The sequence below is a fragment of the Rhodococcus sp. PD04 genome, assembly GCF_035918275.1.
In the GTDB taxonomy this organism is placed as follows: Bacteria; Actinomycetota; Actinomycetes; order Mycobacteriales; family Mycobacteriaceae; genus Rhodococcus; species Rhodococcus rhodochrous.
Genome location: NZ_CP142143.1, coordinates 2,866,249 through 2,923,919 on the forward strand (window position 1 = coordinate 2,866,249; position 57,671 = coordinate 2,923,919).

Sequence of the window (57,671 nt, forward strand, 5' to 3'; positions counted from 1 at the left end):
ACCGCCCTGTTCGTCGCCGCCGAGTTCTCCCTGACCGCCCTCGAACGCAGCGCCGTCGACGCGCACGCCCACGACGGCGACCGTCGCGCCCGGCAGGTCCAGCACGCACACCGCACCCTGTCGTTCCAGCTGTCCGGCGCCCAGCTCGGCATCACCATCACCACACTGATCACCGGCTATCTCGCCGAACCGATCCTCGCGCAGTTCTTCACCCCGCTGTTCGACGCGATCGGATTGAGCACCTCCGTCGCCTCGACCACCTCGCTGGTCCTCGCGCTGCTCATCGCCACGTCCTTCTCCATGGTCTTCGGCGAACTGGTCCCCAAGAACATCGCCATCGCCCGGCCCATGGGCACCGCCCGCGCCACCGCCGGTCTCCAACTGGCCTTCTCCCTGCTGTTCCGCTGGGCGATCCTCGGACTCAACGGCGCCGCCAATCACATCGTGCGGCGCTTCGGCATCGAACCGGCCGAGGAACTGCGCTCGGCGCGCTCCCCGCAGGAACTCGGTTCGCTGGTGCGCGCCTCGGCCCGCAGCGGCACCCTCGACGAGCACACCGCCCGCCTCGTCTACCGCTCCCTGCAGTTCGGGGACCGCACCGCCGAGGACCTCATGACCCCGCGCAGCACCGTCGAGAGCCTCGACCGCAACGCCACCGTCCTCGACCTCATCGAACTGTCCGCCCGCACCGGCTACTCCCGCTTCCCGATCGTCGACGGCGACCTCGACGCCCCGCTCGGCGTCGTGCACGTCAAGCACGCGTTCACCGTGCCCGGCCCGGCGCGCGGCACCACCGCCGTCGGCGCCCTCGCCCGCCGCGTACCCACCGTGCCGTCCAGCCTCGACGGCGACACCGTCATGGAACGGGTGCGTTCGGACGGCATGCAGGTCGCGCTCGTCGTCGACGAATACGGCGGCACCGCCGGACTGATCACCATGGAGGACCTCGTCGAGGAGATCGTCGGCGACGTCCGCGACGAACACGACGAGACCGAACTCGACGCCCACCGCGAAGGAGAGGGCTGGTCGTGCACGGGTCTGCTGCGCACCGACGAGCTCGCCCAGCTCACCGGCTACCGCGCCCCCGACGGCGACTACGAGACCCTCGCCGGGCTGATCCTCACCGAACTCGGCCGCATCCCCGAGGTCGACGACGAGATCCAGCTGCCGCTGCGCCGCGGCGAACGCGACCTCACCTGGTACGCGCGCATCCTCGAGATGGACGGGCACCGCATCGACCGGGTGCTGCTCGTACCCGGCGCCGCCCCCGACCCCGAGAACCCCGACGGCGACGGCAGGGACGACAGTCACGGCATGGACGACAGTGACGACACCGCGGCCACCGACGAGGGTGGTGAGCAGCGATGAGCGACTGGTTCGGGATCGTCCTCGCCGTGCTGCTGCTCGCCGGCAACGCCTTCTTCGTCGGCGCCGAGTTCTCCCTCATCACCGTCCGCCGCGACCGGCTCGAGACGCTGCTCGCCCAGGGCAAGACCCGCGCCCGCACCGTCATCCACGCCGGCGAACACCTCTCGCTCATGCTCGCCGGCTCCCAGCTCGGCATCACGATCTGCTCGATCCTGCTCGGCCGCGTCGCCGAACCGGCCATCGCACACCTGATCGAGGTGCCGTTGCACGCGGCCCGGGTGCCCGACGCGTTGCTGCACCCCATCGCGTTCACCATCGGCCTGACCATCGTGGTGGTGCTGCACATCCTGCTCGGCGAGATGGTGCCGAAGAACATCGCCATCGCCGGCCCGGAACGCGCCGCGATGCTGCTCGTGCCGATCCACCTGTGGTTCATGCGACCCGCCCGGCCGGTCATCGCCTTCTACAACCTGTGTGCCAACGCCACCCTCCGCGCGGCGCACATCGACCCGAAGGACGAACTCGACACCTCCGTCTCCGCTGTGGAGCTGACCGAGATGATCGGCGAATCCCGCTCCGAAGGACTGCTCGACGAGGAGGAGCACAAGCGCCTCACCCGCGCCCTGGCCACCGGCAACCGCACCGTCGCCGACGTGATGATCCCGCTCGCTCGGGTGCGCACCGTCCCGCACACCGATGCGGGCCCGACGCTCGGCGACGTCGAGCACGCGGTCACCACCACCGGTTTCTCCCGGTATCCCACCCGTCGACCCGACGGCACGATCACCGGCTACATCCACATCAAGGACGTGCTCGACCTCGTGCGGGAGCAGTCCACCGGTCCCGAGACCCTCATCCCCGCCGCGGCGATCCGGGCGCTGCCGACTATCGGGATCGCCGACGGTCTCGACGAGGCGCTGGCCGCGCTGCGCCGCAGCAACGCGCATCTGGCCGGAGTGATCGACACCACCGGAACACTGCGGGGAATCGTCGCGCTCGAGGACCTCGTGGAAGAGTTCGTCGGGACGGTCCGCGACGCCACCCACCGGGTCGCGGATCCGCTGGGCAACCGCCCCCGCACGACCGCACCCCGATCGACCGAACGAGAACCATGACCCGCTCCCCGTCCGTGACCGACCGCGCGGTGGTCCTCCCCGAGACCGAGTGGACCGCGCGGCGCGACGCGCACCACGCCGTCGTGGACGAGCTGCTCGCCGGGCATCTCGAGCGACGCGCCGCCGGCCGCGCCCATCCGGTGCACGACTTCCTGTTCACCTACTACAGCCTGCGGCCGAGTCAGCTGCGGCGCTGGCATCCCGGCTACGGCACCGTGCTGCTCGGCGCGGCCGCGGCGCGTGACTACCGCGACCATCCCGGCTACGAGCGGGTCACCGTCGACGGGCAGCCGGGGATGCGGGTGGCCCGGGAGGTGCTCGACCGGCGCGCCGACACCGTCGACTTCGTGGCCGGGCTGCTCACCGCGACCGCCTCCCGGCCGCCGCAGCTCGGCTGCTTCGGGTTGCACGAGTGGGCGATGGTGTACCGGGCGGGAGCCGGCGGGGTGCGGCATTCGTCGGTGCCGTTGCGGCTCGGTCACGCCGGGACCGACGCGGTGGTGGAATCAATGCAGCTCCGATGCACCCATTATGATGCGTTCCGGTTCTTCACCCCCGACGCCGTTCCACGCAACGCCACCGAACTGACCCGCGACCAGCAGGTACACAGCGAGCAACCCGGCTGCCTGCACGCCGGCATGGATCTGTACAAGTGGGCGTACAAGCTGCTGCCGTTGACCGATTCGGAGCTGACGGTGCGGTGCCTGCGACACGCGTCCGCAGCCCGTGAATTGGACATGCGGGCGAGCCCGTATGATCTCGAGGACTACGGCTACTCGCCCATCAGGATCGAGACTGCCGCCGGACGCGCACAGTACGTCCGCGAGCAGTCGGCGCTCACCCGTCGCGCCGCAGCTCTGAGAGAAGAGCTGGTGAATCGATGTACCGCCCTGCAGACGCACAGAACCACTGCGTCCGTTACTACTGGCGGGTAACATAATCGACGATTCCGTGCGGCCGGGACGTTTCCGGCCGCACAGCAACCGGAAAGAGTGAGGGTGATGACAGAACGCGTGCAGGTCGGCGGACTCCAGATCGCGCAGGTTCTCTACGACTTCGTCAACAACGAGGCCATCCCCGGCAGTGGGGTCGACGCGGACACCTTCTGGGCGGGTGCCGACAAGATCGTCCACGACCTCGCCCCCAAGAACCGGGCACTGCTCGCCAAGCGTGACGATCTCCAGGCCAAGATCGACGGCTGGCACCGCGACCGCGCCGGACAGCCCCACGACCCGGTCGCCTACAAGGCCTTCCTCGAAGAGATCGGCTACCTCGTCCCCGCCCCCGAACCGTTCACCATCGGCACCGAGAACGTCGACACCGAGATCGCCGAGACCGCCGGTCCGCAGCTCGTCGTGCCCGTCCTCAACGCCCGCTTCGCGCTCAACGCCTCCAACGCGCGCTGGGGATCGCTCTACGACGCGCTCTACGGCACCGACGTCATCCCCGAAGAGGGCGGCGCCGAGAAGGGCACCGGCTACAACAAGGTCCGCGGCGACAAGGTCATCGCCTGGGCCCGCGACTTCCTCGACAAGGCCGCACCCCTCGCGCAGGGCTCGCACGCCGACTCCACCGGCTACAGCATCGACGGCACCGAACTGAAGGTCACCCTCGAGGGCGGCACCGTCACCGGACTCGCCCAGCCCGACAAGCTCGTCGGCTACCTCGGCGACAAGGCCACCCCCTCCTCGGTGCTGCTGCGCAACCACGGTCTGCACATCGAGATCCAGATCGACCCCGAGTCCCCCATCGGCAGCACCGACGCCGCCGGCGTCAAGGACGTCGTCCTCGAATCCGCCGTCACCACCATCATGGACTTCGAGGACTCCGTCGCCGCCGTCGACGCCGACGACAAGGTCGTCGGCTACCGCAACTGGCTCGGCCTCAACCGCGGCGACCTGTCCGAATCCTTCGACAAGGGCGGCAAGACCCTCACCCGCAAGCTGAACCCGAACCGCGTCTACACCGCCCTCGACGGCAGCGACCTCGAACTGCACGGCCGCTCCCTGCTGTTCGTCCGCAACGTCGGGCACCTCATGACCAACCCCGCCATCCTCGACCGCGACGGCAACGAGGTCCCCGAAGGCATCCTCGACGCGCTCATCACCAGCCTGTGCGCCATCCACGGCCTGCACATCGACGAGGACCACGGCCCGCTCGCCAACAGCCGCACCGGCTCGATCTACATCGTCAAGCCCAAGCAGCACGGCCCCGAGGAATCCGCCTTCACCACCGAACTGTTCGGCCGCGTCGAAGAGGTCCTCTCCCTGCCCACCAACACCCTCAAGGTCGGCATCATGGACGAGGAGCGACGCACCACCGTCAACCTCGCCGCCTGCATCCAGGCCGCCTCCGACCGCGTGGTGTTCATCAATACCGGCTTCCTCGACCGCACCGGCGACGAGATCCACACCTCCATGGAGGCCGGACCCGTCGTCCGCAAGGCCGCCATGAAGCAGCAGCGCTGGATCGCCGCCTACGAGGACTGGAACGTCGACACCGGCCTCGCCTGCGGCCTGCAGGGCAAGGCCCAGATCGGCAAGGGCATGTGGGCCATGACCGACCTCATGCGCGACATGGTCGAGCAGAAGATCGGCCAGCCCAAGGCCGGCGCCAACACCGCCTGGGTGCCCTCACCCACCGGCGCCACCCTGCACGCCACCCACTACCACGAGGTCGACGTCTTCGCGGTCCAGAACGAGCTCAAGGGCAAGAGCCGCGCCACCGTCGACGACATTCTCACCATCCCCCTCGCCGAGAACCCCAACTGGTCCGACGAGGAGAAGCGCGAGGAACTCGACAACAACTGCCAGTCCATCCTCGGCTACGTCGTGCGCTGGATCGACCAGGGCGTCGGTTGCTCCAAGGTCCCCGACATCCACGACGTCGCGCTCATGGAGGACCGCGCCACCCTGCGCATCTCCAGCCAGCTCCTCGCCAACTGGATCCGCCACGACGTCGTCACCGCCGACGACGTCGTCGCCTCCCTCGAGCGCATGGCCCCCGTCGTCGACCGGCAGAACGAAGGCGACCCCGGCTACCGGCCGCTCGCCCCGAACTTCGACGACAGCATCGCCTTCCAGGCCGCCAAGGAACTCATCCTCGAAGGCACCACGCAGCCCAGCGGCTACACCGAGCCGATCCTGCACCGCCGTCGCCGCGAGTACAAGGCCAAGTACGCCTGACCCGCACACCGACACCACAGGGCCCCGATCCACACCGGATCGGGGCCCTGCCCGTCCCCGCACCGCGCGGCGGAGCCGGATCACATCCGGCCCCTCACTAGACTCGACCATCGGATCGACGAACGAAACGAGGCGGACACGACGTGAGCGGGCGACATCGCGGCAGCGGACGACGAGGAATCAGCACCAGCGTCATCGTGGTCGCCGTAGGCGTAGTACTCGCCCTGCTCGCCGTCCTCGGCTGGTTCCGCCTCCGCGACAACATCGACAACCAGGCCACCGCCGCCGCCGAAACCTGCGTCGAAGGCGACACCGTCCTGCACATCGCCGCCGACCCCCTCATCGCCCCCGCCCTCACCGAACTCGCCGAACAATGGACCGACGGCGGCGTCCGCGTCATCCGCGACCACTGCGTCACGGCCGAGATCACCGCCGTCGACAGCCTCGCCGCCGCCGACACCCTCGGCACCGACACCTGGGACCCGGCGCTCGGCCCCGAACCCGCCCTGTGGGTACCCCTCGACACCCGCATGAGCGCCCGCGCCGCCGACGCCATCGACGGCACCCCCGATCCCTCGCCACCTCCCCGGTCGTGCTCGCCGTCCCCACCGACCTCGGCCGCGCCCTCACCACCGCCACCGTCCGCTGGCAGGACCTGCCCCGACTCCAGAACGACCCCGCCGCCATGCGCGAGAGCGGACTCGACATCTGGGGCACCCTCGCCCTCGCCCTGCCCACCGGCACCGAGACCCACGCCACCACCCTCGCCCTCGAAGCCGTCACCGCCGCCACCACCGGCATCGGCGCCGGACCGGTCACCCTCGAACAGGCCGCCACCCCCGCCGCCATCACCGCCGTGAGCACCCTCGCCCTCGGCGCCGACACCCTCGGCGCGGTCGGTACCACCGCCGACACCCTCGCGGCGCTCGGCGCCCACCCCGACACCGCGGCCCCGATCCACGCCGTGCCGGTCATCGAACAGCAACTGCACCGCGCCCTCACAGACGGGCAGGTCCGCGGCCTCACCGGCCACCTGCCGATCGGCGTCGCGCCCGTCGTCGACTTCCCCACGGCCGTCGTCGACGCCCCCTGGGTCGACGAGACGCTCGCCCGCGCCGCCGCGGAGTTCACCGACTACGCGCGGCGCCCCGAGCAGGCCGGCATCCTCACCGCCCACGGTTTCCGCACCGCCGACGCCGTCCCCGAACCCGCCGGGGAACTTCCGCTGCCCCGCGTCGACACCGTCCTCGCCCCCGCCGACCCCACCGTCGACGACGTCCTCGTCGCACTGCGTCTCGCCCCGGTGTCCCCGCGCAAGGTCACGATGGTCGTCGACACCTCCACCTCCATGGGCACCTCCGCCGGCGACGGCACCCGCCTCACCGCGACCGCAGGCGCCCTGCGCGAGGCCATGCGTCGCGCCTCCATCAACTCGGTGATGGGCATGTACGTCTTCGCCGACACTCCCGAGGGACACCGCGTCGCCGTCATCCGCGACGGGCTCACCGCAGCCAAGCGCGCGGCGATGTCCTCGATCCTCGACGACATCGATCTCGTCGACCGCGAACCCGTCTATGCCACTCTCACCGCCGCCTACCGCGACGCCGTCGACAACTACGACCCGGGCCGACCGAACTCCGTACTCGTCGTCGTCGACAGCGACGACCCCGACGAAGCAGCCGCCCGCGACCTGCGCGCCGCGATCGATGAACTCTCGTCCCCCGAGACCCCCGTGCGGATCGACGTCGTCGTCCTCGGCGACCGCACCGACCCCGTCCTCGAGCAGGCCGCCGAAGCCACCGACGGCAGCCTCACCGTCGTCGACACCACCGACCCGGCCGATCTCACCGACCTCCTCCGAAAGCTGACGTCCTGACGTGCTCCGACTTCTCGTCGTGGGGGTCTTCCTTGCCCTCCTCACCTATCTGCTGCATCGACGACTCGTCCGGGCACCCGGCCTGCCGCGACCGGCCGCACTCGCCGCCGACCTCGTCCTCGTCGTCCTGTTCGTGCTCACGCTCGGCGCCTCCGGGGTGGGCACGGTGCTCGATCCTGCCTGGGCCCGCCCCATCGGGTTCCTCGGCTGGAGTTGGTTGGCGGTGGTGCTGTACCTGATGCTCGGGCTCCTGCTCATCGGAGTCGGGTTGCTCGTCGCCCGCCTCACCCGACGCGGGCAACCCCGGCCGACCACCGACGACGGCACCGTCGAGACCCCGCGACGGAGGCTGCGTATCGCGACCGCCGTGCTCGTCGTGGCCGCGGTCGCCGCCGTCGGATACGGCACGATCGAGGCCGACCGGCCGCGGATCGTCACTGTGCCCGTCGCCCTGCAGGACCTGCCCGCCGGCTTCGACGGCACCCGCATCGCGCTCGTCACCGACCTGCACGTCGGACCCGCCCGCGGAGCCGACTTCGTGCAACGTGTCGTCGACCTCGTCGCCGAGGAGCAACCCGACCTGATCGTGTTCGGCGGCGACCTCGCCGACGGCACCGTCGAACTCGTCGGCTCCGATCTCGAACCGCTCCGGCAGCTGCAGGCCCCGCTCGGGGTGTACGGCGTCAGCGGCAACCACGAGTACTACTCCGACGACGCCGAATCGTGGCTGAACCACTGGGAGACGCTCGGTGTACGCACCCTGCGCAACGACCATGTCGTCCTCGAGCGCGACGGCGACGTCGTCGCGCTCGCCGGCGTCCACGACTACACCGCCACCGAACCCCACCACCCCGACATGCCCGCCGCCCTCGACGGTATCGCGGACGGTACCCCGGTGATCCTCGCCGCCCACCAGCCGCGGCACATCGACGAGGCCCGCGAGCTCGGAGTCGACCTGCAACTCTCCGGGCACACCCACGGCGGGCAGATGTGGCCGCTGCGACCGTTCGTCTCCCTCGCCAACCCCACTGTCACCGGACTGGACCGCTTCGGCGACACACAGATCTACACGTCCCAGGGCACCGGCGCGTGGGGACCGCCCGTGCGGGTGGGCACCCCACCGGAGGTCTCCATCCTCGAGCTGACCGCCGCGAACTGACGTCCCGTTCTCCTGGGCTTAGTGAGATTGGTGCTGAAGCGGGGGGGTAATTCGGTATTTCTATGGTTTCCGTCTGGTCCGGAGTTATGCCACTGATGAAGATGGCCGACGGACCCGTCCGTCGGCCATCCCCGGCATCAGCCGCTGTACGCCTCCAACGGCGGGCACGAGCACACCAGATTCCGGTCGCCGTGAGCGCCGTCGATACGCCGCACCGCCGGCCAGACCTTGGCCCGGCTCTTCCCCATCGGGAACACCGCGATCTCCCGCGAGTACGGGTGGTTCCACTCACCCACCAGGCATTCCGCGGTGTGCGGAGCCCCGCGCAGCGGGTTGTCCTCCACCGGCCACTCCCCTGCCCCGACGCGGTCGATCTCCTCACGGATCGAGATCATCGCGTCGATGAACGCGTCGAGTTCGGCGATGTCCTCGCTCTCGGTGGGTTCGACCATGAGGGTGCCGGCCACCGGGAAGCTCATCGTCGGCGCGTGGAAACCGTAGTCGGCCAGACGCTTCGCGACGTCGTCGACCGTCACCCCCGTCGCCTTCGTCAGCGGCCGCAGATCGAGGATGCACTCGTGGGCGACCATGCCGGTCTCCCCCGTGTACAGCACCGGGAAATACTCGTCGAGACGACGCGCGATGTAGTTCGCCGACGCGATCGCCGTCAGCGACGCGCGACGCAGTCCCTCGGCACCCATCATCTTGATGTACGCCCAGGTGATCGGCAGGATCGACGCCGACCCGTAGGGTGCCGCCGAGACCGGTCCCGCTCCCCCGAGTCCCGGCTCCGCCGGGTGACCCGGCAGATACGGGGCCAGATGCGAGCGGACACCGATCGGGCCGACACCCGGACCGCCGCCACCGTGCGGGATGCAGAACGTCTTGTGCAGGTTCAGGTGGCTCACATCGCCACCGAACTTGCCCGGCCGCGCCAGACCCACGAGAGCGTTGAGGTTGGCGCCGTCGATGTACACCTGACCGCCGGCGTCGTGCACCGCACCGCAGATGTCGGCGATGTCGTGCTCGTAGACACCGTGCGTCGACGGATAGGTGATCATGATCGCGGCCAGACGCGCACCGTGGTCGGTGATCTTGGCACGCAGGTCGTCGAGATCGACGTCGCCGTTCGGGCGGCACGCGACGACCTCGACACGCATGCCCGCCATCACGGCGGACGCGGCGTTGGTGCCGTGCGCGCTCGACGGGATGAGGCAGATGTCCCGATCGGTGTCGCCACGGTCGAGGTGGTAGTGGCGGATCGCGAGCAGGCCCGCGTACTCGCCCTGGCTGCCCGCGTTGGGCTGCAGGCTCACGGCGTCGTAACCCGTCACCGCGGCGAGCCAGCCCTCCAGGTCGGCGATGAGACGGCGGATGCCGGCCGTCTGGTCCGCCGGAGCGAAGGGATGCAGACCCGCGAACTCGGGCCAGGTGATGGCCTCCATCTCGGCGGCAGCGTTGAGCTTCATCGTGCACGAGCCCAGGGGAATCATCGTCCGGTCGAGGGCGAGATCCTTGTCGGACAGACGCCGCAGATACCGCATCATCGCGGTCTCGGTGCGGTAGCGAGTGAACGCCTCGTGCTGCAGGAACTCGCTCGTGCGAGCAAGGGCCTGCGGCAGCGCCGTTCCCTCGGCGGCCTCACCGGCGGTGACACCGAAGGCACCCAGGACCGCGTCGACATGCGCCGCGGTGGTCGCCTCGTCGCACGAGATCGACACGTGATCGTCGTCGACCCGGTACAGGTTGATGCCGGCCTCGAGGGCGGCGGCGAGCACGGCATCGACCCGCCCCGGGACGCGCACCAGGACGGTGTCGAAGAACTCGTCGTGCACCACCTCGACGCCGCCGGCGCGTAGACCGTCGGCGAGACGACGGGCGTGCCCGGCGACGCGGCGGGCGATGCCGGTGAGGCCTTCGGCTCCGTGGTACGAGGCGTACATGGCCGCGAGCACGGCGAGGAGCACCTGGGCGGTGCAGATGTTGCTGGTGGCCTTCTCGCGGCGGATATGCTGCTCACGGGTCTGCAACGCGAGGCGGTAGGCCGGGCTGCCGTCCGCGTCCACCGAGACACCGACGAGACGGCCGGGCAGGGTGCGGGTATGAGCGTTGCCGACGGCGAGGTAGCCGGCATGCGGCCCACCGAAGCCCATCGGCACACCGAACCGCTGGGTGGTGCCGAAGCACGCGTCGGCGCCCTGCTCCCCGGGCGGGGTGATCAGGGTCATGGCCAGCAGGTCGGCGCCGACGGCGACGAGCGCCCCGCGGTCGTGGGCCGCCGCGATGATCGGAGCAGCGTCGATGATGCGGCCCGAGGCGCCGGGCACCTGCAGGATCACACCGAAGAACTCGCCCTCGGGCAGTCCGTCGGTGGCGAGGTCGACGGTGACGATCTCGATGTTGAGCGGTTCGGCGCGGGTCGCCAGCACCGCGGCGGTCTGCGTGAACAGGTCGGCGTCGACGACCACGCGCGGGCTCTTGGACTTGCGGTTCGCGCGGCGCAGCAGGGTCATCGCCTCGGCGGCGGCGGTGGCCTCGTCGAGCATCGACGAGTTCGCGATCTCCATGCCGGTCAGGTCGGCGACCATGGTCTGGAAGTTCAGCAGCGCCTCGAGGCGTCCCTGGCTGATCTCCGGCTGGTAGGGGGTGTAGGCCGTGTACCAGGCGGGGTTCTCGATGATGTTGCGCAGCAGCACGGGCGGCGTGAGCGTGTCGTAGTAGCCGTGACCGATCATCGACGTCGCCACGGTGTTCTGCGACGCCAGTGCCTTCAGTTCGGCGAGTACGTCGTGCTCGGAGCGGGGCGCGTCGAGGACGTCGAGGCCGGTCGGCACGTTGTCCGCACGGTCGTCGAGGATGGCGGCCGGCACCGCGGCGGTGGCGAGGGCGTCGAGGGAATCGACTCCGACGACGTCGAGGATCCGGTTCAGGCCGGCGGTGTCGGGGCCGATGTGGCGATCGGCGAAGTTCGAGGTGACGGCATCTGTCATCGCAGCTCCCGGGCTGGTCGGCGAGGTCCACGTGCGCGCGGTCGCGCGAGGTGGTTCCTCCCCCTCTGTCGTGAGCTCGCGGAGCGAGCGCCTGAGAGATTCGGCCGGCCAGAGCCTTTCCCCGTGGGCGGGCGGGTGCTCCCGCCGCTTTCCAGAGACGTCGGAGCTCACGCGGTCCCGGTTGCCTGAGAGATTGACGGGGAGGTGCTGCTCCTTCGGCGCCCGGCTCGGTGTCCGGGTCTCTCCCGCGTGATGGCGACGCGTCTTCGAGTCTAGAACACGTCGCGGGGGTCGAAATACCGCAGGTGCGGAAAGTGCCGCAGGCGGTAGAGCTGAATCAGCAGAGATGATCGGTGGTGTGGTCAGCCGATGCGGCGGTTGATGCGTTCGCGGCGACGCGACGCCAGTTCGTCCTCGGGGCGTTCCTCGACGCCGCCACCGTCGGCGCGTTCGGCGGGGAAATCGGCGATGCTGCCGGTGAGCTCGCGCATCGCGCCGCTCACCGCGATCCCGAAGACGCCCTGCCCGCCCTGCAGCAGGTCGACGACCTCTTCGGGCGACGTACATTCGTAGACGGTGGTGCCGTCGGAGAAGAGAGTGATCTTCGCGAGGTCGCCCACCCCACGGCTGCGGAGATGGTCGACGGCGACGCGGATGTTCTGCAGCGAAACGCCGGTGTCGAGCAGGCGCTTGACGATCTTGAGGACGAGGATGTCCTTGAACGAGTACAGCCGTTGGCTACCGGAACCGGCAGCCCCGCGGATGGACGGTACGACCAGATTCGTGCGGGCCCAGTAGTCGAGCTGGCGGTAGCTGATACCCGCGATCTGGCAGGCGATGGGCACCCGGTAGCCGACGAGCTCGTCGGGCACCGAGTTGTCCGGAAACAGGCCCGGTTGGATCTCGTCGGTCTCGTTCGTCCGCGGCGCCGGATTCGAGCGATCGCCGGAATCGACGCCGAGTGGCTGTCCCTTCGTCCGATCTCGCACTACTGACTCCCTCTCGCGCGCCCAGTTCTGCCTCGCAACGATCGATTGGCGGATCCCCCCGACCACATCCGATCATCGAGCGCTCCCAGGCTCACCGAGTCATCCCTGGCGGATCAACTCAGCGTACGCTCCGGTGTTGGGCGCTGGGCTGCAACACGCCGACCGGAAGGCAACGTTCGACATTACTACCGTTACGGCCGACGCGCGCGTCAACGCTCGCCGCCGTGCGAACGGACGGCGTTTCAGCCGTCCGTCGCCTTGAAATCGTCGGGCGAGACGGAATCGAGGAACTCCTTGAACTTCTCGACCTCGTCCTCCCGCTCGTCGGGCATGACCAGTCCCGCCTCGGTGAGTACCGGTTCCTCGACGTGGACCGGTGCGCCGATGCGCAAGGCCACCGCCACCCCGTCGGAGGGCCGGCAGGACACGCGCATCCCTCCGTCGAAGACCAGATCCGCGTAGAACGTCCCCTCGCGCAGGTCGACGATGCGCACCTCGCGCAGGTTGTGACCGAACGCCTCGAGGAGGTTCTTGATCAGGTCGTGGGTCAGCGGCCGCGCCGGTTCGACCCCCTGCTGTTCGAGGGCGATGGCGGTCGCTTCGTTCTGCCCGATCCAGATCGGCAGATACCGATCGCCGTCGACCTCCCGCAGCAGGAGGACAGGCTGGTTCTGCGGCTGTTCGATACGAATCCCTACTATCCGCATCTCGCTCATCGCGATGCCTCCGTCCTGCTGCTCGTCGGTGGTGGGACCACCCGACAGGTACTGCCTGGAATTCTAGTGTCCTCCAGCGCATCCGTCAGGTGCCGTAGGTCACCACCCGACGGAGGGTCCGTGGTCGCGATCGGCGACGAATGCGTCACGTCAGCGGTCGAGTGCCCCCTGCACCGCCGCCTTCACCAGGCACGTGTGCAACGTCAACGACAGTGCCGCCAATTCGCGCACCATCTCCTCGGCGCGCTGCCGCGCCCCCGCGTCGCGGCCCTTCGCGATCGGGCCGGCGATCTGCGCGACGAGCGCGGCCTCGCGGTCGGCGGCGAGCTTGAATGCCCGCAGATGCCGAACCTCGAGACCGAACTCCGCCATCGCCTTCGCCGTACGGGCGAGCAGCACCGCGTCCTCGTCGAAGAAACCGGCCGGACCCGGCTTGACCAGGCCCGCCCCCACCAACTCGGTGAGGAAGGCCGCGTCGATCCCTGCACGCGTGCACAGATCGTCGCGGCTCACCCGGATCTCGCGGTCGGTGCGCAGATCCTCCGGCGACACTTCGCCACGGGCGACCGCCAGCGGGCGCGGCCGGGTGAGCCGGGTCTCGACCGATCCCACCGTGGCGGCGCCGCGGTCGATGGCCTCGAGCTGCTCCTTGATCACCTTGAGCGGAAGGTACTGATCGCGCTGCGCGGTGAGCACGTACCGCAGACGCTCGCAGTCGGCGATCGAGAAGCGTCGGTAGCCCGAGGGGGTGCGTTCCGGGCTGATCAGTCCCTCGGCCTCGAGGAACCGGATCTTCGAGATCGTCACGTCCGGGAACTCCGGACGCAGGCGGTCGAGCACCGACCCGATCGACATTCCGGCCGGCGCCGGCTGGCGGGCCGCGGTCATCAGCTACCTGCGCCCTGGTTACCTCGCGGACCGGTCAGGAACACCAGCCGGAACTTGCCGATCTGCACCTCGTCGCCGTTCGCGAGGACGGCGGAGTCGACCGGCTCGCGGTTGACGTAGGTGCCGTTGAGGCTTCCCACGTCGACGACCTGGAATTCGCCCTCGTCCTGGCGGAACTCGGCGTGCCGACGGCTGACGGTCACGTCGTCGAGGAAGATGTCGCTGTCGGGATGCCGGCCCGCCGAGGTGGTGGGCTGGTCGAGCAGGAAGCGCGATCCTGCGTTGGGCCCCCGCTTGACCACCAGCAGCGCCGATCCGGCGGGCAGGCCCTCGACACCCGAGACGGGCGCTTCGGTGGTGGCCGAGCCTGCGCCTTCCACTTCGTTCAGGAAGTCGGCGCGAAATACCGAAGTGGTCTCTGCAGGAGTCTCCTCGTAGCCCGCGTTGCCGTTCTCGCTCACCGTTTCTCCTTATCCGTTCGACCACCCGGGTGATCCCGGGCGGTCGCTGATTCGTTCGCCCCGTTCAGGTCCGACACGGCACACGCCATATCCGACCGTACCCCGCGCGGGGGTACTGACGCAGACAGTCGCGGTCACGTTACCTGTCGGGTCCGTCAGCCTTCCGTGATCCCGCGGTAACCTTCTGCGTCGAGCGTCTGCGCGAGGGCCTCGTCGAGGTCGCTCTCGCTGCCGACCTCCACGTCGACGAGCCAGCCGTCCTCGTACGGGCTGCTGTTCACCAGTTCGGGATTCGCGTCGAGTTCCGTGTTGACGGCGGTCACCTTCGCGGTCAGGGGCGCGAACACGTCCGACACGCTCTTGGTGGACTCGACCTCTCCGAAGGACTCTCCGGCGGCGATCTCGGCGCCCGACTCGGGCAGCTGCACGAAGACCACGTCGCCGAGTTGGGACTGTGCGTAGTCGGTGATCCCGATGCGCACGGTCGTCGCGCCCGTCCTGCGCACCCACTCGTGCTCGGGGGTGTACCGCAGATCCTCGGGTGTCGCGAAATCGGTCAAGACTGGTCCTTTCGGAGACGACGTTCGACCGGAACGTCGGATTCAGTTACCGGGCTGAGAGTATTGGCGTGGCTCGATCTCCCGCAAGGCGGACACCTCCACCTGCGGAGACTGTTCCACGGACAATGATCCGCCCGCACGGGCGACCGTGTCGACCACTCCGCCGGGAATGTTCAACGCGGCGGCGAGCGTCGGTCCGTCGCCGATGGCGGTGACGGCGTACGGAGCGTCGAGTCGGCGGTCGTCGACGACGATGTCGCCGCCCGGTCCGGTGACCCAGGAATCGACCCCGATGCGCACGGTCTCCCCGTTCGCCCCGGCGATCTGCATCGTGTCGGCACCCGCCGCGCGCAGCTCCTGGATCATGTCGAGCAGCACCTCCGATCCGACGCCTTCGCGCGGATCGTCGACGGTGAGAACCACTCCGGGTCCGGTGGCGGGTTCGGTGCCGAGCTGCACCGACAGCGTGTACAGGCGCGCCCGGGCCTCCTCGAGTGCCGCTTCCGAGCCTTCCTGTTCGAGACTCGAGAGCGTGCGCTCGAGTTCGGTGATCTCCTGGCGGAGAGCGGCTTCGCGGCGGTTGAGACTGTCGAGCAGTACGAGCAGGTCCGCGGGGCGCGCCGAGTCGAGGGCGTCACCGGTGTCGGTGGTGCGCACCTGGGTGGCGATGCCGGCGCCGAGGAGGACGACGAGAATCGCCGCCAGGACGAGGAAGACGCGTTGCGAGCGGGTGGCGTGGCGTGCCGCGGATCCGGCGGCGGTGTCCGTGTCGGGCGCTGGGTCGGGCTGTTGCGGTTCGGTCACGGTCAGGCTCCGAACAGGCGACGACGCAGGGCGGCAGCGTTTCCGAAGATGCGGATGCCGAGGACGACGATGACCGCGGTCGACAGCTGGGTGCCCACGCCGAGCTGGTCGCCGAGCCACACGATCAGTGCGGCGACGAGGACGTTGAAGACGAACGACACCACGAACACCTTCGCGTCGAAGATGTCGTCGAGATAGGCGCGCAGCCCGCCGAAGACCGTGTCGAGTGCGGCGACCACCGCGATGGGCAGGTAGGGCTGCACGACGTCGGGTACCTGTGGGCTGAACACGATTCCGGCGCCGATCCCGATCGCCAGTGCGAGCACCGCGTAGAGCGCGTGACCGTGTTCGAGTCGCTTCACCTGTACCCCGTTTCTCCGCTGCTGCCGAGCTTCCGGACCGTGGCGGCCGGAAGCTCGAGATCGTCCTCCTCGGTGAGGGCGAATCCCACCCCGTAGAGCTGTCGGATCCCCGCAATGCGCAGGTAGGCGTCGCTGACGACGAAGGACGTCTGCAGCCGGGACGGAGATCCCACCGCCGAGACCGTGTACGGGGAGAATACGGGCCGGTTGTCGACGAGCATCGCTCCCCCGGCCTGCCGGATGGTGACGCCGGGACCGACCCGTACGCCACCGACCTCGATGGCCTCCGCCCCGGCCGCCCACAGCGCGTTGACAACCGATTGCAGGTCGCGGTCGAGGACGAGCGCGGTGGGCCGGTCCTCGAGTCGCGTCGCATCCGACAGGTTCGGGCGTGCGGCGGGTTCGGTGAGGGTGACCGTGACCCCCGGACCGCGCACGGGTGTCGCCGCGGCCGCGGTCTCGGCATCGCGGAGTTCGTCAAGGACGCTCGCGCCGTCACCTCCGTCGGAGAACAGGGCGGTGCGTCGTTCGTCGATCGCGGCGCCGAGTTCATCGCGCCGAGCGGTGAGCGCGGCGATGCGTTCGTCCCCTGCGCGGAGGGAATCGAGGATCTCGGCGCGGGTGCTGTCGGTGCCTGCCTGCACGTCGGCGTTCTGCGCGTACGCGACGCCGATCACGAGGCCGGCGAGGAGAACTCCGGCGCCGAGCCACGCGCGCGAAGCCCGCGGTGAGGTGCTCGGCCGCCCTGCGGCCCGGTCCGCGGCGGACGCGGCGTAGCCGGGGTCGAGATGGTCCTCGAGGAGTGACTTCAGGAGCGAGGGCACCGGATTGCGCCGGATGCGTTCCCACGCGCGGCTCATCGGATCACCGTCCGGCCGGCACGATCCGTGCCGTCACGACGGCCTGCCCGAGGTACAGCAGTCCGGTCCACACGTACAGCACGGTCCCCCAGATCAGGGCAGCCCAACCGAGCGGGCCGGTGATCGGCTCCGAGGCGGGCACGGCGACGGCCCCGAGCATCAGCGGCAGCGCGCACATGAGCAGGAAGGTCGCGCCCTTGCCGAGGTAGAGCACGTCCGGCGGGGGCAGTTCCCGGCGCCGGTAGACGGCCAGGGTCGGGGCCAGGACGAGTTCGCGGCCGACGAGGATCACCGCGATCCACCAGGGCACGATGTCGCGCGCCACGAGGGCGACGAGGGTGGCCACGATGTAGAGGCGGTCGACGGCGGGATCGAGGAGGGCGCCCAGGCGGGAGGTCTGATCGAGCAGGCGGGCGAGTTTGCCGTCGGCCCAATCGGTGATGCTGCTCGCGGCCAGCAGGATGAGCGCCCAGACGTCGGCGTGGGCGACGAGGACGAGATAGAGGAAGACTGGCACACCCAGAAGCCGTACGAAGCTGAGGACGTTCGGCACGGTGAGGATGCGGTCCGATCCGCGCGCGTCGGCGGTTCCGGTCGCATCGGTCATGGTGGGCCGCTCCGTGTTCTCGTGAGGTCGTTCTCGTCGTGCCCTCGCGGAGTTCCGTTCGGGCGCGGAGTCCAGCCTTCCACAGCCGCGCGACCGGAGATTCCGGGGTGTCAGCGCCAGGCGAAGACCGGCTGCTCGAGACCGTCGATGCGGGTGGCCCGCCGGCGCAGCACGACCTCGCGGAACTGGTAGACCACCGCAGCGGTCGGTGCGTGCACCAGGTGACCGCGGAAGGGCCACTGGATCACCGGCTTGTCGGATTCGGGGATGGAGACGAAGCGCGGATCGACATCGAGTTCGTCGGTGGTGACGGCGAAGAGCACGTCGACCTCGTCGGGGCTGGGCTTCAGATCGGTCACGGCGGTGTCCGACCACACGACGAACGGCGACATGACGTAACCGGAGCGGGTGACGTAGTCGTCGAGCCGGCCGAGGACGGTGTCGGACCCGAGGTCGAGACCGAGTTCCTCGTGCAGTTCACGCAGCGCGGCCTCCTCGGGCTGCTCCCCCTCGTCCAGACGCCCGCCCGGCAGCGCGAACTGGCCGGGATGTGCCCGTAGCCGCGTCGGTCGCCGCGTGAGGGGCATGACGGGATTGCCGTTCCCGTCGTCGAGCACCGCCACGACGACGGCTGCGTGCCGGCGGCCGTCGAGCGGCAGTCGACGCGAATCGAACGCGTCCAACGCGTCGCGGACGTTGTCTCGGTCGAGAGGATGAGCATCGGGCATGGGTCGACAGTAGTTCGTCACAACCGCACCGGCGGGTAGGCGCACGTCGTGGCCGGTGCCGGTGATGTGACTGCCCGGCTGGAGATATTCTGAATATTCATAGTTTCCGTTCCGTCCGGATTATCTCTGCGAGGGTGGGAGTTCTCCGGACACGGATCCCGCCCGCCGTCATAGTGGGAGCCGACGGAAAGGAGCTCGATGAACGACGTGCCCGCCGGCCTCGACCTCGATGCGCTCGATGCCTATCTGCAGAACTCCGCCCCCGACCTGTTCTCCGGTCCCCTCCGCGCCCGCCTGATCAGTGGCGGGCGCTCGAATCTCACCTACGAGGTGACCGACGGCGACCGGCGGCTGGTGCTGCGCCGTCCCCCACTCGGGCACGTCCTCGCCACCGCCCACGACATGGCCCGCGAGTACCGCGTCATCTCCGCACTCGCAGGCACCGCAGTACCGGTCCCCCGCTCGTACCTGCTGTGCGAGGACGATTCGGTCCTCGGCGCGCCCTTCTACCTCATGGATCTGGTCGTGGGCACGCCGTATCGCACCGCGGAGCAACTCGAACCGCTCGGCGCCGAGCGCACGCGCGTGATCTCCGAGCGGATGGTCGACACCCTGGCAGCGCTGCACGCGGTGGACCCGGCCACCGTAGGACTCGAGGACTTCGGCCGCCCCCAGGGCTTCCTCGAGCGGCAGGTGCGGCGCTGGACCACCCAACTCGAGAACTCGCACAGCCGGGACCTCGACGGCGCCGACGAGCTGCACCGGCTGCTCGTCGACAATCTGCCGGGCGACGGCGAGGTCGGCATCGTGCACGGCGACTACCGCCTCGACAACGTCCTCGTCGACGACGACGACAAGGTGGTCGCGGTGCTGGACTGGGAGATGGCCACGCTCGGCGATCCCCTCACCGATGTGGCGTTGCTGCTGGTCTACCAGCGGCTGGCACGGGAGGACACGGGGTTCCCCGTCTCGACGGTGTCCCGCGCTCCGGGTTTCCTCGGCGACGACGAACTGCTCGCGCGATACGAGGCCGCCGGTGGACGCGACCTGTCGGACATGGCGTTCCATCTCGCCCTCGCCTACTACAAGCTCGCGGTGATCCTCGAGGGCATCTACTTCCGGTTCCGTCAGGGCAAGACGGTCGGCGAAGGGTTCGAGAAACTCGGCCACGGTGTCGAACCGCTGTTGCACGGCGGTATCGATGCGCTGAAGAGCCGGAAGAGTTGATCCCGAGGAGTTGATCCCGCGGCTGATGTCGGAGGCGCTCGGTACGCTCCGCTCATGCCGCATCCGGTGATGTTCGACGAGGCGGATCCCCTGCTCGCCCGTGTGCGCTCGCTCGCGCTGGCCCTGCCCGGCGCCTCCGAGAGGATCTCGCACGGCCGTCCGTTCTTCTCCACCCGGACGGCCTTCGCGGTCTACGGAGGCGGCGAGAAGGGCACCCGCGCACCGTTTCCCCGCTCCCTCATCGTCAAGCCCGACGAGGAGGAGCGCCGCGCGCTGCTCGAGGAACCGCACACCTACGTGCCGATGTATTTCGGACCGTCCGGGTGGGTCGGATACGACCTCGCCCGTCCGGAGGTGGACTGGGACGAGGTCGCCGAGCTGCTCGACATGTCCTATCGGCAGACCGCGCCCCCGAAGCTGGTGCGCGAACTCGACGCCCGCCTCGGCTGACGGGCGCCGAACGGCGCGGGTTCAGCCCTGCTGGTCGCCGATGCTGACCATCCACGACACGCCGAAGCGATCGGTGCACATGCCGAACAGATCGCCCCACGGGGCACGCTCGAGCGGCATGTCGACGCGACCGTCCGCGGTCAGTGCGTCCCACCAACCCCGGAGCACGCTCTCGTCGTCCCCACTGAGCGAGAGCGAGAAGTTCGTGCCGGGCGTGTAGCCCGTTCCCTGCGGGGTGTCCGAGGCCATGAGCACGAAACCGCGGTCGGTGGTGAGCATCGAGTGCATCACCTTCGCGTTCTCGCTCGGATCGTCCCAGTCGTGCATGTCGCCGAATGTGCTCACCGTCAGCTCACCACCTAACACCGACCTGTAGAACTCCATGGCCTCGCGTGCGGAATCGCGGAATGCGAGATAGGGATTGAATCGTGTGGTCATCGTGGTCCTTTCGCGGGTGCCGTAGGGCACGGATGGTGCCGCACGAAGAATGACCGTCCGCCGACGCATTTCTCATCGTGGACGGTGCGCACCCCGCTCCGGGAGCGTTCGGCGCGATCCGTGTCAGGAGACCGCCACTGTGGCGCGGGCGTACTCGGGTCGGTCGACCAGATCGGCCAGCACGCGCCCGACCGCACGTCGCGGGATCGCCCACGACGAGACGTCGCCGTCGGACACCGTTGCCTCGGCGTCGTCGCCGTCGGTGAGGTTCACCGGCTGCACGATGGTCCAGTCGAGATCGCTGGAGCGCACGAGGGCGTCCTGACGTTCGGTATCGGCGATCTGCGGGCCCAGCAGCGCCCGGAACATCAGGCGGTACCGGGCGGGCAGCCGGTCGCGGGTCGGGCCCGTGCCGTACGACGTCTGGACGATCAGGCGCCGCACGCCGTGCCGTCGCATGGCGTCGACGACGGTGCGGGTGCCGCGCGAGCGCACGTCGAGAGGTGTGCGGGCGGGCCCGCGCAGACGTACCCGCACCGGGTTCTCGCGGATGCCGAGTGTGACCACTACGGCTTCCTGCCCGTGCACGGCGCGTTCGACGTCGGAGTCGCGGACGGCGTCGCCGGTCACGACCGTGACGCGATCCCCGGACGACCCGGCGGTGTCGGAGGTGCCGAACGATTCGGCGGTGTCGGAGGTGCCGAACAATTCGGCGGTGTCGGAGGTGCCGAACAATTCGGCGGTGTCGGAGGTGCCGAACAATTCGGCGGTGTCGGAGGTGCCGAACAATTCGGCGGTGTCGGGATTGCGGACGAGTGCGGTGACGTCGTGTCCGCGGTCGAGCAGGGCGGAGACCGCGGCGCGTCCCGAACCTCCGGTCGCCCCGATGACCAGAACCTTCATGGTGTCCTCACAATCTCTGTGGTGCAGCGGATTTCGTCTACGAGTCCACGCTAGGGAGCCGGTGGTGGACGTTCCATGCCCGTCCGTCCCGGTTTCCTGCCCGTTCGTCCCGCTCCCCTGGACGTACGGGCGTGCGGGCGCGATCGTGGGAGCGTGACCGACCAGGATCGTGGAACGACCTATCCCTGGACACCCGGAGAACCGCTCGCGGAGGTTCTGCACCTGCTGCGGATGCGCGGAGTGTTCTACTGCCGGTCGGAGGTGAGCGCTCCGTGGGCCCTGGAGATGCCGGCTTTCGAGGACTGCGCCAGTTTCCACGTGGTGGTCTCCGGGGAGGCGGTGCTCGATGTGCCGCGCGCCGACGAGAATGCGGTGCGACTCGTGCCCGGTGATCTCGCGGTGGTGCCGCACGGAGCCGGGCACGTGATCCGCAGCGAACCGGCGCCGCTGCATGCGGGACGGGTGGATCTGTTGCCGCAGGAGATGATCGGCGAGCACTGCTCGGTGCTGCGGTACGGCGGCGGCGGTGACCGCACCGTGCTGGTGTGCGGGATCGTGGAGTTCGGGCATCCGACGGCCCGGCGCCTGATGCGGTCGCTGCCGCCGGTGCTGCGCTCCGGCACCGCCGCGGCCTCCCGCGGGGGCGCTGTGCGCTTCCTGCTCGATCTGATGGCCGAGGAGGCCGCGCGGATGCGGCCGGGTGGTGAGGCGGTTCTGACGCGACTGGCGGATGTTCTGGTGATCCTCGCGATGCGCGAATGGATGGACTCCGGGGCGGCGGATCGCAGCGGTTGGCTTCTCGCACTGCGCGACCCGCACATCGGTCGCGCGCTGGCGGCGGTGCACCGTGCCCCGGAGCATCCGTGGACGGTGGCGACGCTGGCGCACGAGGCCGCGATGTCCCGGTCGGCGTTCGCGGCGCACTTCACGGACCTCGTGGGTGAACCCGCGATGCAGTACGTGACGCGGTGGCGGATGGAGTCCGCGCTGACGGCACTGCGTGAGGGCGCCTCGGTGGCGGAACTGGCGGCACGATCCGGTTACGAGTCGGAGGCGGCGTTCGCGCGGGCGTTCAAGAGGATGACGGGGCTGACGCCTGGGTCGGCGCGCCGAGCCGTCCCGAATGCGACGACACCCCGGTGAGGTGGGTCCGGGTGTCGATCGTGTCGGGTTCGGGGCGCCGGGCTCAGAAGGACCAGATCTCGTTCCGTCATCGCCTTCACGGGCGGAGATGGGCGCATCTGCCCACAGGAACCAGCGCCGACACGTCCCTACAACCGACACGGCTCCACAGACGAAAAAATCCCTTCCGACCGGAGTCGGAAGGGATTTTCACTGTCGGGCTGACAGGATTTGAACCTGCGACCACTTGACCCCCAGTCAAGTGCGCTACCAAGCTGCGCCACAGCCCGTCCGCGCTCTCTCCGAGCGCTCTCAGAGATTACAACAGGAACGGACCGAAACACTAATCGGCTGGTCAGCGCGTTTTCACGACCGGGCGCCGGGAGCTCACTTGCGGCGGTCGCGCTTCTCCCGCACACGCACCGAGATCCGAACGGGGCTGCCGTCGAAGTTGAACTCCTCACGCAGACGACGCTCGAGGAAGCGGCGGTAGCCGGCCTCGAGGAAGCCTGTCGTGAACAGCACGAAGGTCGGCGGGCGGGTGGCCGCCTGGGTGGCGAACAGCACCCGGGGCAGGCGACCGCCACGCATCGGCGGCGGAGTCGCGGCCACGACCTCCTTGAGCCACGAGTTCAGGCGTCCGGTCGAGATGCGCTTGTCCCACGACTCGAGCGCGGTCTCCATGGCCGGGACGAGCTTCTGCACGGCGCGACCGGTCTTGGCGGAGATGTTCACCCGCGACGCCCACGGCACCCGCAACAGGTCCCGGTCGATCTCGCGGCCGAGTTCGTAGCGGCGGTCCTCGTCGACGAGATCCCACTTGTTGAACGCGATCACCAGGGCGCGACCGGACTCGACGACCATCGTGATGACCCGCTGGTCCTGCTCGGTGATGGGCTGAGAGGCGTCGATGAGCAACACCGCCACCTCGGCCGCATCGATCGCACCCCGCGTGCGCAGGGAGGCGTAGAACTCGGCGCCGGACGCACTGTTGACGCGCTTGCGCAGACCGGCGGTGTCGACGAACCGCCACGGCTTGCCGCCGAGCTCGACGATCGAGTCCACCGGGTCGACGGTGGTGCCGGCGATGTCGTGCACCACCGATCGCTCGTCACCGGCGAGCTTGTTGAGCAGGCTCGACTTGCCGACGTTCGGCTTGCCCACCAGCGCGACGCGGCGAGGTCCTTCCCCACCGGTGCCCTCACGGGGCGTGGCCGGCAGCTTGGCGAGAAGCTCGTCGAGCAGGTCGCCGGTGCCGCGGCCGTGAGTGGCCGATACCGAGTAGGGCTGGCCGAGTCCGAGGGACCACAGGGCTGCGGCTTCGGACTCGACGCGGTCGTCGTCGACCTTGTTCGCCACGAGCAGCACCGGTGTCTTGGACCGGCGCAGCACCTTCGCGACGGCCTCGTCGACGCTGGTGGCGCCCACGGTGGCGTCGACGACGACGAGGATCGCGTCGGCGGTGCGCATCGCGACCTCCGCCTGGCGGGCCACGGACTGCTGCATGCCCTTCGCGTCGGGCTCCCATCCGCCGGTGTCCTGCACCATGAATCGGCGGCCGTTCCACGACGCCTCGTACGAGACGCGGTCGCGGGTGACGCCCGGGACGTCCTCGACGACCGCTTCGCGTCGGCCGATGATGCGGTTGACCAGGGTGGACTTGCCGACGTTCGGTCGGCCGACCACGGCGACGGTCGGGACCGGGACGAACTCCTCGAGGTCGCCACCCTCGGCGAACTCGATGTCCCAGTCGCCTTCTTCCGACCAGGTGCCGTCGCCGTCGAACCCGGTGTAATCGGTGCTCAGGTCGTCGCTCACAGCTTCGCTCCAGTCTGCTCGGCGACCACCGCGAGCAGCGCGGCGATCACCTCGTCGATGTTCATGTCGCTGGTGTCCACGACGACCGCGTCGTCCGCCGCGCGCAGCGGGGACACCGCGCGGGTGGAGTCGAGGTGGTCGCGGCGCTGCACCGCAGCGAGGACCGCCTCGTAGTCGTCGCCGCGACCCTCGGCGATGTTCTGGTTGTTGCGCCGGTGCGCGCGGGCCTCCGCCGAGGCGGTGAGGAAGATCTTCACATCCGCGTCGGGGAAGACGACCGTGCCGATGTCGCGTCCTTCGATCACGACGCGGCGCTCGGCGCGGCCGAGCCGCTGCTGCGCCTCGACGAGCAGAGTGCGTACCTCGGGCACGGCGGAGACCGCGGAGACCGCGGCCGTGACCTCGGCGCCGCGGATGATCTCGCGCACGTCGTCCCCGTCGAGACGGATGTCCTCGACGGTGGGGTCGGTGCCGATCGACCACGGCAGGTCGGCGGTGACCGCGGCGATCGCCGCCGGATCGGTCAGATCGGTGCCGCGGCGCAGGGCGTGCAGCGTCGCGATGCGGTACATCGCGCCGGTGTCGAGATAGGCGGCCCCGAGGTGCTGCGCGAGCCGCTTGGAGACGGTGGACTTGCCCGTGCCGGACGGGCCGTCCATCGCGACGATCAACGCGTCGCCCGGGGCGGTCACAGCTGCACCGCCTGGTACAGGCCCCCGACCTCGTTGCGGCCGAGGACACGGAGGGTGCCGGGACGCTGGTCGCCGAGCGCCACGGGACCGATGTTGGTGCGCACGAGCCGGATCACGGGGAAACCGACCGCATCGAGCAGGCGTCGCACGATGTGCTTGCGGCCCTCGTGCAGCACGAGCCGCACGAGCGATTGGCCCTCGTGGACCTCGAGCAGCGAGAACTCGTCGACGGAGGCGGGTCCGTCCTCGAGTTCGATGCCGGCCTTGAGCTGCTTGCCGACACCACGGGCGAGCACACCCTTGACGGTCGCCAGGTAGGTCTTGGGCACCTCGAAGGACGGGTGCATCAACCGGTGCGCGAGTTCACCGTCGTTGGTGAGCAGCAGCAGACCTTCGGTGTCGGCGTCGAGACGACCGACATGGAACAGGCGCTGTCCGGCGGCGACGCGTTCGGAGACGATGTCGCCGACACACGGACGGCCGAGGTCGTCGGACATCGTGGACTGCCAGCCGCGGGGCTTGTTCAGCACGAGGTGCACGAGATCCTTGTTGATGACGACGCGCACGCCGTCGACCCGGATCACCGCGTTCTCCGGGTCCACACGCAGACCCTGCTCGACGACGATACTGCCGTCGACCTCGACGCGACCTGCGGCGATGAGTTCCTCGGCGGCGCGGCGCGAGGCGACGCCGGCCTGGGCGAGGACCTTCTGCAGCCGCACACCTTCACCGGCGGGCAGCTGGGCGTGGCCGGCTTCACGGTGCTGGTGCCGCGCGGGACGGGCGTTGCTCACGGTCGGAACGACGCGCTGCGCCGCGCGCTTGGCGGCAGGCTTGGCGCCGGGACGACCGGGCTTGCCGGTCGAGGTGCCCTTACGGTGCGGCTTGCGGCCGGCGGCCGGCTGGGCAGGATTGCGGCCACCTGCCGACTGGGCCGGCTTGCGGCCCGCGGCCGACTGGCCGGGAGTGGCCCGGCGATCGGAGCGGGATGAGTCGGTGCGTTCCCCCGAACGGGGAGCCCCTGCGCGCCCCGAACGGGGAGCTTCGGTGCGTCCGCTGGAACGCGGTGCTTCGGTGCGTCCTCCGGAACGCGGTGCTTCGGTGCGTCCTCCGGAACGCGGTGCCTCCGCGCGTCCCGAGCGGGATCCCCCGGCGTTGCGCGCATTCGCGCTGCGGGGATTGTTTCTTCTACGGTCCGGTGTGCCATCACGGCGAGCGGGTGTATTCACTTGGTTCCTGTCAGTTCTCTGGATCGAACTCCGCGGGCGAGAGAGTCTCGGGACGCGCGTTCCTACCCATTCTCTCAAATCGTGGGTCCGACTCGAGACTGTCGGCGATGTCGTCGATCACATCGACATCGGGCAGAAGCGGCGCAACGGGCGGAAGATCCTGTAGAGATGCCAGGCCGAGGCGTTCCAGGAACAGCTCCGTGGTGACGTAGAGCGTGCCGCCGGTCTCCGGATCGGTGCCCGCCTCGGCGATCAGATCACGCGCCAGCAGGGTGCGCATCACCCCGTCGACGTTGACGCCACGCACGGCACCGACGCGACTGCGCGTCACCGGTTGCCGGTAGGCGATCACCGCGAGCGTCTCGAGTGCGGCGCGAGTGAGCTTGGTGCGCGCGCCGCCCTGCAGCAGCTTCTCGACGTAGGGCGCGAAATCGCGGCGGGTGTAGAAACGCCAACCGTCGCCGGCGAACCGCAGGTCGATGCCGGAGCCGCGCGCGGTGAGCTCCTGCGCGAGACGCCGCAGCGCGGCCTCCGCACGGTCGGCGGTGACCCCGATGGCGGTCGCGAGCTGCTCGGTCGGCGCCGGGGTGTCGACGACGAGCAACAGCGCCTCGAGTGCTGCGGTGAGTTCGTCGTCGGCGATCTCGAGAAGTTCACCGTCCCACGCGCGCTCCGGCGCGGCAGTATCGTCCGCGCGCTCCGGCGCGGCAGTATCGTCCGCGCGCTCCGGCGCGGCAGTATCGTCCGCGCGCTCCGGCGCAGCACTGTCGTCCCCGCGCTCCCGAGCGGTGTCGTCCGTGTTCTGGGGTGCAGTGTCGTCCGCGTGCCCCCGCGCGACGGTGTCGTCGCTCACCCGTAGTCCTCCTCGAAATCGATGGCCTCCCCGTCGGTCTCCCCCGTCCACGCGACCTGCAGGTGTCCGAGGGGGTCGGGTTGTTCGAAGGTGACGGCGCGTTCGCGGTAGAGCTCGAGCAGCGCGAGGAACCGGGCGACGACGAGCAGCCCGAGATCACAGTCGGCGACGAGCTCGTCGAATCCGACCCAGACACCGGCGCCGCGGGCGCGCAGCAGACCGAGGATGTGGGCGGCCTGTTCGGGAACCGACACCTTCGGGGTGTGCAGGTGGTCGAGGCCGACGGTCGGGGGCGGCTTGGGCCGGAACGCCGCGGCCGCGATCTCGGCGAAGCGGTGCGCGTCGACGCCGAGCACGACCTCGGGAACGAGATTCTCGTAACGCTCCTCGAGCGACACAGCGCGCGGATAGCGGCGCAGGGCCGCGGCCTCGAGTGCGGCGAACTGTTCGGCGATCTGCTTGTAGGCCCGGTACTGCAGCAGACGCGCGAACAGCAGGTCGCGGGCCTCGAGCAGGGCGAGGTCCTCGGGGTCGTCGACCTCGCCGGCGGGCAGCAGCCGGGCGGCCTTGAGGTCGAGCAGGGTCGCGGCGACGACCAGGAACTCGGTGGTCTGGTCGAGGCCGAGTTCGGGGCCGAGTTTGCGGGTGTAGGCGATGAAGTCGTCGGTGACCTCGTGGAGAGCCACCTCGGTGACGTCGAGGCGACGCTGCGAGATGAGGGTGAGCAGCAGGTCGAACGGGCCCTCGAAGTTGCGCAGGCGCACGTGGAAGCCCGAGGTGGTCTCCTCGACCTGCGGATCGGCCGGTTCGGTGGGTTCCTCGAGGACCACCGCGTCGACCTCCGCGTCGGGTGCCGTGCCGGTGTCCGCCGAGTCCTGGACGGGAGCGTGCACGGGGCTCAGCGACCGCTCCGGTGGATCACTTCCCGCGCGAGGGCGCGGTACGACTCGGCGCCGGCGGAGGTGGGCGCCCAGCGGGTGATGGGTTCGCCGGCGACGCTGGTCTCGGGGAACTTGACGGTGCGGTTGATGACGGCGTCGTAGACGAGATCGCCGAAGACCTCCACGACCCGCGACATCACCTCACGTCCGTGCAGGGTGCGCTGGTCGAACATGGTGACGAGGATGCCGGCGACGGCGAGCTTCGGGTTGAGCCGGTCGCGGACCTTGGCGACGGTGTCGTTGAGCAGCGCCAGGCCGCGCAGGCTGAAGAACTCGCATTCCATGGGGATGAGCACCGAGTCGGCGCACGCGAGCGCGTTGACGGTGAGCAGTCCGAGCGACGGTTGGCAGTCGACGAGGATGTAGTCGTAGCGGTCGAGCATCGGGTACAGGGCGCGGCCCAGGGCCTGTTCGCGGCCGACCTCGGAGACGAGCTGGATCTCGGCCGCCGACAGGTCGATGTTGCTCGGCAGCAGGTCGAGGCCCTCGACGTGGGTGCGCACGAGCACGTCGTCGGTGGACACCCGTGGTTCGACGAGCAGGTTGTGGACGGTGAGATCGAGATCGTGGTGGGCGACACCGAGTCCGGCGGACAGTGCGCCCTGCGGATCGAGGTCGACGAGCAGGACGCGGCGCCCGTACTCGGCGAGGGACGCCCCGAGGTTGATGGTCGAGGTGGTCTTGCCGACCCCGCCCTTCTGGTTGCACATCGCGATGATGCGGGCCGGTCCGTGGGTGGACAGCGGAACCGGTTCCGGGACGGGACGTCGTGGCCGGCCGGTCGGTCCGAGATCGGGCTCGGCGGCGGGTCCCGCGCTGGTGGTCGGCTCGGTGGTGGACGTTCTGTCGGTGTCCTCGCGGCCGTGTGCGTCGACCGGGACGGTGTTCGGCCGGAGGTGCTCCGGCTCCATGTACGTGGCGGGTGGCCGAGGTGTGCCCACGTTCGGTACTCCCCCTGTCTTGCGACCCAGATGTCTTCTCGTCGACCCGTCGGGTGGCCCGGCGGCTCGTCCCCAGAACGCTACCGCTTCGTCGGCAGGATCACCGCACGGACACGCGTCGGTCGCGGAGTCGGTCATCGTGCGCGCGGATGCGCCTGTGCCCACACTTCACGGAGGGCACCGGCGGTGACCAGGGTGTATATCTGCGTGGTCGTCACAGAAGCATGCCCCAGTAACTCCTGTACCACGCGTACGTCGGCGCCTCCGTCGAGGAGGTGGGTTGCGAACGAGTGCCGCAGCGTGTGCGGGGACACCCCGACGTCGACTCCGGCGCGTTCGGCGGCGGTCTGCAGCACCTTCCACGCGCTCTGCCGGGACAGGCGGCCGCCGCGCGCGTTGAGGAAGACCGCGGCGGTGCGGCCGGTTGCCAGGGCGGGTCGTCCCCGCACGAGATAGGCGTCGAGCGCGCCGAGCGCCGGGCGTCCGACCGGCACGAGGCGTTGTTTGCCGCCCTTGCCGCGCAGCAGCACGGTGCGCGATTCGGTGTCGATGTCGTCGACGTCGAGTCCGACGGCCTCGGAGATGCGGGCGCCGGTGGAGTACAGCAGCTCGAGCAGTGCGCGGTCGCGCAGGCTGCGGGGTCCGTCGGCATCGGGGGCGGCGGCGTCGAGGATCGCGGTGACCTGGTCGACGGTCAGTGCCTTGGGCAGGCGACGTCCGGGCGCCGGGGGTTTGACGGTGCGGGCGACGTCGACCGGGGTCTGTCCTTCGGCGGCGGCGAAGCGGTGCAGGCCGCGCACGGCGATCAGGGCGCGGGCGGCCGAGCTCGCTGCCAGCGCCGGGCGGTTGCGTTCCGGGTCTCCGCGGCGCAGGCTCGCGGCGAAGTCGCTGATGTGGTGTTCGTGCACGTCGGCGAGGTCGCCGATGTGGATGTCGGTGAGGTGTTCGACGTAGCGCAGCAGGTCGCGGCGGTAGGAGGCGAGGGTGTTCGCCGCGACCCCCCGTTCGACGGTCAGGTGCGCGAGATAGGCGTCGAGTTGCCCGGTGAGTGTCGGGGACGGCTGCGGAGCGACCTGCGTGGCGGGACGCTCCTCACCGGGCAGCACCGCTCACCCCTCCGCGCGCGTGCGGGCGAAGGTGGTGGGCCGGTCCGGCCACGGTGCGTCCGGGGCGCGGGTCGCGGTGCCCGTCGCGCGGGCGGTCGCGAACGCGAGGAGACCGGACACCGCGGTGGCGTTGACGATCTCCCCGCGCAGCACCATCGCCACGGCCTCGTCGACGGGCACGCGGCGGACCTCGAGATCGGCCTCCTCGTGCTCGGGTTCGGGCCGGTCGACCTCGCTCAGGCCGCGGGCGGCGAAGACGCGCACGGCTTCGTCGGTGAATCCGGGTGAGAGCGCGATGTCGACGAGCAGTTCCCAGTCGGCGGCGGCCAGGCCGGTCTCCTCGGCGAGTTCGCGGCGGGCGGTGTCGAGGGGGTCCTCGCCGGGTGCGTCGAGCAGTCCGGCGGGCAGTTCCCACAGTCGCCGGCCGAGCGGGTGCCGGTACTGGTGCACGAGTACCACCCGGTCCTGTTCGTCGACGGCCACCACCGCGACCGCGCCGTGGTGTTCGACCACTTCGCGTTCGGCGGTGTGCCCGTCGGGCATCGCCACGTCGTCGACGCGCAGCGACACGATGGCGCCCGTGTAGATCCGCCGGCTCGCCAGGGTGCGGAAGTCGTGTCGCTGCGTCATGTCGACTACTCGGCGTCGCCGGCGGTGGACGTCGACGCGGTCGAGCCGACCGATTCCTCGGAGGTGCCGTTCTCGCCGTGGATGTCGACCGGGAGTCGTTCGGCCGCCTTGTACTGCAGTGCCGCGGCGACGAGGCCGGAGAACAGCGGGTGCGGGCGGGTGGGCCGGCTCTTGAGCTCCGGGTGCGCCTGGGTAGCGACGAAGAACGGATGCGTCTCGGCCGGGTACTCGACGAACTCGACGAGCCGCCCGTCCGGGGAGGTGCCGGAGAACACCAGACCGGACTTGGCGATCTTGTCGCGGTAGGCGTTGTTGACCTCGTAGCGGTGCCGGTGCCGTTCGGAGACCTGCTCGCTGCCGTAGGCCTTGGCCACGACCGAGCCCTTCTTCAGCACGGCCGGGTAGGCGCCCAGTCGCATGGTGCCGCCGAGATCGGCCTCACCGGCGACAGCCTGTTCCTGGTCCGCCATCGTGGAGATCACCGGGGCGGTGGTGTCGGGATCGAACTCGGTGGACGAGGCGTCCTCGATGCCGACCGAGCGGGCGGCCTCGATGACGACGCACTGCAGGCCCAGGCACAGGCCGAGCAGCGGGATCCGGCGGGTGCGGGCGAACCGGATGGCGCCGAGCTTGCCCTCGATGCCGCGGATGCCGAAGCCGCCGGGGATCAGGACGGCGTCGACGTCGCCGAGGTGCTTCTCGGCACCGGCCTCGGTCTCGCACTCGTCGGAGGCGACCCAGCGGATCCTGACCTTCGCGCGGTGCGCGAAACCGCCGGCGCGCAGCGCCTCGGTGACCGACAGGTAGGCATCGGGCAGGTCGATGTACTTGCCGACGAGCGCGACCTCGACGGTCTCTCGGGGGTTGTGGACCCGCTCGAGCAGGTTGCCCCACACGGTCCAGTCGACGTCCCGGAAGGGCAGACCGAGCTGGCGCACGACGTAGGCGTCGAGGCCTTCGCTGTGCAGCACCTTCGGGATGTCGTAGATGCTCGGCGCGTCGGGGCAGGAGATGCAGCCGGCGACGTCGACGTCGCACATCAGCGAGATCTTCGCCTTGAGCGAGGCCGGCACGTCGCGGTCGCAGCGCAGCACGAGCGCGTCGGGCTGGATACCGATGTTGCGCAGTGCGGCCACGGAGTGCTGGGTCGGCTTGGTCTTCAGCTCACCGGACGGCCCGAGATAGGGCACGAGCGAGACGTGCAGGAAGAAGCAGTTGTCGCGGCCGACCTCGTGGCGCACCTGGCGGGCGGCCTCGAGGAAGGGCTGCGACTCGATGTCGCCGACGGTGCCGCCGATCTCGGTGATCACCACGTCGGGGGTCTGCCCCTCGGCGTCGGGTGCGGCCATCGCGAGGATGCGGCGCTTGATCTCGTCGGTGATGTGCGGGATGACCTGCACGGTGTCGCCGAGATACTCGCCGCGGCGTTCCTTGGCGATGACCGTGGAGTACACCTGGCCGGTGGTGACGTTCGCGTCGGCGGACAGGTCGCGGTCGAGGAAGCGCTCGTAGTGGCCGACGTCGAGGTCGGTCTCTGCGCCGTCCTCGGTGACGAAGACCTCACCGTGCTGGAACGGATTCATCGTGCCGGGGTCGACATTGAGGTACGGGTCGAGCTTCTGCATCGTCACGCGCATGCCGCGTGCGGTGAGCAGGGTGCCCAGGCTCGACGCTGTGAGCCCCTTGCCGAGAGAGGACGCGACGCCCCCGCTGACGAAGATGTGCTTGGTAGGGGTACGCGAGTGGCGTGACTGTGGCAAAGAGGCTCCCGTGACGTCAGGTGCAGGACTTTTGGACTGATGCGATACAGCTGGGGCCTGCCGACCCACGGAACTTCACGGTAACACCTCCGTGGGCGGGTGCGTACCCGACTCGCGATTGCGGACCCCCGGTGCAATCGACGTCACAGGCGGCGACGCTCAGCGGGCCGGGGAACCGACGGTGACGGCGGTGGCGCTCGGCCCCGTCCCGTACCGGCCGCTGCCCCCGTCGTACTGCTCTCGCAGCGCCAGGACCGTCGTCAGGCGCCCCGATTCGCGGTCGAGGTTGTCGACCGTGGACAGACCCGCGGCGAGTGCCGCGTCGGCCCGTACGACGGCGATCGGTCCGTTGCCCTCCGCCGCCCCGGTGCGGCCGGCGAGCACCGCGCCGGCCCCGCGGCCGTCGACGACCCCGGCGAAGCGCGCGACGAGCGACCCGCGGTTGCCGGCGCGTTCGGCGTTGCCGCTGTGGTCGCCGGTGACGACGAGGGCGCTCTGGGCCGGTTCGACCTGACTGTCCTCGTAGGTGATGAAACCGCCGCTGCGCAGCGTGGTCAGGGCGAGGGCGCGTTCCTCGGGGGTACTGCGCGGTTGTCCGGTGCCCGGGTCGACGAGCAGCACCGCGCCGAGCAGATCCCCGGCGAGGCTGCCGGGGTCGACGGCGCCGGTCTGCAGTTCCACCCCGGCGGGCACGACGTTGGTGACGGTCGTGCGGAGCTGGTCGGTGCCGGAGGCGTCGACGAACGAGTCGGTCAGCGCGATCCGGGCGGTGACCCGGCCGCCGGCGTCACCGACGGACCGCACGACGGCGTCGACGTCCTCGGGGGCGGCGTCCGGGGTGGTCACGAGAAGGACGGTGCGGTCGCGTAGTTCGTCACGCACGATCCGCGGGCCGATGGTCGAGTCGAACCCGTCGGCGGCGAGCAGTTGGGCTTCGAGCCGGCTGCCGTGGTCCTCGGCCTCCTGGACCTCGCGGCGCAGCTCGACCTTGTCGTCGCGTAGACCGGAGACGACGCTGTCGGCCAGCAACCCGGAGCCGAGCACGATCCCGACCGCCAGGCCGAGGAACACCGCCACCAGGGAGACGACGTGATGGCGCATCGAGATCACGCGCGCAGACCCCGGATCCACTCCACTGCGGACTCCCACCACTGACGGGCGAGTTCGACGACGTCGCCACCGAGATTGGACACGGCGAGCGCGGCGATCACGGCGATGAGCGCCGCGAAGACGAGCAGGGCGATCACGCCGCCCGAGACGCGGCTGCGGTAGAGGGTGGCCACCGCCTTCGCGTCGACGAGTTTCGGTCCGACCTTCAGGCGGGTCATCACCGCCGACGGGTTGGTGTCGCGGCGGCCGTGGTCGAAGAACTCGTCGAGCGAGACAGTGCTGCCGACGGTCACCACCAGCGCCGCGCCGTGATGCTCGACGAGCAGCAGCGCCAGGTCGGTGGGGGTGCCGACGGCGGGGAAGGTCATCGCGCCGATGCCGAGATCCTGGATCCGCTCGAGACCCGGGGCGTGGCCGTCCGGGTCGGCGGGCAGCACCACTTCGGCGCCGGACTTGAGGGTGGAGGTGCCGATCTCGTCGGGGTCGCCGACGATGAGGTCGGGGCGGTAACCCGCTTTGCTCAGGGCGTCCGCGCCGGGGCCGACCCCCACCAGGATCGGCGAGTACTCCTTGATGAACGGCTTGAGGTCCTTGAGGTCCTGCACGTGCCCGGGGCCGTCGGAGACGACGACGACGTGCCGGTCGCGCAGGTCCAGGTCGATGTCGGGGATGCCGACGCCGTCGATGAGCAGCGGGCTCTCCGAGCGGATGAACTCGATGGTGTTGCCCGAGAACGCCTCGAGGTGGTCGACGAGCCCGGTCCGCGCCTCGATCATGCGGTCGGAGATCTCGATGTCGGTCTGCTCGTCACCCTCGATGAGCAGCTTCTCCCCCGCGTACACGCCACCCTCGTGCACCCGGACCTTCGCGCCGTCCTTGATCTTCTTGAAGACCTCGGTGCCGACGTTGTCGACGAGCACGATGTCGTGCGCGACGATCACCTCGGGACCGAGATTCGGGTATCGGCCCGAGATCGACGGAGAGGCGTTGATCACCGCGGTGACGCCCGCTTCCACGAGCGCGTCGGCGGTGACGCGATCGAGGTCGATGGCGTCGAGGACGACCACGTCGCCGGGACCGATCCGGCGCAGCAGTTTCGCGGTGTTCCTGTCGACCCGGGCAATGCCACTCACTCCGGGCAACGTTTCGTTGTTACGGGACAGCAGCGCCGGCATCTTCATGGAAGAGATGATGCGCCGGTGAACGAGTGAGGTTGTGGAGGCGCGCCGGTAGTCGTGTGAACATCACCCCGGCGCGCCGGGCACGTCAGCCGGTGCGCTCCGCGTGGGCGACGGCCAGCAGTTCCTCGGCGTGGGCACGCCCGGTCTCGGTGTCGTCGAGCCCGGCGAGCATGCGGGCCAATTCGGTGACCCGCTCCTCCTCGCTGAGGGTGCGCACCCCGCTGCTGATCACCCCGGCCCGGTCGTCGACCTTGTCGACGACGAGATGGGTGTCGGCGAACGCAGCGACCTGCGGCAGGTGCGTGACCACGATGACCTGGTGGGTGCGCGACAGGCGCGCGAGACGACGGCCGATCTCGACGGCGGCGCGGCCGCCGACTCCGGCGTCGACCTCGTCGAAGACCATCGTCGCGCCGCGTTCGGAACCGGCGAGCACCACTTCGAGGGCGAGCATGACGCGGGAGAGCTCACCGCCGGACGCGCTGCGGGCGAGGGGGCGGGCCGGGGCGTCGCTGTGCGGGGCGAGCCGGAACTCCACCTCGTCGATCCCGGATTCGCCGGCGTGCAGGAGCCGGTCGCCGACCTGCAGCGGCGCGGTGTCGCTCGCGGTTGCCGCCCGGTCGGCGATGTGCACGTCGAGTACGGCGCGTCCCATCGCGAGGCCGGACAGTTCCTTGCTCACGGCCTTGGCGAGTTTGCCGGCGACCTTGTGCCGCGCCGTCGACAGGGCGGTGGCGGCTTCCGCGGTCGCGGCGGCCTCCGCGTCGACCTCGGCGGCGAGCTTGTCGATCGCCTCGGCGGAGACGTCGAGTCCGGACAGGCGTTCGCGGGCCTCGCGTGCCCATTCGAGGACGCCGTCGATGTCGGCGGCGTACTTGCGGGTGAGGTTCTTCAGTTCCGCCTGCCGGTTGAGCAGCGTCTCGAGGGCGCTGGGGTCGGACGGCAGGTCGGACAGGTAGGCGGAGATGTCGCCGGTGACGTCGGTGACCACCGCGATGGCCTCGCCGAGGCGGGGACCGAGCTCGCGCAGGGCGGGATCGTCGCAACCCTCGAGGCGGGCGCGGGCCTCGCCGAGCAGGTCGAGCGCCGCCGAGTACGCATCGGCGTCGCCGCTGTCGTCGCCGGCAAGGGCGTTGTGCGCGACGGTGGCCGCCTCGCGCAGCGAGTCGAGGTCGGACAGGCGCCGCACCTCGTCGACGATGCGGGTGTCCTCCCCCGGTTCGGGTGCGACGCGGTCGATCTCGTCGAGTCCGAAGTGCAGGCGGTCGGCCTCCTGTGCGAGCTCACGTGACCGTTCGGTGCGTTCCTGCAGTTCGGCGCGGGCATCGAGCCAGCGGCGCCGCCGGGTTCGGTAGCGGTCGAGCAGGCCGGCGACGGTCTTGCCGCCGAACCGGTCGAGCGCGGCGCGCTGCTCGTCGGGACGCAGCAGCCGCAATTGGTCGTTCTGGCCGTGCACGGTCAGCAACGGGCCGGTGAACTCGGACAGCACCCCCACCGGCACGCTGCGTCCGCCGAGGTGCGCGCGGGAGCGGCCGTCGCTGCCGACGGTGCGCACGGCGATGATGCTGCCGTCCTCGTCGCGCTGGGCGCCGGTGGACTCGAGCAGTTCGGCGATCTGCTGTTCGATGTGGCTGGGCGCCGGTTCGATCTCGAAGCGTCCCTCGACCACGGCGCGGTTGGCGCCGACCCGCACCCGGGTGGGGTCGGCGCGCACCCCGGAGAGCAGGTGCAGGCTCGTGACCACCATCGTCTTGCCGGCACCGGTCTCGCCGGTGAGTACCGTCAGTCCCCCGTGGAAGCGCGCGTACGCCTCGGAGATCACACCCAGGTTGTCGATCCGGATCTCTGCGAGCATCTCAGAGCTTCCTTCCCCGCCAGCCCTTCACCGGAAGTTCGAACTTGCGCACCATCCGATCCGCGAAGGGTGCCGAATCCAGCCGCACCCAGCGGACCGGATCGCATCCTCGCACCACCTCGAGCCTGGCACCGGCCGGGACGTCGATGATGCGGCGCCCGTCGCAGAAGACCACCCCGTCGTGGCCGCCGGCGAGGGTTTCGACCGCGATGATCGACTGGGGGCTGGTCACCAGCGGGCGCGCGAACAGTGCGTGGGCGTTGCTCGGGATCACCAGTAGCGCTTCGAGTTCGGGCCACACGATCGGTCCGCCGGCCGAGAAGGCGTAGGCCGTCGATCCTGTCGGGGTGGCGACGAGGACACCGTCGCAGCCGAACGAGGAGACGGGGCGGCCGTCGACCTCGAGCACCACTTCGAGCACGCCGAGGCGCGACTTGTTCTCGAGGCTCGCCTCGTTGAGCGCCCACCCGCGGTCGAGGATCTCGTCGTCCATCCGCACGGTCACGTCGAGGGTCATGCGCTGTTCGACGCGGTATTCGCGGCGCACCACCTGCATGAGCGCTTCCTCGAGGTGCTCGGCCTCGGACTCGGCGAGGAAACCGATGCGGCCGAGGTTGATACCGAGGACGGGCACCGCCGAGTACTGCGCGAATTCGGCGGCCCGGAGGAAACTGCCGTCGCCGCCGAGGACGATCACCATCTCGCATCCGGCGGCCGCTTCCGGTCCCGGTTCGACGACGCTGATGAAGCTGCCCGGCAGGGCGAGGACGCCGAGTCCGTTGCTCACCGCCTCGTCGTCGAGGGTGCGCAGACCGATACCGGCCTCGCCGAGGATCTTGGCGACCCGCAATGCGGTGCCTGCGATCTCGTCGCGCCCCGAATGGGAGACCAGCAGGATCTCCCGGCCCGATCGCGCCGCGTCGTCCGCGGCGGTCTCTTCGCTCACTGTGGTCCTTCCTGCACCGCACGCTCGATCAGTTCGATCACGGCTGGGTCGAGTTCCTCCGGCCCAGACTCCCCGGCCCGCAGCCACAGGAAGTACTCGACGTTCCCGGACGGCCCGGGCAGTGGGCTCGCCACTGCTCCGAGGGTGCGCAGGCCCTGACGCTGTGCTTCGCGCGCGACGTCGAGCACCGCCTCGGTGCGCAGCGCCTGGTCGCGCACCACGCCACCGCTGCCGACCCGGTCCTTGCCCACCTCGAACTGCGGTTTGACCATCGGTAGCAGGTCGCCGCCGGGGGCGACGCAGGCGACGAACGCCGGCAACACCAACTTCAGCGAGATGAACGACAGGTCTGCGACCACCAGGTCGACGCGCCCGCCGATCGTCTCCGCGTCGATGCTACGCACATTTGTTCGATCGATCACGTGGACACGCTCGTCGGACTGCAGGCGCCAGATCAGCTGGCCGTAGCCGACGTCCACGGCGACGACCTCCGCGGCACCCTCGTGCAACAGGACATCGGTGAATCCGCCGGTCGACGCGCCGGCGTCGAGGCAGCGACGCCCCGACACCTGCAAACCCTGCGGTGTGAACGCCTCGAGTGCGCCGAGGAGTTTGTGGGCGCCGCGGGACGCCCAGGAGACCTCGTCGCTCACCTCGGTGACGATCAACGGCGTGTTCGGTTCGACAGCGGTCGCCGGTTTGGAGGCCACGGTGCCGGCGATCAGCACCCGACCTGCGGCGATCAGTTCGCTGGCGTGCTCACGCGAGCGCGCCAGACCCCGCCGCACCAGTTCCGCGTCGACGCGTGCCCGGCGTGCCACGTCAGATCTTGTCCACGGTCGACAAGGCCTGCACGAGGACCTCGTGGGCACGTTCGAGCAGGTCGGCCTGCTCGAGCAGCACGGACTGGTCGGTGCTTGCGGCACCGGGGAGGGATGCGCCCTCGCGGACACGCGCCAGCAACGCGTCGACCTCCTCGCGGACGTGTGCGGGATCGACCGTGGGGCGTGCGCCGGGAAGGTGTTCGCCCGGACGTGGAATCGGCGTGCTCATCGCCGTCCACGCTAGTCGATGGGTGCGACCGGGCCACACCCTCCGGTGCGGATCAGACCGTCGCCGCCCACGTGTCCACGACGGACCGCGCACGCTCGTCCACCGGACGGACCTGCCCGAATCCGGGGTTGGCCCAGGCGATGTCGAGCAGACCCCGCAACGCCTCCATCGGATCGGCCGCCGACTGCGCGGCGGCGAGGTGAAGATCACCTCCGTCGACCGTGACGTCCCACGAGTCGTGCGGTGCCACACGGAGCAGGTCCGCCGGCTGGTCGAGGCTCGCGAGCGAGGCTGCGACGTAGGTCGGGCGCTGCTCGGCCGGAGCCCGCAGCAGGTCGTCGACGGTGCTGACCCCGGTCAGCACGAGCAGGGAATCCACACCGACGGCGTTGGCGCCTTCGATGTCGGTGTCCAACCGGTCACCGATGACGAGGGGACGACGGGCACCACCGCGGCGGATCGCGTCTTCGAGCAGCGGAGCTGCGGGTTTGCCCGCCACGATCGGGGTCGCGCCGGTGGCGTTGCGCACCGCCGCGACCATCGATCCGTTGCCGAGGACGAGTCCGCGCTCGGTGGGCAGGGTCGAGTCGACGTTGGTGGCCACCCACAGGGCGCCGGCGCGGACGGCGAGCGTCGCCTCCGCCAGGATCGCCCATCCGGAGTCCGGGGAATGCCCCTGCACCACCGCCACCGGATGCGCATCCGCGGACCGGACCGGGGTGAGGCCGACACCGGCCACCTCCTCGGCCAAGGCCTCGGTGCCGACGACGAGCACCGGCGCACCGGCCGGGAACCGCTCGGCGAGCAAGCGCGCAGCGGACTGCGAGCTCGTCACCACCGACGAGTCGTCGGCCGGGAAGCCGAGTTCCCGCAGGTGCAGCGCGACCTCCGAGGGTCGACGGCTGGCGTTGTTCGTCACGTACAGAACGGTGTCGTCCCCCGTGGCCAGCGCCTCGCGGGCACCCGGGACGGGTTCGGCACCCCGGTAGACGGTGCCGTCGAGATCGAGCAGCAGGACGTCGTAGATCCGACGCAGGCTGTCGCCGGAGGCCGTACCGGAAAGGTCGGTGCCGTCGGTCACGGCGCCTCTCCGGTGAGCTCCTCCACCCGCTCCTCGGCGTCGGTGACGCCTTCGATGTCGGCCGCTGCGGAATGCAGGAACCACTGCACGCCTTCTTCGGTCCGCCCGGCGGCGACGAGTGCGTCGGCGTAGGCGTAGAAGAGACGGGCGGCCGGCGTACCGGTCCGCTCCGGATCGAGATCGGGCGTCTGCAGGGTGACGACGGCCTGGTCGTACTGACCGAGATCCATACGGGCACCGGCGAGGACGATGCGCAGCTCCGTGGCCTCGTCGCCGGTCAGCTTGCGTGCTTCCTCGCTCCGCCCCAGTTCGAGAGCCTTCTCGGGACGTCCGAGGCCGCGCTCGCAATCGGCCATGACGGCCAGCAGCCCGGTACCACCGGACATGCGGCGTGCTGCGCGGAGTTCGGACAGCGCCTCCGCCCACTCACCGGCGTGGTAGGCGGTGATGCCGGCGGCCTCGCGGACGACCGCGATGCGGCCGGCGCGCTGACGTGCGGCGCGAGCATGGGTGAGCGCGGCGCGGGGATCGTCGTCGAGCAGGCGACCGGCCATCACCAGATGCCGGGCGACGGTGTTCGCGTTCGACTTGTCCAGGCTCAGCAGGTCGCGGCGGATCGTCGGATCGAGTTCGGAGGCCTCGACGTCCTCGGGGATGTCCGGCTCGTCCGGACGTGCGTCTCGACGCTGCGGTGCGATGCCTTCGCGCCCGCGACCCGGACCGAACCCGCCTTCGCCGCCACGACGACGGGGTGCTCCCTCGCTACGACGGTCGCCGGACTGGGGGCCACGGCGGTCGCCGGAATAGCCTCGCCGGTCGCCGCCACGCTGGTCACTGCCACCGCGATGGTCGCCACCACGACGATCGTCGCGGTTGCCGTAGCTGCGCTCACCGCGGGAACTGTCCGAACCCTGACGGGGACGGTCGCCGTACTGCCGACCACGGTCGTCGCCGCGGCTCGAACGGTCATCGTTGCGGCGGGGGCGGTCGTCGCCTCCGGAGCGTTCGCGGTAGGGACGGTCGGGACGGTCGCTGCGATTGGGACGAGCGTCGTCGCGGCCGCGATCCCGACGTTCGCCGCCCTGGAAGGAACGGCGGTCGTCGCTGCGCTGGGAGCGCTGGTCGTCGCTGCGCTGGGGTCGCCGGTCATCGCTGCGCTGGGGACGTCGATCGTCGCTCCGTTGCGGGCGCCGATCGTCACCGCGCTGCGGACGGTCGTCGCGGCCGGACGAACGTCCGGCGGATCCGTAGCCACCCTGCCGGCGGTCGTCGCCCCGTCCCCGCTCGTCGCGGTCGCGGGGTGCGCGCTCGCCGCGACTGTCGTCGGCGCGTTCCTCGCGTTCGTTCTTGCGGCCCGACCACGGAGTGGATCCTCCACTCCTGAAGGACCGACGTTCACCGTTGCCGTCGGACACAGAAAAATCCTCTCATGAAAACACGAAAGGGGACCCAAACGAGTGGGTCCCCTTTCGGAACGGGTGTTCGGCGGTGTCCTACTCTCCCACACCCTGTCGAGTGCAGTACCATCGGCGCAGACAGGCTTAGCTTCCGGGTTCGGAATGGGACCGGGCGTTTCCCTGTCGCTATGGCCGCCGTAACTCTATGAAACAGTAACCACGCAGACCTCTCGATAGCGTTCCGCCGCAGCAGAACTCGATCGGATATCTGTGTGTGTTGTTTCAGATACCGCACAGTGGACGCGTAACATCTTCGTGGTAAGTCCTCGGCCTATTAGTACCGGTCACCTCCACACATTGCTGTGCTTCCAGTTCCGGCCTATCAACCCGGTGGTCTGCCGGGGGCCTTACCCCTCGAGGGGGTGAGAAACCTCATCTTGGAACAGGCTTCCCGCTTAGATGCTTTCAGCGGTTATCCCTTCCGAACGTAGCCAACCAGCCATGCCCCTGGCGGGACAACTGGCACACCAGAGGTTCGTCCGTCCCGGTCCTCTCGTACTAGGGACAGCCTTCCTCAAGTTTCTAACGCGCGCGGCGGATAGAGACCGAACTGTCTCACGACGTTCTAAACCCAGCTCGCGTGCCGCTTTAATGGGCGAACAGCCCAACCCTTGGGACCTACTCCAGCCCCAGGATGCGACGAGCCGACATCGAGGTGCCAAACCATCCCGTCGATATGGACTCTTGGGGAAGATCAGCCTGTTATCCCCGGGGTACCTTTTATCCGTTGAGCGACACCGCTTCCACATGCCGGTGCCGGATCACTAGTCCCGACTTTCGTCCCTGCTCGACCTGTCAGTCTCACAGTCAAGCTCCCTTGTGCACTTGCACTCGACACCTGATTGCCAACCAGGCTGAGGGAACCTTTGGGCGCCTCCGTTACATTTTGGGAGGCAACCGCCCCAGTTAAACTACCCACCAGGCACTGTCCCTGAACCAGATCATGGTCCGAGGTTAGAGGTCCAATACGATCAGAGTGGTATTTCAACAACGACTCCACAACCACTGGCGTGGCCGCTTCACAGTCTCCCACCTATCCTACACAAACCGAACCGAACACCAATACCAAGCTATAGTGAAGGTCCCGGGGTCTTTTCGTCCTGCCGCGCGTAACGAGCATCTTTACTCGTAATGCAATTTCGCCGAGTCTGTGGTCGAGACAGCAGAGAAGTCGTTACGCCATTCGTGCAGGTCGGAACTTACCCGACAAGGAATTTCGCTACCTTAGGATGGTTATAGTTACCACCGCCGTTTACTGGGGCTTAAATTCTCAGCTTCGCCACCGAAGTGACTAACCGGTCCTCTTAACCTTCCAGCACCGGGCAGGCGTCAGTCCGTATACATCGTCTTACGACTTCGCACGGACCTGTGTTTTTAGTAAACAGTCGCTTCTCTCTGGTCTCTGCGACCACCCCCAGCTCAGAGTGCAAGACTCGTCACCGAGCGTGGTCCCCCTTCTCCCGAAGTTACGGGGGCATTTTGCCGAGTTCCTTAACCACAGTTCTCTCGATCGCCTCGGTATTCTCTACCTGACCACCTGTGTCGGTTTGGGGTACGGGCCGTGTACCAACTCACTAGAGGCTTTTCTCGGCAGCATAGGATCACTGAATTCCCCTCAACGGGTACGCATCACCTCTCAGGCTTGATGAATGGCGGATTTGCCTACCATTCGCCCTACCGGCTTACACCAGGTATTCCATCACCTGGCCCAGCTACCTTCCTGCGTCACCCCATCGCTTGACTACTACAATCAGGGTCCCGTGCAGCCAGCCCGCCGACTCCCGAAGGAGACGACCGACCTTTTGGACGGTTAGCACAACTGATTCGCCATTGGGCGCGGATACACGGGTACGGGAATATCAACCCGTTGTCCATCGACTACGCCTGTCGGCCTCGCCTTAGGTCCCGACTCACCCTGGGCGGATTAACCTGGCCCAGGAACCCTTGGTCATCCGGCGGACGAGTTTCTCACTCGTCTTTCGCTACTCATGCCTGCATTCTCACTCGCGTGGCCTCCACACCTGGATCACTCCGGCGCTTCCACGGCCACACGACGCTCCCCTACCCATCCACACACCTGGCCGACCCTCCGTGGAGAATCAGCGGGCTTGTGTGAATGCCGCGGCTTCGGCGGTGTACTTGAGCCCCGCTACATTGTCGGCGCAGGACCACTTGACCAGTGAGCTATTACGCACTCTTTCAAGGGTGGCTGCTTCTAAGCCAACCTCCTGGTTGTCTCAGCGATCCCACATCCTTTTCCACTTAGTACACGCTTAGGGGCCTTAGCCGGCGATCTGGGCTGTTTCCCTCTCGACTACGAAGCTTATCCCCCGCAGTCTCACTGCCGCGCTCTCACTCACCGGCATTCGGAGTTTGGCTGATTTCGGTAAGCTTGTGGGCCCCCTAGACCATCCAGTAGCTCTACCTCCGGTGAGAAACACGCGACGCTGCACCTAAATGCATTTCGGGGAGAACCAGCTATCACGGAGTTTGATTGGCCTTTCACCCCTACCCACAACTCATCCCCTCAGTTTTCAACCTAAGTGGGTTCGGGCCTCCACGACGTCTTACCGTCGCTTCACCCTGGCCATGGGTAGATCACTCCGCTTCGGGTCTAGAACATGCCACTGACTCGCCCTATTCGGACTCGCTTTCGCTACGGCTACCCCACACGGGTTAACCTCGCGACATGCCACTAACTCGCAGGCTCATTCTTCAAAAGGCACGCCATCACCCCCAACACCGAAGTGTTCGAAGGCTCTGACGGATTGTAAGCGCACGGTTTCAGGTACTATTTCACTCCCCTCCCGGGGTACTTTTCATCTTTCCCTCACGGTACTAGTCCGCTATCGGTCACCAGGGAGTATTCAGGCTTATCGGGTGGTCCCGACAGATTCACACCGGATTTCACGGGCCCGGTGCTACTCGGGTACTTTTCACGAGAGCCGGCAAGTTTTCGTCTACGGGATTCTCACCCTCTACGACAGGCCGTTCCAGACCACTTCGACTAACCAACCGGTTTCTTACTCTCGCCCGTCATGACAGTGACGGGAAGAAAAGCCCCACAACCCCACGGATGCAACGCCTGCCAGCTATCACACACCCATGGTTTAGCCTCATCCGCTTTCGCTCGCCACTACTCACGGAATCACATGTTGTTTTCTCTTCCTGTGGGTACTGAGATGTTTCACTTCCCCACGTTCCCTCCACACACCCTATATATTCAGGTGCGGGTAACACGACATCACTCGTGCTGGGTTTCCCCATTCGGAAATCCTCGGATCACAGCTCGGTTGACAGCTCCCCGAGGCATATCGCAGCCTCCCACGTCCTTCATCGGCTCCTGGTGCCAAGACATCCACCGTACGCTCATAAACACTTACAACAAAGATGCTCGCGTCCACTGTGCAGTTCTCAAACAACACACAACAACCCCTACCAACGCCGGCCACACGGCCAACCGTCTTCGTAAGTCATCGTCGCTGATCAAACACTCGCGTGTTCTCTCAGGACCCAACAGTGCACCGATATATCACCCACCAACCGACCGTGTAGCCGGCTGATATGCGGATGAGGTTGTCAGCGTTCCACCCATGAGCTTCTGCCGTTCCACCTGTGGGAACGAAACAGTCTCTGCCCGTGAGGACGTCACCTGTGTGACCCCTCGCCGGGAGAAGTGCTCCTTAGAAAGGAGGTGATCCAGCCGCACCTTCCGGTACGGCTACCTTGTTACGACTTCGTCCCAATCGCCGATCCCACCTTCGACGGCTCCCTCCCACAAGGGGTTAGGCCACCGGCTTCGGGTGTTACCGACTTTCATGACGTGACGGGCGGTGTGTACAAGGCCCGGGAACGTATTCACCGCAGCGTTGCTGATCTGCGATTACTAGCGACTCCGACTTCACGGGGTCGAGTTGCAGACCCCGATCCGAACTGAGACCGGCTTTAAGGGATTCGCTCCACCTCACGGTATCGCAGCCCTCTGTACCGACCATTGTAGCATGTGTGAAGCCCTGGACATAAGGGGCATGATGACTTGACGTCGTCCCCACCTTCCTCCGAGTTGACCCCGGCAGTCTCCTGCGAGTCCCCACCATTACGTGCTGGCAACACAGGACAAGGGTTGCGCTCGTTGCGGGACTTAACCCAACATCTCACGACACGAGCTGACGACAGCCATGCACCACCTGTCTACCGGCCACAAGGGAAACCACATCTCTGCAGTCGTCCGGTACATGTCAAACCCAGGTAAGGTTCTTCGCGTTGCATCGAATTAATCCACATGCTCCGCCGCTTGTGCGGGCCCCCGTCAATTCCTTTGAGTTTTAGCCTTGCGGCCGTACTCCCCAGGCGGGGCGCTTAATGCGTTGGCTACGGCACGGATCCCGTGGAAGGAAACCCACACCTAGCGCCCACCGTTTACGGCGTGGACTACCAGGGTATCTAATCCTGTTCGCTACCCACGCTTTCGCTCCTCAGCGTCAGTTACTGCCCAGAGACCCGCCTTCGCCACCGGTGTTCCTCCTGATATCTGCGCATTTCACCGCTACACCAGGAATTCCAGTCTCCCCTGCAGTACTCGAGTCTGCCCGTATCGCCTGCAAGCCCGCAGTTGAGCTGCGGGATTTCACAGACGACGCGACAAACCGCCTACGAGCTCTTTACGCCCAGTAATTCCGGACAACGCTCGCACCCTACGTATTACCGCGGCTGCTGGCACGTAGTTGGCCGGTGCTTCTTCTGCAGGTACCGTCACTTTCGCTTCGTCCCTGCTGAAAGAGGTTTACAACCCGAAGGCCGTCATCCCTCACGCGGCGTCGCTGCATCAGGCTTTCGCCCATTGTGCAATATTCCCCACTGCTGCCTCCCGTAGGAGTCTGGGCCGTGTCTCAGTCCCAGTGTGGCCGGTCGCCCTCTCAGGCCGGCTACCCGTCGTCGCCTTGGTAGGCCATTACCCCACCAACAAGCTGATAGGCCGCGGGCTCATCCTGCACCGAAAAACTTTCCACCCCTCGCCATGCAGCAAGAGGTCATATCCGGTATTAGACCCAGTTTCCCAGGCTTATCCCAGAGTGCAGGGCAGATCACCCACGTGTTACTCACCCGTTCGCCACTAATCCACCCAGCAAGCTGGGCTTCATCGTTCGACTTGCATGTGTTAAGCACGCCGCCAGCGTTCGTCCTGAGCCAGGATCAAACTCTCCGTTGAAGACTCACAATCACCCCGAAGGGGCAATCAGTCAAAGACATCGAGTCAAATCACTAGCATAAAAACTCAAACTAGCTAAACACTGGATCACCGCAGACGGAAGAATGCGATGTCCAGCAACAACCACCGAACAAAATTCGATGGCCGCACCAAAATTATTTGGCACTGACATTCATCGGCACACTGTTGAGTTCTCAAAGAACACGCGCACATCGTTACGTTTCCGGACACCTGTCCGGCTCGCTCCGAGGCAACCGTTCTAAGCTATCACATCCGAATTCAGGGCCGCAAATCGCTGCTTCCCGCCCTCTTCGGTGAGAGCCGATCGATGCGACATCGAACATGCCTGTTTCCGAACCTCTCGGTCCGGCTGGCTGTTCGGTGTCGCTCGAACGACGACTAAGTTACGCCGACGCTAACGAGCCGTCAAATCCGCTGGTCAGAGGCTCGCCAGCGTCGGCGACGGTGTCAGTCGCGGACGACTCGCACGCCGGCGAAGTTCCGCTTGCCTCGACGCAGCACCAGCCAGCGTCCGTGCAGCAGTTCTCCGTCGCGCGGGGTCCACTCCTCCGACGAGATGCGGACGTTATTGACCGATGCGCCGCCTTCCTTGACGGTGCGACGCGCGGCCCCCTTGCTCTCGCACAGACCCGACGCGACGAGCAGGTCGATGATCGTGTCCGGCTCGCCGGCGCGGAGCTCCGTCACGGACGCCTCGGTCAGTGCGGCGGCGAGCGTGGACTCGTCCAGCTCACCCAGCTCGCCTCGCCCGAACAGTGCACGGCTCGCCAACTCGACTGCGGCGGTGTTGTGCGCTCCGTGCACGAGCGTGGTCATCTCGGCTGCCAGTCGCTTCTGGGCCTCGCGTGCGTGCGGACGCTCCGTGGTGGCGGTCTCCAGCTCGGCGAGCTCGTCCTTGTCGAGGAAGGTGAACCAGCGCAGGTACTTCATGACGTCGGCGTCGGCCGCGTTGACGAAGTACTGGTACCAGGCGTACGGGCTGGTCATCTCCGGGTCGAGCCACAGACTTCCACCGCCGGTGGACTTGCCGAACTTCTTGCCGTCGGACGAGGTCACGAGCGGGACGGTCAGGGCGTGCACGCTCGCGCCGTCGGTACGACGGTTGAGCTCGACACCGGCGATGATGTTGCCCCACTGATCGGAACCACCGACCTGCAGCGCACATCCGTACTCGCGGCGCAGCTGCACGTAGTCGTTGGCCTGCAAGAGCATGTAGCTGAACTCGGTGTACGAGATGCCGTCACCCTCGAGTCGGCGCTTGACCGTGTCGCGGGCGAGCATCACGTTGATCGAGAAGTGCTTGCCGATATCGCGCAGGAAGTCGATCGCGGACAGCTTGCCGGTCCAGTCGAGGTTGTTCACGACCACGGCTCCCGTCGGGGAATCGTCGAAGTCGACGAACCGCTCGAGCTGCCCACGGATCCGCCCTGCCCATTCGGCGACGGTGTCGGCGGAGTTCATGGTGCGCTCCCCCACGTCCCGCGGGTCGCCGATCATGCCGGTCGCGCCACCCGCGAGAACGATGGGCCGATGGCCGGCGCGCTGGAAACGCTTGAGTGCGAGGAGCGGAACGAGGTGACCGGCGTGCAGGCTCGGGCCGGTCGGATCGAAACCGGCATAGAGGGTGATCGGACCCTTGTCGAGTTCGCCTCGAAGTGCGTCGAGATCGGTCGATTGCGCGATGAGCCCGCGCCAGGTCAGTTCGTCGAGAATGTGCTCAGTCACCGTTCGATCATCCCATCACGCCCGAGGGGCGGCGGGCGCGCGTGGGCTGCGCCGGTACGCGGAGACCCCGATCGCCCCGGGAACCCACAACCGCCACGGCCTGTCGGCCGCCACACTGATCCCCACCCGCGGACCTCGCGCGACCTCCCCGACCAGCGGTTCGGACGGAAGTTCCACCCGCACCCGAGCGTCTGACGCATCCACGTCGATGCCGTTGTCGGCCAGATCGAGGCCGAGCGCAGCAGCGAGATTGCCTGGACCACGCGCCAGATTCGCGAACGGTGTGCCGGGCGTGCGACGGGAACGGACGGCCTGCTCCCCCTCGACGACCTCGCCGCCGCGCAACAGCACTGCCGCTGCGGTGCCGTCGGGGCCGAGGGAGATGTTCGCGCAGAAGTGCAGCCCGTAGCTGCGGTAGACGTACAGATGGCCCGCAGGTCCGAACATGACGGAGTTGCGCGGGGTGGGTCCGCGGTACGAGTGCGCGGCCGGATCGGGCCACGGTCCGTCCTCGGGTCCGCCGTAGGCCTCGACCTCCGTCAGCAGGACGATGGTCTCCCCCACCCGGACGGTTGCTCCGAGCAGCGCCTCGGCGGCCTCGACCGGTTCGAGTCGTTCGAGTTCGCCGCGGACGGATCGACGATTGCGGCTCAGTCCGTGCTCCATCCGGCGACACCGCGTGCGGTGAAGTCCTCGTGCTCGGCGTCGGTGACCTCGCGGGCCTCGTCGACGAGGAGGACGGGGATGCCGTTCTCGATCGGATACGCCCGCCGCAGTCGCGGGTTGTACAGGACGGCGTCGTCGACGAGAAGCAACGGCCCCTTGTCCTCCGGACAGGCCAGAATGCTCAGCAACGTGGGATCGACAGCCACGGATGTCCTTTCGAAGGGCGGAACCGAACCGGACCCAGGCTACCGCGCTCCGGCGGGCGAACCGGCCGTGCCCGCCTTCCACGCCGTGGCCACGGCCTTGGTGAACCGCTTGTACGTCCCGGTCTCGGGGTTGAGGAACCAGGTGCGGACGGTGGGTACGGGCAACCCCTGTTCGCGCAGACGATCGGCGGACGGGCGGTAGGACGGGCCCAATGGGATGTCGGGCACGACGTGCACGAGATCGGGTCGTTCGTCGGCCGGGACCGAGTCGAACGCCGCCGTGATCTCGGCGGCGGTCGGGGCGCGGTTGCCCCGCAGCGTGCACGCGGCGACCGCGATGTCGCGGCCCCCTACCGAGATGCCGTAGGCGACGGCGAGATCGACGCGCGGGATCGACTCGAGCACATCGGCCACGCTCTGGGTGAAGACCGGGCCGTGGTAGGTGGGGATGACCGTCCGCCGACTGTCGAGCAGCCAGTAGTCACCGTCCGCATCGCGCCGGAACAGGTTGTCGGTGGGCACCCACACGTCGCCCGGTTCGAAGACGCCGCGCATCACACCGGTGATCGCCGAGGTGGCCGGGCCGGGCCGGCCGAGCAGCAACCCGACCTCGCCGACCTGCGCTTCCCGCACGAACCCTCGTTCGTCCTCGACGAGTCGGCCTGCGCCGGCGTCGTAGGCAGCGAGGCGTACGTCTGCGCTCCCGGGCAACGGCCGGCCCTTCGAGCCGATCTTCGAGCCGGAGACGTTCGCGAGTACGACGTTGCCCTCGGTCGACGCGTAGAACTCGAGAACCCGGGCGGGCTCGAACCGGTCGAGGGTGCGGCGCCACAGGCCCGGTGGCATGCCGGAACCGATGAACAACCGGATGGGATGGATGGCGTCGATGTGCAGCGACGGGCTGTCGAGCACCTCACGCATCATCGACCAGGTATAGGTGACGACGGTGACGCCGTAGCGGTGCACTTCGTCGCTGAAGAGCGACGGATTCAACCCGCGCGACAGTGCGATACGCGCCCCGCCCGCGAGCGCCCCGCCGAAACTGACCAGCAGACCGGACGAATGATGCAGGGGCGCAAGGCAGTACATGGTGTCACCGCGGCCGAGCGAGGCGGCGGTGGCGGTACCGAAGGCCGACAGCGCCCACCGGTAGTTGGTGACCCGCCGCACCGCCAGCGTGTCGCCACCACCGGAGAACAGGATGAATGCGAGTTCGCGCGCGAGTCCGGGATCGGGGACGTACCAGCCCGGCAGTTGCACGGAGGAGATGTCGAGTCGTTCGAGATCGACGACGTCGGCGCCGGGCTCGATGTCGAGGTCGCGGACGTCGCCGCCACCGAGGACCAGCACGGGAAGACCGGTCGCGACGGCCGCGTCGAGGTTCTCGGGATCGGCGACGATCTTTTCGACACCACCCAGTCGCACGGCCTCGGCGATGTCCGGTCCTGGCGGGATGAGGACGGAGACGCCGCCGAGGCGGGAGATCGCCGCGACCGCCGCCATCGCGCTGGGGCGCACATCCATGAGGATGCCGACGTGCATCGCGGGACGGATGCCGTTGTCGACGAGTCCGAGGACGATGTTGTCGATCCGCTGGTTCACGGCCTCGAAGGTGTAGACCCGGTCCTCGAAGATGAAGCACTCCCGCTTCGGCGACTTGCGGCCGATCTCGGCGAGCAGGCCGCCGACGGAGATACGGGTTCGCGGCTGGATCTGTCCGAGCCGCGCGAGGCGAGGCAATGCCCGTGCCGCTTCGCCGGTGAGATCGCGTGCACCGCGGACGGCACCGACCGCGACCCCGGCGAGCCCCTTGCCGAAATCCGTTCCGACATCGGCGAGGGTCGCGGCGGTGTGCGTGATGCGGGATGCGACCGAGACGCCGGTGCCCTCGTCGGTCGGGTTCGGCACGGCCATCGGCGTGATGCCGACGGGCCGGTCGCCGACGCCCTCGCGCCACTGCACCCATTCCCCGACCGACGGCCACGTCTGCTGGCCGGCGACACTGCCCACGACGAGTCCGAAATGACCTGCGCGCAAGGTGTATTCGTAGACCTCCGCGCGGGGTGCGGCCTTGCGGATGCCGCGCACGGCGAGCGGTTGCCCGATGTCGTCGACCTCGCCGACGAATGCGAGGACCGGGCAGGTGATCTCGGCGAGACTCACGGCCCGGTCGTTGATGACGAACCCACCGCTGACCATGCGGTTGTGGGCGATGAACTGGCGCAGTACCTCCGCGACGGCGGGACCGGACCACGCCACCCACCCCTCGGTGTCGAGGAATCGGCGCTGCGGCTCGCGCGGCAGCAGCGCCTCCCGGTCGTGGAGCTGGAGCAGGAAGTCGATGCGCGATCGCAGCGTCTTGACCGGATCGAGCAGCTGGAAGCCGGTGCGCGCCATCCATCCGGTGATCGCGAGGCGGTTGAAGACGTGGTCGGCGAGGAAGTCGGCGGAGTGGGTCGCGACGATCTCCGGGATCCCGAACGGCAGGGCGGCGAGGGTGTCGACCGGGCTGCCGAAGGTGATCAGGCTCGCGATGCCGCGGCTGCGCCGGTAGGCCGCGACCTGATAGCAGAACATGCCGCCCTGCGAGTACCCGCCGAGATGCACGTCGCGACCGGTGTAGGCACGGACGCAGTCGACGACCTCGTCGAGGGCGAGGATGTGATCGGTGAGGGTGCGCTTCCAGCCGCCCTCCTCCTGGTCGGGCGATCCGAAGTCCACGACCCACGGATCGAGACCCGCTTCGTGGAGACTGCCGACGGCGCCGGCGTCACGGGTGACGTCGTACACCTCGGCGGACACCATCATCGGTGGTACGAGAACGATGGGGATGCCCGTGGAGGCGGTGTCGGATTCGGGGAAGTACCGGCGGAGCCGGTACATGGAGGTGCGCTCGACGACCTGATAGGGCGACGACGACCGGCCGGGTTCGAGGCCGCCGAAGCGCAGGACTTCGAGACCGTTCTGGGCAGTGGCGACGAGCCGTCGCACCGACTCGGTCACTACATCGGCGTCCAGTCCCACGGTCCGCTCCCCTTCTCGACGATGTATCCGCACCGGTCCCCGGCACCTGCGGTTCTACACCGGTACCCGCTGCATGCCGAGAGTATGTGCCAGCCTGCCACACGGCCCTCGCCATCCCGGGCAACTCGGGGTGTGCCCGGGACGGCAGGCGTGTCAGGCGCGAACCCGGTCGCGCAGTTGTGCCGCGGCGTCGCGCACGCGGCCGAGCTGCTCGGCCACCCGCACGCCCGCGGTGCCGCCGCGAGCGTCGCGCGAGGCGATGGAGCCTTCGACGGTGAGCACTTCCCGCACCTGCGGGGTCAGTGCCGGATCGACACCGGCCAGCTCCTCGTCCGTGAGGTCCTCGAGGCCGACTCCGCGGCCTTCGGCGACCCGCACGCACGCCCCGGCCGCCTCGTGGGCGACGCGGAACGGCACACCCTGGCGGACCATCCACTCGGCGATGTCGGTCGCGAGGGTGAATCCGGCGGGTGCGAGCTCGGCCATGCGCTCGGTGTGGAAGGTCAGCGTCGAGACGAGGCCTGCGATCGCCGGGAGCAGCAGCTCGAGCTGTGCGACGGAGTCGAAGACCGGCTCCTTGTCCTCCTGCAGGTCGCGGTTGTAGGCCAACGGCTGCGCCTTGAGCGTGGCCAGCAGACCGGTGAGGTTGCCGATGAGGCGACCGGCCTTACCACGGGTGAGCTCGGAGACGTCCGGGTTCTTCTTCTGCGGCATGATCGACGATCCGGTCGACCATTCGTCCGCGAGGGTGACGTACCCGAACTCGGGGGTGCTCCACAGGATGATCTCTTCCGCCATGCGGGAGAGGTCGACGGCGATCTGCGCGAACACGAACGCCGCTTCCGCCGCGAAGTCGCGGGAGCTGGTGGCGTCGATCGAGTTGTCCGCCGCCGAGTCGAAGCCCAGGTCGGCCGCGATCGCGTCGGGGTCGAGACCGAGCGACGATCCGGCGAGCGCTCCCGACCCGTACGGCGAGACCGCCGCGCGCTTGTCGAAGTCGCGCAGCCGGTCGACGTCGCGCAGCAACGGATGCGCGTGGGCGAGCAGGTGGTGCGCGAGCAGCACGGGCTGCGCCGCCTGCAGGTGCGTCTTGCCCGGCATCACGGCATCGGGGTGCGCCGCGGCCTGGTCGGCGATCGCATCGACCACGTCGAGGACACCGTCGGCGATGCGCCGCGCGCTGTCGCGCAGCCACATGCGGAACAGCGTTGCGACCTGGTCGTTGCGGGAGCGGCCCGCGCGGAGCCGGCCGCCGACCTCGGGGCCGACCCGTTCGATGAGCCCCCGTTCGAGCGCGCCGTGCACGTCCTCGTCGGACTCGGCCGGGCCGAACGCACCGGAGGCCACATCGGCGGCGAGCCGGTCGAGGCCGTCGAGCATCGTGGCGAGGTCGTCGTCGGTGAGGAGTCCGGCGCGGTGCAGAACCTTGGCGTGGGCCTGCGAGGCGCGCACGTCGTACGGGGCCAGCGCCCAGTCGAAGTGCGTGGACTTGCTCAGCGCCGCCATGGCGGCGGCCGGTCCGGATGCGAACCGGCCGCCCCACAGGGCACCTTCGTTGGTGCCGTGAGCCGTCATGACTACAGGCCCAGATCGCGCTTCGCGGCGACCTTCGACGACAGGCCGTGGATCTGCACGAAGCCCTTGGCGTTGGACTGGTCGAAGCTGTCGCCCTCGTCGTAGGTGGCGAGGTTGAAGTCGTACAGCGACTCGGGGCTGCGGCGACCGTTGACGGTGATGTGTCCGCCGTGGAGCACCATGCGGATCTCGCCGGTGACGCGTTCCTGGGTGTGCTTGATGAAGGCGTCGAGGGCGGTCTTCAGCGGGGAGTACCACAGGCCGTCGTACACCAGCTCGCTCCAGCGCTCTTCGACGCGACGCTTGTAGCGGCCGAGTTCGCGCTCGAGGGTGACATGCTCGAGTTCCTGGTGTGCGGTGATGAGAGCGATGGCGCCGGGGGCCTCGTAGATCTCGCGGCTCTTGATGCCGACGAGGCGGTCCTCGACCATGTCGAGGCGGCCCACACCCTGAGCGCCGGCGCGGCGGTTGAGTTCCTGGATGGCCTCGAGGACGGTGACGTGCTTGCCGTCGATCGCGACGGGGCGACCTGCCTCGAAGGCGATGATCAGCTCGTCGGGTGCCTGCCAGTGGGCGGTGGGGTCCTCGGTGTAGTCGTAGACGTCCTTGGTGGGGGCGTTCCACAGGTCCTCGAGGAAGCCGGTCTCGACGGCGCGGCCCCAGACGTTCTGGTCGATGGAGAACGGCGAACGCTTGGTGACGTTGATGGGCAGGCCGTGCTCCTCGGCGAAGGCGATGGCCTTCTCGCGGGTCCAGGCGTAGTCGCGGACCGGGGCGATGACCTGGAGGTCGGGGGCGAGGGCACCGAAGCCGACCTCGAAGCGGACCTGGTCGTTGCCCTTGCCGGTGCAGCCGTGGGAGACGACGGTGCCGCCGTGCTCGCGGGCGGCCTGCACGATGTGCTTGACGATCAGCGGGCGGCTGATGGCCGAGACGAGCGGGTAGCGATCCATGTAGAGCGCGTTGGCCTGGACGGTGGGCAGGCAGTACTCGTTGGCGAACTCGTCCTTGGCATCGACGACGATCGATTCGACGGCACCGCAGTCGAGAGCGCGCTGACGCACGACCTCCATGTCCTCGCCACCCTGGCCGAGGTCGATGGCCACGGCGACGACCTCCTTGCCGGTCTCCTTGCCGATCCAGCTGATGGCGACGGAGGTGTCCAGCCCGCCCGAATAGGCGAGTACGACGCGTTCGGCCATTGTCTTTGTGCTCCTTCGTATTTCGACGTGCGTCTATGAGTGGTAGGTCAGGTGAGTGATTCGATTTTCGCGGCCAGTTCGGCTCCCGTCGTCGGTTCGCGGGCGATGACCGCGATGGTGTCGTCGCCGGCGATCGTTCCGACCACCTCGGGTAATGATGCCCGATCGAGTGCACTGGCCAGATAGTGCGCTGCCCCGGGCGGGGTACGCAGCACGGCGATGTTGCCGCTGGCGTCGGTGGACACCAGCAGTTCGCCGAGTAACCGGGACAGGCGGTCGGTGCCTCCGGTCACGCCGCGCACGGGGCTGCCGTCCTCCGGGACGACGTACACCCCGGCGCCCCCGTCGGCCGCGCGGAGCTTGACGGCACCGAGTTCTTCGAGGTCGCGGGACAGGGTGGCGGTGGACACCTCGATGCCGTCCTCGGCGAGCAGAGCGGCGAGTTCGGTGTGGCTGCGCACCGGGTGTGTGGCGAGCAGCGCGACGATACGGGCCTGCCGCGCCGCGCGCGTCGGCGCGGTCGCTGCACTGTCCGCATGGTTCGCCGCGGTGCTCACGGTCAGCTCCGGCCCTGCTCGAGCAGCCACACGAGCAGGGCCTTCTGTGCGTGGAGACGGTTCTCGGCCTCGTCCCACACCACCGACCGCGGTCCGTCGATGACCTCGGCGGTGATCTCCTTGCCGCGATAGGCGGGCAGGCAGTGCAGCACGATCGCGTCGGTGTCGGCGAGGGAGACGAGGTCGTCGTTCAGCTGGAAGGGCCGGAAGGGCGCTTCGCGGTCCTTGCCGTCGTCCTCCTGCCCCATCGACACCCAGGTGTCGGTGACGAGCACGTCGGCGCCGGTGGCTCCGGTGCGCGGGTCGTCGGTGACGGTGACGCTGCCGCCGGTCTCCTCTGCCCGTGCACGGCTCGCGGCGACCACCTGCGGGTCGGGGGTGAACCCGGTCGGGGACGCGATGGTCACATGCATTCCGGCGGTGACGCCACCGAGCATCAGCGAGTGCGCCATGTTGTTGGCGCCGTCGCCGAAGTAGGTCATCCGCAGGCCCGCGGTGGCGCCCTTGTTCTCGCGGATGGTCTGCAGGTCGGCGAGGATCTGGCAGGGGTGGAAGGTGTCGGTGAGTGCGTTGACGACGGGCACCGTCGAGTGCTCGGCGAGCGTCTCGATGCGGTCCTGGCCGTAGGTGCGCCACACGACCGCTTCGGTGAACCGGGAGAACATCCGGGCGGTGTCCTCGAGGGTCTCGCCCTTGCCGATCTGGGTGGAGCCGGTGTCGACGACGATGGCGTGTCCGCCGAGCTGGGCGATGCCGGCGTCGAAGGAGAAGCGGGTGCGGGTGGAGGTCTTGTCGAAGAGTACGGCGATGCTGAGGGGCCCTTCGAGGGGGCGGCGGGACAGCGGTGCCTTCTTCAGTTCGGCGGCGAGTTCGAGCACCTCGGTCTGTTCGGCCGGGGTGAGGTCGTCGTCGCGCAGGAAATGGCGGAGCACGGGTCGTCAGTTCCCTTCCCGGTCGGCGGTGTCGAGGACGGCGGGCAGCGCCGTCACGAAGCTCTCGGCCTGCTGTTCGGTGAGGATCAGCGGGGGCGCGAGTCGGATCACGTCCGGTGCGGCGGCGTTGACGAGGAAACCGGCCTCGCGGGCGGCGGTCTCGACGGCGGGTGCCTTCGCAGCGGTGAGGACGACACCGAGGAGCAGCCCGGAGCCGCGCACGTGCGAGACGAGCGGGTGCCCGAGTTCCTCGATGCCGGCGGCGAGGGTCTTGCCGACGGTGTTCACGTGGTCGAGCAGATTCTGCTCGTCGATCGTGCGCAGCACCGCGAGGGCGGCCGCGGCGCAGACCGGGTTGCCACCGAAGGTGGTGCCGTGCTTGCCGGGCCGGAACAGCTCGGCGGCCGGACCGGTGGCGAGGACGGCGCCGATGGGCAGTCCGCCGCCGAGGCCCTTGGCGAGGGTCATCACATCGGGGGTGATGCCCGCTGCCTGATGGGCGAAGAAGGTGCCGGTGCGGGCGATGCCGGTCTGGACCTCGTCGAGCACGAGCAGGGCACCGCGTTCGGTGGTGATGCGGCGTGCACCGGCGAGATAACCCTCGGGCGGAACGACGACGCCGGATTCGCCCATGATCGGTTCGAGGAAGACGGCGGCGGTGTTCTCGTCCACGGCGGCCTCGAGGGCGTCGAGGTCGCCGTAGGGCACGAACTCCACGCCGGCCGGCATCGGTTCGAAGGGGGCGCGCTTGTCGGGCTGGCCGGTCAGGGCGAGAGCGCCCATGGTGCGGCCGTGGAAGGCCTTCTCGCACGCGACGATCTTCGGCCGTCCGGTGAGCCGGGCGATCTTGAACGCCGCCTCGTTGGCCTCGGTGCCGGAGTTGCAGAAGAAGGCGCGGCCCTCGTGGCCGAAGCGATCGAGGAGCTTCTCGGCGAGTTCGAGCACCGGCGGCGAGGCGTACAGGTTCGACACGTGGCCGAGCTGGTTCAGCTGCGCGGTGACGGCCTCGATGATCGCCGGGTGGCGGTGGCCGAGGCTGTTGACGGCGATGCCGCCGAGCAGGTCGAGGTACTGCTTGCCGTCGGCGTCGGTG

48 protein-coding genes, 1 tRNA gene, 3 rRNA genes, 1 pseudogene and 1 riboswitch (2 of these 54 only partly in view) are annotated in these 57,671 nt (G+C 68.6%); of the genes and pseudogenes, 9 read left to right on the forward strand and 44 right to left on the reverse strand.

All coding sequences use genetic code 11. The annotated features are described in order from the left end of the window. The 4 genes from U9J23_RS13225 to U9J23_RS13240 all read left to right on the forward strand — a co-directional run. Positions 1 to 1,368: the 3' portion of a hemolysin family protein gene (locus U9J23_RS13225; protein WP_059384142.1), read on the forward strand. Its footprint begins 57 nt before the window's first position; the window shows 1,368 of its 1,425 coding nt (coding positions 58-1,425); its start codon lies beyond the left edge, outside the window; it ends in the stop codon at positions 1,366 to 1,368. Then, positions 1,365 to 2,483: a hemolysin family protein gene (locus tag U9J23_RS13230; RefSeq protein ID WP_059384141.1), complete on the forward strand. Its 1,119-nt coding sequence runs from the start codon at positions 1,365 to 1,367 to the stop codon at positions 2,481 to 2,483. The genes U9J23_RS13225 and U9J23_RS13230 overlap by 4 nt, the downstream gene beginning before the upstream one ends. Next, complete coding sequence (locus U9J23_RS13235) at positions 2,480 to 3,418, forward strand: hypothetical protein (protein ID WP_059384140.1); 939 nt, start codon at positions 2,480 to 2,482, stop codon at positions 3,416 to 3,418. Before U9J23_RS13230 ends, U9J23_RS13235 begins: the two co-directional genes overlap by 4 nt. A gap of 66 nt (positions 3,419 to 3,484) precedes the next feature. Continuing rightward, positions 3,485 to 5,668, forward strand: coding sequence for a malate synthase G (locus tag U9J23_RS13240; protein WP_059384139.1), 2,184 nt, complete (start codon positions 3,485 to 3,487; stop codon positions 5,666 to 5,668). 80 nt (positions 5,669 to 5,748) lie between these two features. Here U9J23_RS13240 and U9J23_RS13245 read toward each other — a convergent pair whose 3' ends face one another. Then, a complete protein-coding gene (locus tag U9J23_RS13245) occupies positions 5,749 to 6,078 on the reverse strand; it encodes a hypothetical protein (protein WP_326598286.1) in 330 nt (109 codons plus the stop codon). Between the two features lie 182 nt (positions 6,079 to 6,260). On the opposite strand from U9J23_RS13245, the gene U9J23_RS13250 reads away from it, so the two are divergent. Continuing rightward, complete coding sequence (locus U9J23_RS13250; RefSeq protein WP_326598287.1) at positions 6,261 to 7,544, forward strand: hypothetical protein; 1,284 nt, start codon at positions 6,261 to 6,263, stop codon at positions 7,542 to 7,544. 1 nt (position 7,545) lies between these two features. Next, positions 7,546 to 8,703 (forward strand): metallophosphoesterase, encoded by a 1,158-nt coding sequence (locus U9J23_RS13255; protein ID WP_326598288.1) that lies wholly within the window; start codon positions 7,546 to 7,548, stop codon positions 8,701 to 8,703. Positions 8,704 to 8,840: 137 nt separating this feature from the next. Here U9J23_RS13255 and gcvP read toward each other — a convergent pair whose 3' ends face one another. The 11 genes from gcvP to U9J23_RS13310 form a co-directional block, all read right to left on the reverse strand. Beyond that, the gene (gene gcvP, locus U9J23_RS13260) at positions 8,841 to 11,693 is read right to left on the reverse strand and encodes an aminomethyl-transferring glycine dehydrogenase (RefSeq protein WP_326598289.1); all 2,853 of its coding nucleotides are present in this window, start codon (positions 11,691 to 11,693) and stop codon (positions 8,841 to 8,843) included. A gap of 162 nt (positions 11,694 to 11,855) precedes the next feature. Next, positions 11,856 to 11,951, reverse strand: a riboswitch (glycine riboswitch). A 104-nt stretch (positions 11,952 to 12,055) separates the two neighbouring features. Further along, a complete protein-coding gene (locus tag U9J23_RS13265) occupies positions 12,056 to 12,682 on the reverse strand; it encodes a MerR family transcriptional regulator (RefSeq protein ID WP_016694271.1) in 627 nt (208 codons plus the stop codon). A 242-nt stretch (positions 12,683 to 12,924) separates the two neighbouring features. Next, positions 12,925 to 13,398 (reverse strand): bifunctional nuclease family protein, encoded by a 474-nt coding sequence (locus U9J23_RS13270; protein ID WP_059384135.1) that lies wholly within the window; start codon positions 13,396 to 13,398, stop codon positions 12,925 to 12,927. A 150-nt stretch (positions 13,399 to 13,548) separates the two neighbouring features. Continuing rightward, complete coding sequence (gene ftsR / locus U9J23_RS13275; protein ID WP_085470271.1) at positions 13,549 to 14,286, reverse strand: transcriptional regulator FtsR; 738 nt, start codon at positions 14,284 to 14,286, stop codon at positions 13,549 to 13,551. After that, complete coding sequence (gene garA / locus U9J23_RS13280; RefSeq protein WP_006552746.1) at positions 14,286 to 14,747, reverse strand: glycogen accumulation regulator GarA; 462 nt, start codon at positions 14,745 to 14,747, stop codon at positions 14,286 to 14,288. The genes ftsR and garA overlap by 1 nt, the downstream gene beginning before the upstream one ends. Positions 14,748 to 14,902: 155 nt before the next feature. After that, positions 14,903 to 15,307 carry a glycine cleavage system protein GcvH gene (gcvH, locus tag U9J23_RS13285; protein WP_059384134.1) on the reverse strand — a complete coding sequence of 135 codons (405 nt, stop codon included), beginning with the start codon at positions 15,305 to 15,307 and terminating at the stop codon, positions 14,903 to 14,905. Between the two features lie 42 nt (positions 15,308 to 15,349). Beyond that, positions 15,350 to 16,111, reverse strand: a complete 762-nt coding sequence (locus U9J23_RS13290) for a DUF881 domain-containing protein (protein ID WP_230825444.1) — start codon at positions 16,109 to 16,111, stop codon at positions 15,350 to 15,352. A 2-nt stretch (positions 16,112 to 16,113) separates the two neighbouring features. Next, complete coding sequence (locus U9J23_RS13295; protein ID WP_006552743.1) at positions 16,114 to 16,473, reverse strand: small basic family protein; 360 nt, start codon at positions 16,471 to 16,473, stop codon at positions 16,114 to 16,116. Next, on the reverse strand, positions 16,470 to 17,333 hold the full coding sequence (locus tag U9J23_RS13300) for a DUF881 domain-containing protein (protein ID WP_059384132.1): 864 nt from the start codon (positions 17,331 to 17,333) through the stop codon (positions 16,470 to 16,472). The genes U9J23_RS13295 and U9J23_RS13300 overlap by 4 nt, the downstream gene beginning before the upstream one ends. A gap of 4 nt (positions 17,334 to 17,337) precedes the next feature. Further along, positions 17,338 to 17,940 (reverse strand): CDP-alcohol phosphatidyltransferase family protein, encoded by a 603-nt coding sequence (locus U9J23_RS13305; RefSeq protein ID WP_006552741.1) that lies wholly within the window; start codon positions 17,938 to 17,940, stop codon positions 17,338 to 17,340. 110 nt (positions 17,941 to 18,050) lie between these two features. Then, complete coding sequence (locus tag U9J23_RS13310) at positions 18,051 to 18,668, reverse strand: NUDIX hydrolase (RefSeq protein ID WP_059384131.1); 618 nt, start codon at positions 18,666 to 18,668, stop codon at positions 18,051 to 18,053. 198 nt (positions 18,669 to 18,866) lie between these two features. Between U9J23_RS13310 and U9J23_RS13315 the strand changes: the two genes are divergently transcribed. Continuing rightward, complete coding sequence (locus U9J23_RS13315) at positions 18,867 to 19,895, forward strand: phosphotransferase family protein (RefSeq protein WP_085470272.1); 1,029 nt, start codon at positions 18,867 to 18,869, stop codon at positions 19,893 to 19,895. A 54-nt stretch (positions 19,896 to 19,949) separates the two neighbouring features. Then, the gene (locus U9J23_RS13320) at positions 19,950 to 20,345 is read left to right on the forward strand and encodes an MmcQ/YjbR family DNA-binding protein (RefSeq protein WP_059384129.1); all 396 of its coding nucleotides are present in this window, start codon (positions 19,950 to 19,952) and stop codon (positions 20,343 to 20,345) included. Positions 20,346 to 20,366: 21 nt separating this feature from the next. On the opposite strand, the gene U9J23_RS13325 is transcribed toward U9J23_RS13320, so the two are convergent. After that, a complete protein-coding gene (locus U9J23_RS13325) occupies positions 20,367 to 20,783 on the reverse strand; it encodes a VOC family protein (protein WP_059384128.1) in 417 nt (138 codons plus the stop codon). 123 nt (positions 20,784 to 20,906) lie between these two features. Next, positions 20,907 to 21,686: an NAD(P)-dependent oxidoreductase gene (locus U9J23_RS13330; protein WP_326598307.1), complete on the reverse strand. Its 780-nt coding sequence runs from the start codon at positions 21,684 to 21,686 to the stop codon at positions 20,907 to 20,909. A gap of 153 nt (positions 21,687 to 21,839) precedes the next feature. Here U9J23_RS13330 and U9J23_RS13335 point away from each other — a divergent pair, with 153 nt between their 5' ends. Beyond that, positions 21,840 to 22,829, forward strand: a complete 990-nt coding sequence (locus U9J23_RS13335) for an AraC family transcriptional regulator (protein WP_326598309.1) — start codon at positions 21,840 to 21,842, stop codon at positions 22,827 to 22,829. A 195-nt stretch (positions 22,830 to 23,024) separates the two neighbouring features. Here U9J23_RS13335 and U9J23_RS13340 read toward each other — a convergent pair. The 30 genes and pseudogenes from U9J23_RS13340 to U9J23_RS13485 all read right to left on the reverse strand — a co-directional run. Beyond that, positions 23,025 to 23,098 (reverse strand) — tRNA-Pro (locus tag U9J23_RS13340). A 97-nt stretch (positions 23,099 to 23,195) separates the two neighbouring features. Further along, positions 23,196 to 24,626 (reverse strand): ribosome biogenesis GTPase Der, encoded by a 1,431-nt coding sequence (der, locus tag U9J23_RS13345; protein WP_016695593.1) that lies wholly within the window; start codon positions 24,624 to 24,626, stop codon positions 23,196 to 23,198. Next, positions 24,623 to 25,285: a (d)CMP kinase gene (cmk, locus tag U9J23_RS13350; protein WP_085470279.1), complete on the reverse strand. Its 663-nt coding sequence runs from the start codon at positions 25,283 to 25,285 to the stop codon at positions 24,623 to 24,625. Before cmk ends, der begins: the two co-directional genes overlap by 4 nt. A 29-nt stretch (positions 25,286 to 25,314) precedes the next feature. Continuing rightward, positions 25,315 to 26,547 (reverse strand): pseudouridine synthase, encoded by a 1,233-nt coding sequence (locus tag U9J23_RS13355; protein WP_229582054.1) that lies wholly within the window; start codon positions 26,545 to 26,547, stop codon positions 25,315 to 25,317. A 10-nt stretch (positions 26,548 to 26,557) separates the two neighbouring features. Beyond that, positions 26,558 to 27,190 (reverse strand): SMC-Scp complex subunit ScpB, encoded by a 633-nt coding sequence (gene scpB / locus U9J23_RS13360; RefSeq protein WP_085470280.1) that lies wholly within the window; start codon positions 27,188 to 27,190, stop codon positions 26,558 to 26,560. A gap of 206 nt (positions 27,191 to 27,396) precedes the next feature. Further along, on the reverse strand, positions 27,397 to 28,230 hold the full coding sequence (locus U9J23_RS13365) for a segregation and condensation protein A (protein ID WP_059384192.1): 834 nt from the start codon (positions 28,228 to 28,230) through the stop codon (positions 27,397 to 27,399). A 68-nt stretch (positions 28,231 to 28,298) separates the two neighbouring features. After that, on the reverse strand, positions 28,299 to 29,282 hold the full coding sequence (locus tag U9J23_RS13370) for a ParA family protein (protein ID WP_370670873.1): 984 nt from the start codon (positions 29,280 to 29,282) through the stop codon (positions 28,299 to 28,301). Positions 29,283 to 29,416: 134 nt separating this feature from the next. Beyond that, entirely contained in the window at positions 29,417 to 30,388 is a 972-nt protein-coding gene (xerD, locus tag U9J23_RS13375) for a site-specific tyrosine recombinase XerD (protein WP_059384124.1), read from the reverse strand. A 3-nt stretch (positions 30,389 to 30,391) separates the two neighbouring features. Continuing rightward, a complete protein-coding gene (locus tag U9J23_RS13380) occupies positions 30,392 to 31,018 on the reverse strand; it encodes an NUDIX domain-containing protein (RefSeq protein WP_085470276.1) in 627 nt (208 codons plus the stop codon). 5 nt (positions 31,019 to 31,023) lie between these two features. Then, positions 31,024 to 32,778, reverse strand: a complete 1,755-nt coding sequence (locus U9J23_RS13385) for a CTP synthase (RefSeq protein WP_080968395.1) — start codon at positions 32,776 to 32,778, stop codon at positions 31,024 to 31,026. A 159-nt stretch (positions 32,779 to 32,937) separates the two neighbouring features. Next, complete coding sequence (locus U9J23_RS13390) at positions 32,938 to 33,888, reverse strand: copper transporter (RefSeq protein ID WP_272267614.1); 951 nt, start codon at positions 33,886 to 33,888, stop codon at positions 32,938 to 32,940. Then, entirely contained in the window at positions 33,885 to 35,069 is a 1,185-nt protein-coding gene (gene steA / locus U9J23_RS13395) for a putative cytokinetic ring protein SteA (protein WP_016695508.1), read from the reverse strand. Before steA ends, U9J23_RS13390 begins: the two co-directional genes overlap by 4 nt. Positions 35,070 to 35,154: 85 nt before the next feature. Continuing rightward, complete coding sequence (gene recN, locus U9J23_RS13400; protein WP_059384121.1) at positions 35,155 to 36,924, reverse strand: DNA repair protein RecN; 1,770 nt, start codon at positions 36,922 to 36,924, stop codon at positions 35,155 to 35,157. Position 36,925: 1 nt separating this feature from the next. Next, entirely contained in the window at positions 36,926 to 37,870 is a 945-nt protein-coding gene (locus tag U9J23_RS13405; protein WP_059384120.1) for an NAD kinase, read from the reverse strand. Then, on the reverse strand, positions 37,867 to 38,691 hold the full coding sequence (locus U9J23_RS13410) for a TlyA family RNA methyltransferase (protein ID WP_326598321.1): 825 nt from the start codon (positions 38,689 to 38,691) through the stop codon (positions 37,867 to 37,869). The genes U9J23_RS13405 and U9J23_RS13410 overlap by 4 nt, the downstream gene beginning before the upstream one ends. Position 38,692: 1 nt before the next feature. After that, positions 38,693 to 38,923 carry a hypothetical protein gene (locus tag U9J23_RS13415; RefSeq protein ID WP_059384118.1) on the reverse strand — a complete coding sequence of 77 codons (231 nt, stop codon included), beginning with the start codon at positions 38,921 to 38,923 and terminating at the stop codon, positions 38,693 to 38,695. 52 nt (positions 38,924 to 38,975) lie between these two features. Then, entirely contained in the window at positions 38,976 to 40,004 is a 1,029-nt protein-coding gene (locus U9J23_RS13420; RefSeq protein WP_059384117.1) for an HAD-IIA family hydrolase, read from the reverse strand. Next, positions 40,001 to 40,912: pseudogene (locus U9J23_RS13425) on the reverse strand (tetratricopeptide repeat protein); the annotation flags it as partial. The pseudogene U9J23_RS13425 and the gene U9J23_RS13420, both read right to left, overlap by 4 nt. Positions 40,913 to 41,484: 572 nt before the next feature. After that, positions 41,485 to 41,601 (reverse strand): 5S ribosomal RNA (gene rrf / locus U9J23_RS13430). A 114-nt stretch (positions 41,602 to 41,715) separates the two neighbouring features. Next, positions 41,716 to 44,846 (reverse strand): 23S ribosomal RNA (locus U9J23_RS13435). Between the two features lie 302 nt (positions 44,847 to 45,148). After that, positions 45,149 to 46,670, reverse strand: a 16S ribosomal RNA gene (locus tag U9J23_RS13440). The 16S, 23S and 5S rRNA genes sit together here, the layout of an rRNA operon. A gap of 468 nt (positions 46,671 to 47,138) precedes the next feature. Further along, on the reverse strand, positions 47,139 to 48,416 hold the full coding sequence (gene tyrS / locus U9J23_RS13445; RefSeq protein WP_059381106.1) for a tyrosine--tRNA ligase: 1,278 nt from the start codon (positions 48,414 to 48,416) through the stop codon (positions 47,139 to 47,141). A gap of 15 nt (positions 48,417 to 48,431) precedes the next feature. Beyond that, positions 48,432 to 49,082 carry a DNA-3-methyladenine glycosylase gene (locus U9J23_RS13450; protein WP_059381105.1) on the reverse strand — a complete coding sequence of 217 codons (651 nt, stop codon included), beginning with the start codon at positions 49,080 to 49,082 and terminating at the stop codon, positions 48,432 to 48,434. Next, complete coding sequence (locus U9J23_RS13455; protein WP_016692763.1) at positions 49,067 to 49,288, reverse strand: Trm112 family protein; 222 nt, start codon at positions 49,286 to 49,288, stop codon at positions 49,067 to 49,069. The genes U9J23_RS13450 and U9J23_RS13455 overlap by 16 nt, the downstream gene beginning before the upstream one ends. A gap of 39 nt (positions 49,289 to 49,327) precedes the next feature. After that, on the reverse strand, positions 49,328 to 52,312 hold the full coding sequence (locus tag U9J23_RS13460) for an AMP-binding protein (protein WP_085468324.1): 2,985 nt from the start codon (positions 52,310 to 52,312) through the stop codon (positions 49,328 to 49,330). 153 nt (positions 52,313 to 52,465) lie between these two features. Then, on the reverse strand, positions 52,466 to 53,887 hold the full coding sequence (gene argH, locus U9J23_RS13465; protein ID WP_059381103.1) for an argininosuccinate lyase: 1,422 nt from the start codon (positions 53,885 to 53,887) through the stop codon (positions 52,466 to 52,468). 2 nt (positions 53,888 to 53,889) lie between these two features. Next, complete coding sequence (locus U9J23_RS13470; protein WP_059381102.1) at positions 53,890 to 55,089, reverse strand: argininosuccinate synthase; 1,200 nt, start codon at positions 55,087 to 55,089, stop codon at positions 53,890 to 53,892. Positions 55,090 to 55,136: 47 nt separating this feature from the next. Then, positions 55,137 to 55,646: an arginine repressor gene (locus U9J23_RS13475; protein ID WP_059381101.1), complete on the reverse strand. Its 510-nt coding sequence runs from the start codon at positions 55,644 to 55,646 to the stop codon at positions 55,137 to 55,139. Between the two features lie 2 nt (positions 55,647 to 55,648). Then, on the reverse strand, positions 55,649 to 56,578 hold the full coding sequence (gene argF / locus U9J23_RS13480; RefSeq protein ID WP_059381100.1) for an ornithine carbamoyltransferase: 930 nt from the start codon (positions 56,576 to 56,578) through the stop codon (positions 55,649 to 55,651). Between the two features lie 6 nt (positions 56,579 to 56,584). Then, positions 56,585 to 57,671, reverse strand: the 3' portion of a protein-coding gene (locus U9J23_RS13485) for an acetylornithine transaminase (protein WP_059381099.1). The gene runs 101 nt beyond the window's last position; the window shows 1,087 of its 1,188 coding nt (coding positions 102-1,188); its start codon lies beyond the right edge, outside the window; it ends in the stop codon at positions 56,585 to 56,587.

What these genes read in the sequence shown, in the direction of transcription:
- U9J23_RS13310 (WP_059384131.1), bottom strand. Translation starts at nt 18,668, where the DNA reads ATGCCCGATGCTCATCCTCTCGACCGAGACAACGTCCGCGACGCGTTG.
- U9J23_RS13325 (WP_059384128.1), bottom strand. Translation starts at nt 20,783, where the DNA reads ATGACCACACGATTCAATCCCTATCTCGCATTCCGCGATTCCGCACGC.
- U9J23_RS13450 (WP_059381105.1), bottom strand. Translation starts at nt 49,082, where the DNA reads ATGGAGCACGGACTGAGCCGCAATCGTCGATCCGTCCGCGGCGAACTC.
- U9J23_RS13305 (WP_006552741.1), bottom strand. Translation starts at nt 17,940, where the DNA reads ATGACCGATGCGACCGGAACCGCCGACGCGCGCGGATCGGACCGCATC.
- U9J23_RS13270 (WP_059384135.1), bottom strand. Translation starts at nt 13,398, where the DNA reads ATGAGCGAGATGCGGATAGTAGGGATTCGTATCGAACAGCCGCAGAAC.
- cmk (WP_085470279.1), bottom strand. Translation starts at nt 25,285, where the DNA reads ATGGACGGCCCGTCCGGCACGGGCAAGTCCACCGTCTCCAAGCGGCTC.
- U9J23_RS13240 (WP_059384139.1), top strand. Translation starts at nt 3,485, where the DNA reads ATGACAGAACGCGTGCAGGTCGGCGGACTCCAGATCGCGCAGGTTCTC.
- U9J23_RS13300 (WP_059384132.1), bottom strand. Translation starts at nt 17,333, where the DNA reads ATGAGCCGCGCGTGGGAACGCATCCGGCGCAATCCGGTGCCCTCGCTC.
- steA (WP_016695508.1), bottom strand. Translation starts at nt 35,069, where the DNA reads ATGAAGATGCCGGCGCTGCTGTCCCGTAACAACGAAACGTTGCCCGGA.
- argH (WP_059381103.1), bottom strand. Translation starts at nt 53,887, where the DNA reads ATGACGGCTCACGGCACCAACGAAGGTGCCCTGTGGGGCGGCCGGTTC.
- U9J23_RS13235 (WP_059384140.1), top strand. Translation starts at nt 2,480, where the DNA reads ATGACCCGCTCCCCGTCCGTGACCGACCGCGCGGTGGTCCTCCCCGAG.
- U9J23_RS13415 (WP_059384118.1), bottom strand. Translation starts at nt 38,923, where the DNA reads ATGAGCACGCCGATTCCACGTCCGGGCGAACACCTTCCCGGCGCACGC.
- gcvP (WP_326598289.1), bottom strand. Translation starts at nt 11,693, where the DNA reads ATGACAGATGCCGTCACCTCGAACTTCGCCGATCGCCACATCGGCCCC.
- recN (WP_059384121.1), bottom strand. Translation starts at nt 36,924, where the DNA reads ATGCTCGCAGAGATCCGGATCGACAACCTGGGTGTGATCTCCGAGGCG.
- U9J23_RS13320 (WP_059384129.1), top strand. Translation starts at nt 19,950, where the DNA reads ATGCCGCATCCGGTGATGTTCGACGAGGCGGATCCCCTGCTCGCCCGT.
- U9J23_RS13380 (WP_085470276.1), bottom strand. Translation starts at nt 31,018, where the DNA reads ATGACGCAGCGACACGACTTCCGCACCCTGGCGAGCCGGCGGATCTAC.
- U9J23_RS13470 (WP_059381102.1), bottom strand. Translation starts at nt 55,089, where the DNA reads ATGGCCGAACGCGTCGTACTCGCCTATTCGGGCGGGCTGGACACCTCC.
- U9J23_RS13330 (WP_326598307.1), bottom strand. Translation starts at nt 21,686, where the DNA reads ATGAAGGTTCTGGTCATCGGGGCGACCGGAGGTTCGGGACGCGCCGCG.
- ftsR (WP_085470271.1), bottom strand. Translation starts at nt 14,286, where the DNA reads ATGACCGCGGCCCGCCAGCCGGCGCCGGCCGGAATGTCGATCGGGTCG.
- U9J23_RS13315 (WP_085470272.1), top strand. Translation starts at nt 18,867, where the DNA reads ATGAACGACGTGCCCGCCGGCCTCGACCTCGATGCGCTCGATGCCTAT.
- U9J23_RS13230 (WP_059384141.1), top strand. Translation starts at nt 1,365, where the DNA reads ATGAGCGACTGGTTCGGGATCGTCCTCGCCGTGCTGCTGCTCGCCGGC.